Raw genomic sequence first — 55,900 nt, 5'->3', positions numbered from 1 at the left:
CGGGGAGCAGCGCGAGCCCGTGCCGGCCGGTGTCCACGGCGCCACCGCCATCGGCGACCGCTCGCGCTTCACGAGGATCACCAGCAACAGCTGAAGGGTGGGTTCTCTATCAGAGAACCCACCCCTCGTCAGCGCCTTGACCAGCGACGTGACCCTTGCGTGTGACGTCCGGCACACGATGTAGGTAAAGACCTCATCAAATAGTTTGTGATACCGTTCACGAAACCCGGTGCTGGAGCCGAAGGACCGTAGTGCGGCGGTCCTCCGCCGTAAAGCCGCGAGCATTTCCGGGGATACGCTCGTCCACGACGAATCGTTGCTTCCGACCTCATCGCCGGAGAAACCCTTCATGCAGTCCAACGACGCCCGAACACTCATGCAGTGCGCCGTCCCGACCGTCGTGGCCGGCATCGTCGCCGCCGCCGTGAGCGGTGTGCTCGCCGGCGGCAAGGGTGCGCTCGGCGCCGTCGTCGGCACCCTGGTGGCGGGCGGCGTGATGGCCATGGGCCTGTTCGTTCTCCAGCGCACGGCGAAGTCCTTCCCGCACCTGTTCCAGGCCATGGGTCTGGTGCTCTACGTGACACAGTTCCTGATCGCCGCGGTCGTTCTCGCGGTCTTCCGGGACACGTCGCTGTTCAACACCCGGGCGTTCGCTTTCGCGCTGCTCGGCGCGGTCCTCGTGTGGACCGCCGCGCAGACCCGGGCGTATCTGAAGGCCAAGATCCTTTATGTCGATCCGGAATCCGTTGAGGCGAAGAAGTCCGCGCCCGCCGGGTCTCCGACGTGACCGGTAGGGCCGCGATAAAGGTGCCGGCGCTCACCTGCTATCGTCCGGTGCCATCTGAGGCACAGTGGGCGCAGGCAGCTGAACACCCGAGTTTTCCGGGCCGGAATCGGCAGTCCATGCAGCTGATGCCCGCGACCGGCCCCGCGCCGATCACCTGCCCCCCCATCCGCAAGACCAGTCCAGTGCCGTTCCGCGGCTGCGCGCCGTGCCGACACAACGAGGTTGCCGTACCTATGCGCCACGCTGAAGGAGCTCGCGGTGAGTGCTAACGAGATGCTCGCCTTCGAGACCAACTGCCACATCTTCGATGGGTGCGGCTTCCCGGCCCCAGGCCTCAACTCGTTCCTGTTCGAGCCGCTCTTCACCGTCGGTGGGATCGAGTTCAACAAGCCCATGCTGCTGGCCGTGCTGACCACGGTCATCGTCATCGGCTTCTTCTGGGCGGCCTTCGGCCGGGCCAAGGTGGTCCCCGGCAAGCTGCAGATGGTCGGTGAGGCGGGTTACGACTTCGTGCGCCGCGGCATCGTCTACGACTCGCTCGGCAAGAAGGAGGGCGAGAAGTACGTCCCCTTCATGGTCTCGCTGTTCTTCTTCGTCTGGATCATGAACCTCTGGTCGATCATTCCGGTCGCCCAGTTCCCGGTGACGTCGATCATCGCCTTCCCGGCGGCGCTCGCCCTGATCGTCTACGTCCTGTGGATGTACCTGACGTTCAAGAAGCACGGTTTCGTCGGCGGCCTGAAGAACATCGTCGGCTACGACAAGTCGCTCGGCCCGATCCTCCCGCTCGCCGTGGTCCTCGAGTTCTTCTCGAACGTGATCATCCGGCCCTTCACCCACGCGGTGCGGCTCTTCGCCAATATGTTCGCCGGTCACCTGCTGATCCTGATGTTCACCGTCGCCAGCTGGTACCTGCTGAACGGGATCGGCTTCGCCTACGCCGGTGTCTCCTTCGTGATGACCGTCGTGATGACCGCCTTCGAGCTCTTCATCCAGGCCGTCCAGGCTTACGTCTTCGTGCTGCTGGCCACCAACTACGTCCAGGGCGCGCTCGCAGAGCACCACTGAGCACCCCCGCTCCCCAGACCAACAGTCGTCCGGTGGCCAACCCCCACCGGTCCGTGAAAGAGAAGGAAGAACGAGCATGTCTGCTGCTCTCCAGACCATCGCCGCTGGTGTCGAGATCAAGGGCAACCTCGGCTCGATCGGTTACGGCCTGGCCGCGATCGGCCCCGGCGTCGGCGTCGGCATCGTCTTCGGTAACGGCACCCAGGCGCTGGCCCGTCAGCCCGAGGCCGCCGGCCTGATCCGCGCCAACCAGATCCTCGGCTTCGCCTTCTGTGAGGCGCTCGCCCTGATCGGTCTGGTCATGCCGTTCGTCTACCCGTCCGCCTGATCACAGCCTGACGACCACTGTTTTCGACGGAAGGCATTGATGTGAATCCCCTGGCAGTCCTGGCGAGCGAGGGGGAGCTGGAAAACCCGCTCCTGCCCCCGCTCCCAGAGCTCGTCATCGGCCTGATCGCCTTCGCCATCGTCTTCATCTTCCTCGGCAAGAAGCTCCTCCCGAAGATCAACTCGACTCTGGACGAGCGCCGCGAGGCCATCGAAGGCGGCATGGAGAAGGCCGAGGCCGCCCAGGCCGAGGCGCAGCAGGTGCTCGAGGACTACCGGGCCCAGCTCGCCGACGCCCGCCATGAGGCCGCCCGCATGCGCCAGGAGGCGCAGGAGCAGGGTGCGTCGATGATCGCAGAGATGCGGTCCGAGGGTGAGCGTCAGCGCGAGGAGATCATCGCTGCCGGCCACGCCCAGATCGAGGCCGACCGCAAGGCCGCTTCGGCCTCGCTCCGCCAGGACGTGGGCAAGCTCGCCGGCGACCTGGCCGGCCGGATCGTCGGCGAGTCCCTCGCGGACGCGGCCCGGCAGAGCCGGACCATCGACCGCTTCCTCGATGACCTCGAGGCCAAGGCGGCGGCCGGTGCGACGAAGGCAGAGGCGAACCGATGAGCGGCGCGAGCCGGGAGGCACTGGCCTCCGCACGTGAGCGCCTCGACGCGCTGGCGGACAACACCTCCGTGGACGCGGCGAAGCTCGCCGACGACCTCGCCGCGGTCACCGCGCTGCTGGACCGCGAGGTCTCGCTGCGCCGGGTCCTGACCGACCCCGCCCAGTCGGGTGAGGCCAAGTCCCAGCTGGCCGGGCGTCTGCTCGGCGGCCAGGTGGGCGGCGAGTGCGCCGACCTGGTCTCCGGGATGGTCCGTTCCCGCTGGTCGCGCTCGCGCGACCTGGTGGACGCGATCGAGGAGCTGGCCTCCGGCGCCGAGTTCATCGCCGCCGACCGCGCCGGTGTCCTGGACGACGTCGAGGACGAGCTGTTCCGCTTCGGCCGCATCGTCGCCTCCAGCTCCGAGCTGCGGGCCGCGCTGACGGACAAGGTCGCGAACCGCTCGGCCAAGGCCGCGCTGGTGCGCGAGCTGCTGGGGGGCCGGGCCAACCCGGTCACCGAGCGACTCGTCGTCCGTCTTGTGGCACAGCCGCGGGGCCGTAGCCTGGAGGCGGGGCTCAACGCCCTCTCCAAGCTGGCCGCGGACCGCCGGGACCGTGTGGTCGCAGTGGTCACGTCCGCGGTGCCGATGAGCGACGCCCAGAAGCAGCGGCTCGGCGATGCGCTCGCCAAGCTGTACGGGCGCCGTGTCCACCTCAACCTGGACATCGACCCCGAGCTCATCGGCGGTGTGCAGGTGCGGATCGGCGACGAGGTCATCAACGGCAGCATCGCGGACCGCCTCGCCGAGGCGGACCGGCGGATGGCCGGCTGACAGCCACCAACTCAAGAGCATGACTGACGGCCCGAGTTGGGCCGACGGTGTCCTCCGGGGGCCCGCAGCACCGCTGCGGAACCCAGCCTCCGGAGAAGAAATACTTCGGGCCCAACAAGGAGAGCAGGGAACCCAGATGGCGGAGCTCACGATCCGGCCGGAGGAGATCCGGGACGCGCTGGAGAACTTTGTCCAGGCGTACAAGCCGGACGCGGCCTCGCGCGAGGAGGTCGGTACGGTCAGCGTTGCCGGCGACGGCATCGCTAAGGTCGAGGGCCTTCCCTCGGCCATGGCGAACGAGCTGCTGCGGTTCGAGGACGGAACCCTCGGTCTCGCCCTCAACCTCGAGGAGCGCGAGATCGGTGCGGTCGTCCTCGGCGAGTTCAGCGGCATCGAGGAGGGCCAGCCGGTGCAGCGCACCGGTGAGGTGCTCTCCGTCGCGGTCGGCGAGGGCTACCTCGGCCGCGTCGTCGACCCGCTGGGCAACCCGATCGACGGCCTCGGCGAGATCGCCGGCATCGAGGGCCGCCGCGCCCTCGAGCTGCAGGCCCCCACGGTCATGCAGCGCAAGTCGGTCCACGAGCCGATGGAGACCGGCTACAAGGCCGTCGACGCGATGACCCCGGTCGGCCGCGGTCAGCGTCAGCTGGTCATCGGCGACCGCCAGACCGGCAAGACCGCGCTGGCCGTCGACACGATCATCAACCAGCGTGACAACTGGCGCACCGGCGACCCGAAGAAGCAGGTCCGCTGCATCTACGTCGCCATCGGCCAGAAGGGCTCCACCATCGCCTCCGTGCGCGCCGCGCTGGAGGAGGCCGGTGCGCTGGAGTACACGACGATCGTCGCGGCCCCCGCGTCCGACCCGGCGGGCTTCAAGTTCCTCGCCCCCTACACCGGCTCGGCCATCGGTCAGCACTGGATGTACCAGGGCAAGCACGTCCTGATCGTCTTCGACGACCTGTCGAAGCAGGCCGACGCCTACCGCGCCGTGTCGCTGCTGCTGCGCCGCCCGCCGGGCCGTGAGGCCTACCCGGGTGACGTCTTCTACCTGCACTCGCGTCTGCTGGAGCGCTGCGCCAAGCTCTCCGACGAGATGGGTGCCGGCTCGATGACCGGTCTGCCGATCGTCGAGACCAAGGCCAACGACGTCTCGGCGTTCATCCCGACCAACGTCATCTCCATCACCGACGGCCAGTGCTTCCTGGAGTCCGACCTGTTCAACGCCGGCCAGCGCCCGGCCCTGAACGTCGGTATCTCGGTCTCGCGTGTCGGTGGCTCCGCCCAGCACAAGGCCATGAAGCAGGTCTCCGGCCGGCTTCGCGTGGACCTCGCCCAGTTCCGTGAGCTGGAGGCGTTCGCCGCCTTCGGTTCCGACCTGGACGCGGCCTCGAAGGCCTCGCTGGAGCGCGGTAAGCGCATGGTCGAGCTGCTGAAGCAGGCCCAGTACGCCCCGTACTCCACCGAGGACCAGGTCGTCTCGATCTGGGCCGGCACCACCGGCAAGATGGACGACGTCCCGGTCGAGGACATCCGCCGCTTCGAGCGCGAGCTGCTGGACTTCCTGCACCGCGAGCACAAGGGCCTCATGACCTCCATCCGTGAGGGCGGCAAGATGTCCGACGACACGCTGCAGGCCGTGGGCGACGCGATCGCGTCCTTCAAGCAGCAGTTCGAGACCGCGGACGGCAAGCTGCTGGGCGAGGGCTGAGCATGGGTGCCCAGCTCCGGGTCTACAAGCGACGGATCAAGTCCGTCACTGCGACCAAGAAGATCACCAAGGCGATGGAGATGATCGCCGCCTCGCGCATCGTCAAGGCGCAGCGCCAGGTGGCCGCATCGACTCCGTACGCCAGTGAGCTCACCCGGGCAGTGACCGCGGTTGCCACCGGCTCCACCACCAAGCACGCCCTGACCACCGAGGCGGAGAACCCGGTCCGGGCCGCGGTGCTGCTCGTCACGAGCGACCGCGGTCTGGCCGGCGGCTACTCCTCGAACGCCATCAAGGCGGCTGAGCAGCTCACCGAGCGGCTCAAGGCCGAGGGCAAGGACGTCGTCACGTACATCGTCGGCCGCAAGGGCGTCTCGTACTACGGCTTCCGTGAGCGCCCGGTGGCGGAGTCCTGGACCGGCTTCACCGACAGCCCGGCCTACGCCGATGCCAAGCGCATCGCGGGTCCGCTGATCGAGGCCGTTCAGCGGGACACCGCCGAGGGCGGCGTGGACGAGCTGCACATCGTCTTCACCGAGTTCGCCTCGATGATGACGCAGACGCCGGTCGACAACCGCCTGCTGCCGCTGAGCCTGGAGAAGGCCCCGGTGGAGCAGGAGGCTGCTGCGCCGGGCCGGATCCTTCCGCTGTTCGACTTCGAGCCGTCGGCCGAGGGCGTCCTCGACGCCCTGCTGCCGCGGTACGTGGAGTCGCGGATCTACAACGCTCTGCTGCAGGCAGCGGCTTCCGAGCACGCGGCCCGCCGCCGTGCGATGAAGTCCGCGACCGACAACGCAGAAGAGCTCATCAAGTCGCTCTCGCGGCTTGCCAATGCGGCCCGCCAGGCCGAAATCACCCAGGAAATCAGCGAGATCGTCGGTGGCGCCAGCGCTCTGGCCGACGCGACCGCGGGGAGTGACAACTAATGACGACCACTGTTGAGACGGCCGCCGCCACGGGCCGCGTCGCGCGGGTCATCGGCCCCGTCGTCGACGTGGAGTTCCCCGTCGACGCGATGCCGGAGATCTACAACGCCCTGCACGTCGAGGTCGACGACCCGGCCGAGGAGGGCGCTCGCAAGACGCTGACCCTCGAGGTCGCCCAGCACCTGGGCGAGGGCCTGGTCCGCGCGATCTCCATGCAGCCCACCGACGGTCTGGTCCGCCAGGCCCCGGTGACCAACACCGGCACGGGCATCACCGTCCCGGTCGGTGACGTGACCAAGGGCAAGGTGTTCAACACCCTGGGCCAGGTCCTCAACGAGGACCCGTCCACGGTCGCCGACGCCGAGCGCTGGTCCATCCACCGCAAGGCCCCGGCCTTCGACCAGCTCGAGTCCAAGACCGAGATGTTCGAGACCGGCCTGAAGGTCGTCGACCTTCTCACCCCGTACGTCAAGGGTGGAAAGATCGGTCTGTTCGGTGGTGCCGGTGTCGGCAAGACCGTGCTGATCCAGGAAATGATCATGCGTGTGGCGAAGCTGCACGAGGGCGTTTCCGTCTTCGCCGGTGTCGGTGAGCGCACCCGTGAGGGCAACGACCTCATGGTCGAGATGGAGGAGGCCGGCGTTCTCGACAAGACCGCGCTGGTCTTCGGTCAGATGGACGAGCCCCCGGGCACCCGTCTGCGCGTGGCCCTGGCCGGTCTGACCATGGCGGAGTACTTCCGCGATGTGCAGAAGCAGGACGTGCTGTTCTTCATCGACAACATCTTCCGCTTCACCCAGGCCGGTTCCGAGGTCTCCACCCTGCTGGGCCGCATGCCCTCCGCGGTGGGTTACCAGCCGAACCTCGCGGACGAGATGGGCATCCTGCAGGAGCGCATCACCTCGACCCGTGGTCACTCGATCACCTCGATGCAGGCGATCTACGTCCCCGCGGACGACCTGACCGACCCGGCCCCGGCGACCACCTTCGCCCACCTGGACGCCACGACCGTTCTGTCGCGTCCGATCTCGGAGAAGGGCATCTACCCGGCGGTCGACCCGCTGGACTCGACGTCCCGCATCCTGGACCCGCGCTACGTCGCGCAGGACCACTACGACACCGCCATGCGGGTCCGAGGCATCCTGCAGAAGTACAAGGACCTCCAGGACATCATCGCGATCCTCGGTATCGACGAGCTCGGCGAGGAGGACAAGCTCGTTGTCCACCGCGCCCGTCGTGTCGAGCGCTTCCTGTCGCAGAACACCCACGCGGCGAAGCAGTTCACCGGTGTCGACGGCTCCGACGTCCCGCTGGACGAGTCCATCGCGGCGTTCAACGCCATCTGCGACGGTGAGTACGACCACTTCCCCGAGCAGGCCTTCTTCATGTGCGGTGGCCTTGAGGACCTGAAGAAGAACGCCAAGGAGCTGGGCGTCTCCTGAGCCCCGTGCTCGTCAGCTGCCGGGGGCGGGGCGCTCCCGCCCCCGGCAGCCACGTCCCCTATTCTTTGACCCAACACCTGCCGTGCCCGGCAGGTGAAGACCCGAGGAGCCACGTTGGCTGCTGAGCTGCACGTCGAGCTGGTCGCGGCGGACCGAAGCGTCTGGTCCGGCGAGGCCACTCTGGTCATCGCGCGTACCACATCGGGTGACATCGGCGTCATGCCCGGCCACCAGCCGCTGCTCGGTGTGCTGGAGTCCGGCCCGGTGACCATCAGGACCGCCGACGGCAATGTCGTCGCCGCGGTGCACGGCGGTTTCATCTCGTTCGCGGACGACAAGCTCTCGCTGCTCGCCGAGATCGCGGAGCTTGCCGACGAGATCGACGTCAAGCGTGCGGAGCGGGCGCTGGAGCGCGCCAAGTCGGCGGCCGACGCCGCCGCCGAGCGTCGCGCCGATGTCCGGCTGCGTGCGGTCGCGGGCGTTCACTAGCCCACGGCCCACTGAGTTCGTCCCTCAGCCGCGGACCGCACTGGAACACTCCAGGGCGGTCCGCGGCTGAGGCAATACAAGCCCGTTGCTCTAGATGATGCGAGGAGGTCGGTGGAGATGGTCCTCGCTCTGCTCGTGAGCGGCGTCGTCGTCCTGCTGGTGCTGGTGGGGCTCTTCGTCTTCGGGCTGCGCAGGCGCCTGATCCAGCGCTCCGGCGGTACGTTCGACTGCAGTCTGCGCTGGAACGTCCCGGAGAAGGACCCCACGCCGGACGGCAAGGGCTGGGTGTACGGCGTCGCCCGCTACAACAGTGACCGGATCGAGTGGTTCCGGGTCTTCTCGTACGCGCCGCGGCCGCGGAGGCTGCTGGAGCGCGCGTCCATCGAGGTGCTGGAGCGGCGGTCGCCGCAGGGGGACGAGGAACTGGCCCTGCTGTCCGACGCCGTCGTGCTGATCTGTTCGCATCAGGGGACGCGGCTGGAGCTGGCGATGAGCGAGGACGCTCTTACCGGGTTCCTGGCGTGGCTGGAGGCCGCTCCTCCCGGCCAGCGGGTGAATGTGGCTTAGCTTCCTGTGGTCTCAAAAGCCGGCCGGGCTGGATATATCCAGCCCGGCCGGCTTTTGCTCGTCAGGAACGCAAGCCGTTGTCGACAGCCGTCATCAGCGTGCCGCTGTCCCCGGACATCTCCCAGATCATCACGCCGCCCAGGCCCTTCGGCTTGAGCCAGGCCGTCTTCTTGTTGATCGACCACACGTCGTCGAACGTCCACCACTGGCCGTTGTTGCCGGTATACCCGTACGTCGCGACCGACTGCTCGTCGTGGTAGACCGTGAGGCCCGCGACGGACGCGATCAGGTTGTCGTAGCCGCGCGTCCCCGCCTCCTCCGGGAACTGGCCGGGAGCCGCCCCGTTCGCCGTCTGCCAGACGCCGCGCTCGCCGCCGTCGGCGACCTGCTGCCAGCCGCGGCCGTAGAAGGCCAACCCGAGGACGACCTTCTTCGGGTCGACCCCTGCGTCGAGATAGGCCTGCACGGTCTTGTCGACGCTGAACTTCGTCGCGTACGGGTCCTTGGCGTCCTGGTAGAGGTTCCCCTGGTGGCCCGTGCGGTTGGGCTCCCAGCTGTTGTCGCTGCCTGAGCCGTGGAAGTCGTAGCCCTGGACGTTGGCGAAGTCCATGTAGTCGAAGACGCTGGGCGTGCCGTCCTTGGTGGTGATGTCCCAGCCGGCCTCGATCTTCGCCGGGTCGGCCGGGGTGAAGGCCGTGAGCAGGTACTTCTTGCCGGTCGTCGCGCTCAGGGTGTCGAGCTGCCGGCGGAACTCGGCGAAGAGCAGGGTGTTGTTGGCCTTGTCGTCCTTGGAGACGTGGTTGCCGGCGTGGCCCTCGGAGCCCGGCCACTCCCAGTCGATGTCGAAGCCGTCGAAGATCCCGGCGGCGGTGCCGGGGCCGCCGCGGCCGTTGGTCACCGGCAGGTCGCCCTTGATGTACATGTCGATGCAGGACTTCACGAACTTCTGCCGGGAGGCGTCCGTCCTGGCGACGTCCGAGAAGTACTTGCTGTACGTCCAGCCGCCGATCGACATATTGATCTTGAGGCCGGGGTGCTTGGCCTTGAGCTTCTTCAGCTGGTTGAAGTTGCCGGCCAGCTTCTGGTCCCAGGTGTCGCCGACGCCGTCGACGGACTCGCCGGCACCGAAGCCCTTCTCGTAGTCGGCCCAGGAGTCGCCCGCGCCGTCACCCTGGCTGGGGTCCTGGGGGTTGGGAGTGGTGGCCTTGGTGACGCCGTTGAGGCATGTGAGGTCGGTGGGGTGGATGTTGGAGAAGGAGTAGTTGATGTGGGTGAGCTTGGCGGCGGCGCCCGTGTTCTCCAGTGACTTCACGGTGTAGCCGCGGCCGTAGATGCCCCACTGCACGAAGTAGCCGACCTTGGCGTAACCCGTGCCCGGCTGCGGCTGACCGCCGCCCGTCGTGCGGACGGTCAGCGGCGGGCTGGCCTTGCCGGTCTGTCCCGCGGTGTCCCGGGCGACGACGGTGTAGGTGTAGTCGGTGCCCGCGGTGAGACCGGTGTCCGTGTAGGCGAGCTTGCCCACCGTGGCGGCCTTCACGGTGCCGCGGTAGACGTCGTAGTTCTTGATGCCCTTGTCGTCCGTGGCGGCGGGCCACTTCAGGGTGACGGAGGTGTCGGTGACCGCGGTCGCCTGAGGGGTGCCGGGGGCGGAGGGCGGCTTGTCGGTGCCGCCGCCGCTGCCCGTGCGGAGGGTGGCGGAGGGGCTCGCCGGGCCCGTCTGGCCGGCGGAGTCGCGGGCGACGACCTTGTACGCGTAGTCGGTGTCGGCGCTGAGGCCGGTGTCGGTGAAGGAGGTGCCGGTGACCGTGCCGACGACGCTGTCGCCGCGGTAGACGTCGTAGTTCTTGACGCCCTTGTCGTCCGTGGCGGCCGCCCAGGTCAGTGTGATGCTGTCGGCCGTGACGCCGGTGGAGGAGGGCTGCCCGGGGGCGCTGGGCGGGGTGTCCGCGGAGGAGCCGTCGCAGGGCCCGCCGTCGAGCCTGCAGCCCGTGGGGTCGCCGTTGCCGGAGCCGACGAAGCCGAAGGTGACGCTGGCGCCGGGGGCGATGGTGCCGTTGTACTCGCGGTTCTTGGCGGTGTAGTGGGAGCCCGAGCCGGTGAGCAGGGCGTCCCAGTAGGCGCCGACCGTGGTGGTGGAGGGGAAGTCCCACTCGACGGTCCAGGCGCTGATGGTGGTCGTACCGGTGTTCTTGACGGTCCACTGCGCCTGGAAGCCCGTTCCCCAGTCGGATGTCTTGACGAATGCCGCCGTCGCGGAGGGGGCGGCGTGGGCCGGGGCGGCCGCGAGGCCGACGAGCCCGGCGGCGGGCAGTGCGAGCGTGGCCAGGGCGGCCACCGCTCTTCGTAAGGTGCGGCCGATGCTTCCTGAGGTTCCTGTGCCGGCTCCTGTGCCGGTTCCTGTGCTCAAGGGGGTGCTCCTCGCAGAGAGGTGCGGACAGGTGGGGGGTGCACAGCTGCTCGGGGAGCGTAGAAAGGTCCGTACCAATGGTCAAGAGGACTGGACCAGCCCCCACTCCCGGGCCAGCACCGCCGCTTGCACCCTGCTGCGCAGCTCCAGCTTGCCCAGCAACCTGCTGACGTGCGTCTTCACCGTCGCCTCGGCCATGCCCAGGCGGCCCGCGACCTCCGCGTTCGACAGCCCCTCGCCCAGCGCCACCAGCACCTCGCGCTCGCGGCGGGTCAGCGACTCCAGCGCCGCGGGCTCCTCGGCGCCCGGCGCCCGGCCGTGCGCCGGGCGCGCGAACTCCGCGATCAGGCGGCGCGTCACCGCCGGGGAGATCAGCCCCTCCCCGGCCGCCACCGTCCGCACCGCCGCGATGAGACCGGCGGCGTCGCTGTCCTTGAGCAGGAAGCCCGCCGCGCCCGCGCGCAGCGCCCCGAAGACGTACTCGTCCAGGTCGAAGGTGGTCAGCACCAGGACGTCGGCGAGTCGCTCGGCGACCACCTGCCGGGTCGCCGACACCCCGTCCAGGCGCGGCATCTGCACGTCCATCAGCACCAGGTCCGGGCGCAGTTCGCGGGCCAGCCGGACGGCCTCCTCGCCGTCGGCCGCCTCCCCGACGACCTCGATGCCCGGCGCCGAGCGCAGGATGAGCACCAGCCCCGAGCGTACGGACGCCTGGTCCTCGGCCACGAGAACGCGGACGCCCCGGTCTTCTCCGGCGGGTGTGGTGGTCACGGTGTTCCTTCCTCCGGTACGGGCAACAGCGCCCGTACGCGCCAGCACTTGCCGTCCGGGCCCGCCACCGGGCCCGCCCCGAACTCCCCGCCCAGCAGGGCCACCCGCTCACCCATGCCGACCAGCCCCGCCCCGGCGCCCGGCGCCCGGGGCACCGGGCCCGCGCCGCACGCGCTGGTCACCTCCACCACCAGCCGCCTGCCGTCCTCGCGCGCCAGACGCACCGTCACCTCGCCCGGGGCCGCGTGCTTGACCGCGTTGGTCAGCGACTCCTGGACGATGCGGTACGCCGCGAGCTCGATCGGCGCCGGGAGCGGCCCCGGCCCCCGCCCGTCGTCCAGGACGAAGCGGAAGCGTTCGTCGCGGACGGCCGTGCGGGCGTGGGCGAGCAGGGCGTCCACGCCGTCGAGCCGCGGGGTCGCCGCGGGCTCCTCCTCGCCGCCCGCCTGCCGCAGCAGCCCGATGAGGCGGCGCATTTCGGCCAGGCCCTGCACGCTGTTCTCCCGGATCACGGCGAGCGCCTCCTCCGACGCCTTCGCCTCCCCGATCGACAGCGCCGCGGTGGAGTGGATCGCGATCGCCGACAGATGGCCCGCGACCATGTCGTGCAGCTCGCGCGCCATCCGGGCGCGCTCGGCACCCACGGCCTCGCGCCGGTCCATCTCGGCCAGCAGCGCGGTCCGCTCGGCCTCCAGCCGGGCCGAGCGCGCGTCGTCGCGGTGCCGGCGGATGCCCGCGCCGGTCCACGCCGGAGCGACGATCAGCACCCCGAAGCCGAAGCCGATCAGCAGCGCCTCCGGCTTGCGGAGCACCGCCACCGCCAGCAGCGTCCCCAGCACCGTCAGCACCTCGCTGACGCGGGGGATGCGCGAGGCGACGGACGGGCGGCCGTAGAGCACCGCCGCGTAGACGATGTCCGTGTACATGGCGATCGTCGCGACGAGCGAGCCCGTGAAGATGTCGAGCGCGAGCGTGAGCGTGCCGACGGCGAGGGCCGTCAGCGGGGCGCTGCGCCGCAGCAGCTCGGCGCCGCACATGACGACCAGCGCGACCAGGGACAGCCAGCCGGGCACCGCGGCCGGCGGCGGGCTGTTGTGCAGGCCGAGGAACCACAGCGCCAGACCGCCCCCGAGGCCTGTGGCCGCGATGAGGACGGCGTCGCGGTCGGGGCGGCGGGGGAGGCGGACGGGCATGCGTACATCACAGCACGGGGCGGGGGCCGCGGGGACGGGCTGCGGGAGGGGACTGCGGGCTGCGCGCTACATCGAAGGATGCAGTCCGGAATCGTCGTACGTGACGAGGAAAGTGCTGGTCATGGCCGGGACTCTGGAAGGGAGGGAAGGGAGAGAACCGTGATCGTCACGCTGATCGTCGTCTGCGAGGTCGGCTTCTGGGTGCTGCTGGCCGGCGGCCTGAGCCTGCGGTACCTGGCGAAGATGCCGCGGGCGGGGATCGCCGTGCTGCTGCTGGAGCCCGTGCTGGAGCTGGTCCTGCTGATCGCCACCGCGGTCGACCTGAGGAACGGCGCACAGGCCGACTGGAAGCACGGCCTGGCCGCCGTCTACATCGGCTACTCCGTCGGCCTCGGCCACTCCACGATCAAGTGGGTCGACGCCCGCTTCGCCCACCGCTTCGCGGGCGGCCCGCCGCCGGTGAAGCCGCCGAAGTACGGGGCGGCCCGCACCGCCCACGAGTGGAAGACCGCCGCCCGCTGGATCCTGTCCTGCGCGGTCGCCCTCGGCCTCCTGCAGGCGGCGGTCTGGTACGTCGGGGACGGGGGTGACATCAGCTCGCTGCGGGCCTGGCAGACGAAGATGCTCATCGTGGCCGGCATCAACCTGCTCATCGCGGCGAGCTACACGATCTGGCCGAAGCAGGCGCCGAGCACGGAGGAGCCGAAGGAGGCGCCCAGCACGGAGGAACTGAAGCGCTGACCCTGCTCGGCACTCAGCGGTTCTCGCCGGGGACCCAGAGGATGTCCCCCACTTCCTTGTTCGCCGTCCGCGCCAGGATGAACAGCAGGTCCGAGAGGCGGTTCAGGTACGTCGCCGTCAGAGGGTTCATGATGTCCGCGTGGAGTTCCATCGCCGCCCAGGTGGCGCGCTCCGCGCGGCGTACGACCGTGCACGCCTGGTGCAGCAGCGCCGCCCCCGGCGTGCCCCCGGGCAGGATGAAGCTGCGCAGTTTCTCCAGGTCCTCCAGGAAGCGGTCGCAGTCCGCCTCCAGCTTGTCGATGTAGGACTGCTCCACGCGCAGCGGCGGGTACTTGGGGTTCTCGGCCACGGGCGTCGCCAGGTCGGCGCCGACGTCGAAGAGGTCGTTCTGGATGCGGACGAGCACCTTCACGATCTCCTCGGGCAGCTGCCCGAGCGCGATCGCCACCCCGATCGCGGCGTTGGCCTCGTTGGTGTCGGCGTAGGCGGCGATGCGGGTGTCGGTCTTGACGGTGCGGCTCATATCGCCGAGGGCGGTGGTGCCGGTATCACCGGTGCGGGTGTAAATACGCGTCAGGTTGACCATGGGGACGAGCCTAGCCACGAGGCGGTGGCCTGCCGAGACCGCCACGCACCGCGCCACGCACCGCGCCACCCCTGTGACGCCTGGGGCTGAAGGGGCCCAACTGCAGTGTGGGGACCGGCCAGTGGGCGTCTCGATGTGATGTCCGTCATGTGGGACGTGACGCGCATCTCTAACCGCCCAACCGCGCCGCGCCGGGCGCTAAGGTCCGGCCGAGAGAGTGCGTTGAGAACAGCTATGTGCACAGGGAGTAAGGGGACAGCCGTGGCCAAGAAGCTCGCCGTCATCGGGGCCGGACTGATGGGGTCCGGGATCGCGCAGGTCTCCGCCCAGGCCGGGTGGGACGTCGTGCTGCGGGACGTCACCGACGCGGCGCTGCAGCGCGGTACGGACGGCATCAAGGCCTCGTACGACAAGTTCGTCTCCAAGGGCAAGCTGGAGGCCGCCGCAGCCGAGCAGGCCCTCGCCCGCATCACCACCACGACCGACCTGGACGCCGCCGCCGATGCGGACATCGTGGTCGAGGCCGTCTTCGAGGACATCGACACCAAGCGGGACATCTTCCGCACCCTGGACGGCCTGGTGAAGGACGAGACGGTCCTCGCCTCGAACACCTCCGCCATCCCGATCACCAAGATCGCGGCGGCCACGCAGCGCCCCGAGCGCGTCGTCGGCGCGCACTTCTTCTCGCCGGTGCCGATGATGCAGCTGTGCGAGCTGGTGCGCGGCTACAAGACCAGTGACGAGACGCTGGCCAAGGCCCGTGAGTTCGCCGAGGGCGTCGGCAAGACCTGCATCGTCGTCAACCGCGACGTGGCCGGCTTCGTCACCACGCGGCTGATCTCCGCCCTCGTCGTCGAGGCCGCGAAGCTCTACGAGTCGGGCGTGGCCACCGCCGAGGACATCGACATCGCCTGCAAGCTGGGCTTCGGCCACGCGATGGGCCCGCTGGCCACCGCCGACCTGACCGGCATCGACATCCTGATGCACGCCACGGGGAACATCTACACCGAGTGCCAGGACGAGAAGTTCGCGCCGCCGGAGATCATGCGCCGCATGGTGGACGCGGGTGACCTGGGCCGTAAGAGTGGACAGGGCTTTTACCAGCACTGAATCCCCACCGACCGGGTAACCGATACCTAATTCACCCTGCAGGGTGAATTAGGTATCGGTTCGCCAACAGGCGGCAACCTTGTCGTGTGAGAGGCAGTCAGTTCTTTGTAACCACAGAGCCTTGAGAACCACACCGGGCCGCAGCGTCACACCGTCATCACGCACCATCGGGCATCACTCCGGGAGCGCATATGCACATCAGGGGCGACCACGCCGAACTGGTCGTCGGGGGCCGCCTCGACGTCCGCAGCGCGGCGGACGCCCGTACGGTCCTGCACTCCGCCCTCGACTCCGGCCGTGGTGACCTCGTCCTCGACCTCACCGAGCTGGACTCCTGGGACGCCACCGGCCTCGGCGTCATCATGGGCGCCCACCGCCGCGCCGGCCGCACCGGCCGCCGCCTCGTCCTGCGCGGCGTGCCCGACCGCATGCAGCGGCTGCTCGTCGCCACCCGGCTGCACCGCATCCTCGCCATCGAGGGCGGAATCGGCGTCGAGGCGGGCGAGTCCCTGCCCCGTGTGTAGGCGGATGTGAACGGAGTTGCCATAGAGGCACCCGCGTCCGCATGCGTCCCCTTCTTTCCGATTCTCATGAGACTGTGACATGCCCCGGGCAGCGGGGCCCCCTTCGCTTCATGGATACTGTGCGCAGGTCTGAGGTTCGGTTTTCCCGCCGCGAAAGGCCGCATAACAGAGCCCACGGCGGGCACCGATGAAGCGCCGGCCGGTATGCCCGGCCGAGGGTTGAGGAGTGCGGCAGGCCGGAAGGGCAGGACGGCACGCCACGCATTTGGGGGGCTTTCACCATGGACCCGACGAACCGACCCGAGGAATTCGGCGAGGGCGCACACGAGTCCGCGGAGGGCGGCGGCCCGCGCGACCTCCCGGGCACCGAGGCCGGGGAGCAGGCCCCCGGGCTCGCCCGCGTGGTCCGGCTCGTCGCCGGCGACTACGCCCTCACCGTCAACCCCGTCGACGGCAGCGAGATCGAGCCCTGCCTGCCCGGCGAGGTGCCCCCGCGCCCCGGCAGACACACCCCCGAGGAGCGCGCCGAGCTGCTCCGCGCCGCCGCGCCCCCGCCGCCCGCCCGCCAGGCCGGCCCCGAGCTTCCCCTGCTGCACCGCCAGGAGGAGCGCGAGCGGCTCTCCCGGCTGCTCTCGCGCGGCCGCTCCGTCCGGCTGACCGGCCCCTCGGGCTCCGGCCGCAGCGCCCTGCTGGACGCCGTCGCCGACGACTGCGCGAACCTCGCCCCCGACGGCGTCGTGCGCCTCACCGGCTACCACCGCACCGTCACCGACGTCCTGTACGACCTCTTCGCCGCCGTCCACCACGCGCCCCTGCACCGCCCCGACCGCGCCGGGCTGCTCTCCCTCGTCCGCGAGATCGGCGCCGTCGTCGTCCTGGACGACCTCGAATTCGGCGGCTTCGCCCTGGACGAGCTCCTCGACGCCACCCCCGAGTGCGCCTTCCTTTTCTCGGCCACCCCCGACGTCGCCGCGCCCTCTCCCGACTCGCACGTCGAAGAGGTCTTCCTCGGCGGCCTCGACCGCACCGCGTGCCTGGAGCTGCTGGAGCTCTGCGTCGACCGGCCCCTGACGGACGAGGAGGCCGACTGGGCGGCGGACCTCTGGTTCGAGTCCGAGGGCCTGCCGCTGCGCTTCGTCCAGGCCGGCGCGCTGCTGCGGCTGGGGACGCCGCTGGGGGCACCCCCGGCGGTGGCCGGGGGAGACGGTCCGGGGAAGGACGCCATCAGCGCCGATTCCGCCGCGGCCGACGAGTTCGGCGTCTTCGCCGAGCGGCCCTACGTGGCCGCGGCCGAGGCCGAGGCCGAGACCGGCGCCGCGCAGGGCGTGCGGCTGCCCCCGCTCGCCGAGGCGTCCCGCCCGGCCGCGCCGCTCGCCTCCCGCCTCGACGACGCCTCCCGCGAGACCCTGCGCTTCGCCCTCGCCCTCGGCGGCGAGGTCCCGCACCAGGCCCACCTGCCCGCGCTCGCCGGCGACACCCACGCCGACGCGGCCGTCGGCGAACTGCTCGCCTGCGGTCTGATCACCGCCGTCGCCGGGCACTACCGGCTCGCCGCGGGCGTCGCCGACCAGCTCGCCGCCGAGGGCTACGGCGCGGGCGCGGCCGAGCGCGCCCACTCCGCCGCCCAGCACTACGCCTGGTGGACCGGCCACCCCTCCGTCGCTCCCGAGCGGGCGGCCGCCGAGGCCGATGCGATCCTCGCCGCGCTCGCGGCCCTGGCCGCCGGCGGCGACCCCGGGCACCGCGCCGCGGCCGTCCTGCTCGCCCGCACCGCGGCGCCCGCCTTCGCCGCCGCCCTGCACTGGAGCGCCTGGGAGCGCGTCCTGCGGTACGGCCAGGAGGCCGCCCGGCGCGCCGGAGAGGTCGGCGAAGAGGCCTACTTCCACCACGAGTTGGGCGTGCTGGCGCTGTGCACCGGCAGCCTGCAGCGGGCCCGCGCCGAGCTCGAGGCGTCCGTCGGCATGCGCGGAGTGATGGCCGACAAGCGCGGTGCCATAGCGGGCCGCCGGGCGCTGGCGCTGGTCGCCGACCGCTCCGGGCTCACCGCGGGCGGCTCGCCCGCCGCCGCACCCGGCACCGACGCCCGCGGCGCCGCCCCGGTGCCGCCCGTGCCGCAGCCGCCCGTGTCGCGGCCCGCCGGTGGCCCTGCGGGGCGTACGCCCGCGGGCGAGGAGATCCCGGCCGCCCGCAGCGAGCAGTCCGCCGTGCCGCCCTCGGTGTCCTCTCCCGCTGCGGCCCCGGCGGCTCCCGGCGCCGATCCGGACCAGGTCGCCACGACGGTCATCGCCCGCCTCGCGGCCGAGCGCGCCCAGCGGCAGCGCGGGGCCGCGCGGCAGCCGTGGGCCCGGAAGATGATGATGGGCGGCGCCCGGCGCAACCTCGTCGCGGCCGGAGCGGGTGCCCTGCTCGCCGCCGTCCTCGGCACGGTCGTCACCCTGGGGGTGACCTCCGGCGGCCAGGACGGAAAGTCGCCCGAACGGGTGAAGCCGGGCCAGTCCGCGTCCCAGCAGGACGGCGACAACAGCCTCACCGCCGACCAGCCGGGCCCGGGCGAGGCCGGACACGCCCAGGTCCCGGGCAAGCCGGGCAAGCCGAACCGCTCGCCGGGCGCGGGCAGCTCCGGCTCGGCCTCGCCGGGCGCCTCCGGCAGTACGTCGCCCAGCGGCGCCCCGAGCGGCAGCAGCGAGCCGTCGGGCCCGCCGTCCTCGGGCGGGACGTCGCCGAGCCCGTCGCGCTCGCAGGGCGGCGGCAAGCCCTCGCAGTCGCCCTCGCCGAGCAGGAGCAGCGGCGGCAGCACCAAGCCGTCGGAGCCCCCGACGTCGCCGTCCCTGCCCGCCACGCCGTCCTCGCCGGCCGGCGGCGGGTCGAACTCGGCGAGCGGCCCCGCCGGCGGCGGCAGCAGCAGCCAGTCGGCCGCGAGCGGCCCGTCGGGCAGCAAGCCGGCGGACGGCAGCGGCAGCCCCTCGTCCGCCGGGGCGTGAGCCCTCCCGGGCGGGGAGTCCGGGCCTTTCCCGGGTGCGGGAACGCGAAACGCCGGACGGCTGGTACAGCCCGTCCGGCGTTCGGCAGTGCTCCCGCGCGCGTCAGAACAGCCGCAGCTTGTCGTCCTCGATGCCGCGCAGTGCGTCGTAGTCCAGGACGACGCAGCCGATGCCGCGGTCCGTGGCGAGGACGCGGGCCTGGGGCTTGATCTCCTGGGCCGCGAAGACGCCGCGCACGGGCGCCAGGTGCGGGTCGCGGTTGAGGAGCTCCAGATAGCGTGTGAGCTGCTCCACACCATCGATCTCGCCACGCCGCTTGATCTCCACGGCCACCGTCGCGCCGTCGGCGTCGCGGCACAGGATGTCCACCGGGCCGATCGCCGTCGGATACTCGCGGCGGATCAGGCTGTAGCCCTCGCCGAGCGTCTCGATGCGGTCCGCGAGGAGCTCCTGAAGGTGTGCTTCCACGCCGTCCTTGATGAGGCCGGGGTCCACGCCGAGCTCGTGGGAGGAGTCGTGCAGGACTTCCTCCATCGTGATGATCAGCTTCTCGCCCGCCTTGTTGACCACGGTCCATACGTCGCCGTCGCCCTCCTTGAGGGTGCACGGCGGGGACATCCAGTTGAGCGGTTTGTAGGCGCGGTCGTCCGCATGGATCGAGACGCTGCCGTCCGCCTTGACGAGGATCAGCCGCGGGGCGGAGGGGAGGTGGGCGGTGAGCCGGCCCGCGTAGTCCACGGAGCAACGGGCGATGACGAGACGCATGGTGCGCAACGCTACTCGACTCCTGCCCCCCGGCGCGATTCGCCCCCGATGGGCCCTTTGGCTGTGGCTGGTTGTCGGTGCGTTCTCCTGGTGCGCCCGCAGTGGCCGAATTACCGTTGAAGCGGGCGGTCGTCGTACGGGCACGGGGCGTCGTCGTCCGCTCGCCCATCCCTGAGACCCCGCTCGCGGGGTCGCGAGAGGAGAACCCATGTCGCTCGACGTCTCACCGGCCCTCCTCGAACAGGCCGAGCGAGGCGAGGTCGATGAAGCGGAATTCGTCGACTGCGTCCGGACCTCCCTGCCGTACGCGTGGGGGATGATCAGCTCCCTGGTGGCCCGGCTCAGGATCGACGGTGGCGAGTTCGCCGACAACCAGACGCCTCCGCCGGACGAGCAGGCCCGTGGCCAGCTGCTGCGCGCCCTGGCGAGTGATGCCATCCGAGGTGCCCTGGAGCGGCACTTCGGTGTGCGCCTGGCGTTCCAGAACTGCCATCGGGTGGCGGTGTTCCCGCTTGACCCGCAGGCGGACGAGCGCCTGGCCCGCTTCACCTCGATCCGGGGCCAGCTGCTGAACCAGTCGCCGGAGCTGCGGGACTGCTGAAGGCGCAGGCGCTGCCGCTCCGCACGCGGGAGGTGTCGATCAAGTGCGGGAGCGGCAGCGGCCCGGGAACGGCCGGAGGGGACGGAGCGGGCGACGCCCGGGCGGAGCGGCGGAGGGGAAGGTCAGCGCAGGGGGCGGAGGGGAAGATCAGGAGAGCAGCGGCAGCACTTCGGTGCCGAGCCGGCGGAGATTGTCCTCGGTGGCGGCGAGGTCGCCGGAGCCTTCGGTCAGCAGGGCGAAGCGCGTGATGCCCGTGCGCTCCGCGGTGGCCGCGAGGCGGTCGGCACACATCTGCGGCGGGCCGACGGGATGGAGCTCGCACAGCAGCTTGGTGTACTCCAGCGGATCACGCATCGTGCGCGCCCGGCCGTCGATCGTCACGTAGGCCGACAGGCCCTGGTGCAGCCAGCCCGGCATGGCCTTGGTGAGGATCTCCGCGGCCTCCTGCCGCCGGTCCCCGACCTGCACGACCCCGGCGGAGACATGGGCGGCCGCGGCGATCTCCTCGGGTGAACGCCCCGCCTCCAGCGAGCACTTGCGCCACAGGGCGACCATCTCCGCCTTCTCCTCGTCCCCGCTGTGCATCCCGAGCAGCATGGGCAGGCCGTGCCCGGCCGCGAGACGGACGCTCGACGGCGAGGTGCACGCCATGACGACGGGCGGGCCGGAACGATCCTCCAGATCGTCGGGGCGCGGCACGACCGGCACTTCGCGGAAGCGGAAGCGGGGGCCCGCGGCGCCCACCCGGGGCTCCCGCAGCCACCGCATCAGCAGCGCCAGGGACTCGGGATACCCCTCCTCGTACGCCGCGAGACCGGAATCGAAGACCTCCAGGTCCACCCAGGGGCCGCCGCGGCCCACCCCGAGGGTGAACCGGCCCTCGGAGGCGAGGTGCAGCAGGGCGGCCTGCTCGCCGAGGGCCACGGGGTGGGTGGTGGGCAGCACGCTGACGGCCGTCCCCACCCGGATCCGGCGGGTGCGCCCCAGGGCCAGCGCCGCGAGCGTCACCGCCGACGGGCAGACCCCGTACGGCATGAAGTGGTGCTCGGCGAACCAGACGGCATCCAGCCCCGCCTCCTCGGCGACCACCGCCGACCGCACGGCCCGGTGCAAGGCCTCCGCATGCCCCTGTCCGGGGAATTGGGCGGCCAGGACGAATGCTCCAACGCGCATCGCTCTTGCTCCTCCTAGCGACCGACGCGGCATCCCCCCACCGGAAATAACGGCTGACACGTGCCATGGGCACGGCTCCGCGTTAAGTTTTCATGATGATCGGGAGAGCGTCCGGTGCGGGGCCGGGGGGACGCCTGCCCGCCACGGTGACTCTGGCGCGTAACCTGGTCACGGCCCGTAGCTCCCCAGACCAACCGAGGTGCCCCGTGTCTCCGCGCCGAAACCGCCCGCGAGGCGGCGCAGACAAGCAGTCCGACGCCCCCCGCGGCGAGGGCGGCGACCGCTACGGCCTGGAGCGCACCGAGGACTGGCAGGGCGAGGAGTGGGCGGTGCGCACGATCGGCGGCGGCGCGGCCACGAAGCACTACCGCTGCCCGGGGTGCGATCAGGAGATCCCGCCGGGGGTGCCGCACTTGGTGGCCTGGCCGCAGTACGGCGCCGGAGTCGACGACCGGCGGCACTGGCACAAGTCCTGCTGGAACGCGAGAGACCGCCGGAGCGCGCGGCTCCAGCGGTCTCGTAACGCCCCCCGTTACTGAGGGGTTGCAAGGCGGGTCTTCCGTTATGCGTCGCGCTTCAGCAGCGAGGCGTAGGCGCCGCCGAGTGCGACGGCCGCGGCGATCGCCATGATCCACAGCGGGTCCCAGCCGCTGAGGCTGGTCGCCGAGTCGTCGCCGGAGACGCCGTAGAAGACGGACAGCTGCATGGGGATCGAGTACTCGAAGAGCGCCTTGCGCAGGCTCGACAGGCTCTCGGTGAACATGAACATCGCCACGACCAGCGGCAGCAGCACCACGCCCAGCATCACCGTGATCGCCCCGGCGGAGTGCCGCAGCAGCGTGCCCATGGCGAGGGAGATGATCCCGAGCAGGGCGATGAACAGGCTCGTGCCGACCGTCACCTTGAGCCACTCGCCGCCGGTGGAGGCGAACTCCGCCTGGTCGTCCAGCAGTCCGGTGTCGATCATCCCCACCAGTGCCGTGCAGACCATGGTGATCACGAACGTCACGGCGAAGAAGACGATCGCCTTCGCCGTCAGCACCCGGATGCGGTCGGGGCAGGCCGTCAGCGTCGTACGGATCATGCCCGTGCCGTACTCGGAGGAGATCGTCAGCACGCCGAGCGTGAGCACGCAGATCATGCCGAGCATCACGCTGAAGAATCCGGCGGCCAGCGCGTTCGTGCCGCGCATGTCGCTGCCGGCGCCGTTGACGCCGGCGGCGATCAGCAGCCCGATGCCGACGATGATCCCGACCATGATGCTCAGCGTCCAGATCGTGGAGCGCACGGAGCGGATCTTGGTCCACTCGGCCGCGACGGCGTCCATGAGGGTCGCCTTGCGCACCGGGATCGGCGATACGTAGCCGACCGTGCCGCCCGCGGGCGCGGTGCCGGGCCAGTAGCCGGGCGCGGCGTGCGGCGGGGCCTGCGGGGCGGCCTGCGGAGTCGCCGGCTGGGCCGCCTGGGGCTGGGGGGTGGTCATCGGGCGTCCTCGCTGTCGCGCTTGGTGAGGTCGGCGGGGGCGGGGGCGGGGGCGGGGGCGGGGGCGGGCTGCGGGGCCGGCGCGGCGGGCGGCGGGCCCGCGGGCGGCTGCGGAGCCGCCGGGTGGGCGGCCTGCGGCGGCTGCGGGGCGGCGGCCGGGGCCTGCGCGTACGGGTTGGGCTGCTCGCCCGGGAGCACGGGGTAGGGGTTGCCCTCCGGCGGGGCCCAGCCCTGCGGGGCGGGGGCGCCGGGGTGGCCGTAGCCGGGTCCCGGGGGCGGCGGGGCGAGGGCGGCGAGCTGGTCGGCCGTCGAGCGGTAGTCGACCGCGCCCTGCGTCATCCGCATGTACGCCTCCTCCAGCGAGGCCTGGTGCGGCGAGAGCTCCCAGAGGCGGACGTCGGCCCCGTGGGCGACGTCGCTGATCCGGGGCAGCGGCAGGCCGGTGACGCGCAGGCCGCCGTCCGGCTCGGACAGCACCTGGCCGCCGGCCTCGACGAGGGCGGCCGTGAGCTTCTCGCGGCTCGCCGGCTCCGTCTCCGGCGTGCGCACGCGCGCGAAGTCCGCGGAGTTCGCGGATATGAAGTCCTTGACGCTCATGTCGGCCATGAGCTGGCCGCGCCCGATCACGATCAGGTGGTCGGCGGTCAGCGCCATCTCGCTCATCAGGTGCGAGGAGACGAAGACCGTACGGCCCTCGGCCGCGAGCTGCTTCATCAGATTGCGGACCCAGAGGATGCCCTCGGGGTCGAGGCCGTTGACCGGCTCGTCGAAGAGCAGCACCTGGGGGTCGCCGAGCAGCGCGGCGGCGATGCCGAGGCGCTGGCCCATGCCGAGCGAGAAGCCCTTGGAGCGGCGCTTGGCGACGCCCTGCAGGCCGACGACGCCGAGGACCTCGTCCACCCGGCGGGCCGGGATGCCGCCGAGCTGCGCGAGGGAGAGCAGGTGGTTGTAGGCGCTGCGCCCGCCGTGCACGGCCTTGGCGTCGAGCAGCGCACCGACCTGGCGCGGGGCGTTCGGCAGGTTGCGGAAGGGGTGGCCGCCGATGGTCACGCGCCCGGACGTGGGTTCGTCCAGGCCCAGGATCATGCGCATGGTCGTGGACTTGCCTGATCCGTTCGGACCCAGGAAGCCGGTGACGGCCCCGGGCCGCACCTGGAACGACAGATTGTGTACGGCCGTCTTGGCGCCGTAGCGCTTTGTCAGACCGACTGCCTCGATCATTCTCCGCCCCTCGCGAGCTCTTTTGGGCGTAAGGCCCCGTAAGGGTTAGGAGCATAACGAGGAGCTGACGGTTCCCGTTACTCGCGATTCAGCTGCGCGGGGTGGGAAGGGCCTGGTGGGAGGGGCGAGAGGGGTCACTGGGCTGATCGCCCAAGGGCAGCCCGTCGGGGAGCACCCAGCCCTCGCGGCGGAAGACCGCCCGCCCCTCGGCCCGGACCGCCTCGTCCGCCCGCGCCCGGGCGACCCACTGCTCCGGGCCCGGACCGAGCAGCTCGCGCAGGGCCTGCGAGGCGGCCAGCAGCTCGCTCAGGAGACCGCCCTGGTCGCCGCCGCCCGCGCGGGGCCCGCCCCCGGCCGGATCGGCCAGGACGCCGTGCAGGCTCACGTAGAGGTACGCGCCGCCGAGCGGGCTCCCGGAGGGCAGGGTCATCGGGAAGCGCTCGCCCGGCACCCACAGCCGGCGGTAGTTGAATTCGGTCTCGTCGACGACGGCCAGCTGCGCGGCGTCCAGCCAGCCGGCCACGAGAGTGCGCCGGGCCGCGGGATCGGCGTAGGGCGCCGCGGCCACGTAACCGTGCCGCCCGATGTGCGCGGAGCACGCGACCCCGATGCCGTGCACCTCCACGGGCGCCATCGGCACCGTGGCCCCCGTGCCGCGCCGGGTGAGCTTGTGGTGCAGCTGGGCGGGGGAGGCGTTGGACCCCACGGCGAGTACGGGGTGCCGGGACCGGACGCGCGCGGCGTGCATCCGGTCGAGGAAGAGGTCGAGGCCCGGCTCCGCGCCTTCCATGCCGGTCACCACCCGCCACCCGTCCAGCGGGCCCGGCCCCGGCCGCAGCGGCAGCAGCTCGCCGCCCGTCAGCAGGGCGGGCTCCTCGACCGGGCGCCCGGGATAGGTCAGCGGCAGCTCGGCGGGCGGGCCGTCGAGCCCCAGGGCCCTCAGACTGCGGTCGGTCACGGCAGCTCCTCGAAAGCGCGCGGGCGCCCCGTATTCCATAGCTCCCCGCAGGGGCTACGCGTCACGCCGCTTCAGCACGACGTATCCGCCGACGAGCGCCGCCGCCACCCACAGCACCATGATCGTGAAGCCGCCCCACGGCCCGTACGGAGCGTCGTCGCCGATCGTCACCACCTGCATGACCTTGTGGCCGGCCTGGTCGGGCAGGTACTGCCCGACCTTCTTCGTCGCCTCCACCGCGCCCAGAATGCTGGAGATGATGAAGAAGAACGGCATCAGAATGCCGAGCGAGAGCATGGGGCTGCGCAGCATCGCCGCGACCCCCATCGAGAACACCGCGATCAGCGTCATATAGAGCCCGCCGCCGATCACCGCCCGCAGGACTCCCGCGTCACCGATCGACGTCCGGTGACTGCCGAGCATCGACTGGCCGACGAAGAAGGAGACAAAGCTGGTCAGCATCGCGACGACGAACGCGATCAGAGTGGCGATAGTGATCTTGCTGAAGAGGAACGTACCCCGCTGCGGAACCGCCGCCAGCGAAGTGCGGATCATTCCGGTGCTGTATTCATTGGACACCACCAGCACCCCGAACACGATCATGGCGAGCTGGCCGAGTCCCATTCCCGCGAAACTCGTAAAGGTCGGGTCGAAATTCACCTGCTCCCTCACCGGCATACGATCGAAGTTACTGCGGGAGAAAGCACTGATCAGCGCGCCGAGCGCGACGGTGACCACCAGCGCGAGACCGAGTGTCCACACCGTGGAGCGGACAGATTTGATCTTCGTCCATTCCGATTGCAGGACCTGCCCCACCACCGCCATCGTCAGGATCCCTTCTTCCGCCAGTCGGCTCCCCACCCGCCGCCGGGCGGCACCGCTGCGCCGCCGCCCGGCGGAGCGCCCGCGCCCACGGGCGGCGCACTGTGCGCGTGGTACTCCACCGACTCGGCGGTCAGCTGCATGAAGGCCTCTTCCAGGGACGCCTGCTGAGGGCTCAGCTCGTGCAGGACGAGCTGGTGCCGCGCGGCGAGCTCACCCAGCCGGGCCGCCTCCGTGCCGTCGACCTCCAGATGGCCGTCCTCCGTGGTCACCGCCGTGATCCCGGCTCCGGCCAGCACGTCCAGCAGCCGCTCGGTCTCGGGGGCGCGCAGCCTCACGTACGACCGAGAGTTCTGCGCGATGAAGTCCGCCATCGAGGTGTCGGCCAGCAGCCGGCCCTGGCCGATGACGATCAGGTGCTCGGCGGTCAGCGCCATCTCGCTCATCAGGTGCGAGGAGACGAAGACCGTACGCCCCTGGGAGGCGAGGTTCTTCATCAGATTGCGGATCCAGTGGATGCCCTCGGGGTCCAGCCCGTTGACGGGCTCGTCGAACATCAGGATCCGGGGGTCGCCCAGCAGCGCGCCCGCGATACCCAGGCGCTGCCCCATGCCGAGCGAGAAGCCCTTGGAGCGCTTTCCGGCCACCGAGGTCAGGCCGACGGTGTCCAGAACCTCACGGACACGGGAGCGCGGGATGCCGTTGCTCTGCGCCAGGCACAGCAGGTGGTTGTGGGCGCTGCGCCCGCCGTGCATGGCCTTGGCGTCCAGCAGGGCGCCGACGGTCCGCAGCGGGTCCTTCAGCTGCCGGTAGTGCTGCCCGTCGATGAGGACCGTGCCGGCGGTGGGGCTGTCCAGGTCGAGCATCATCCGCATCGTCGTGGACTTGCCCGCGCCGTTGGGCCCCAGGAAGCCGGTGACGATCCCGGGGCGGACGGTGCAGGTGAGGCCGTCGACGGCGAGCTTGTCGCCGTAGCGCTTGGTCAGGCCCTGCAGCTCGATCATTCAGCCACGGTAAGGGCGACCGGCAGGCCCCGCCAGGGGTAGCGGCCCGTCCGGGGGAGCGGGCCGGGGGAGTGGCCCGGGAGCCGGGCGACGACCGCTGCCCCGTGCGTCCGCACAGGCGGCGCACAGGGCAGGACGGGTGTCCCGGAAGGTCAGCGGCCCGGGGCTCAGCGGCTCTGCTGGGCCGGGACGCCGCGGGAGATCGGCTCGTCGTCACCGGGGACGCCGGCCGCGGCGACGGCGGCGCCGGTCAGCGTGGCCAGCATCTCGCGGACGTTGGTCAGCTGGGCGTTGATGCTGTCGCGGCGGTTGGTGAGGGCCGCGAGCTCGCGCTCGGACTCGCTGCGGATGCGGTCCGCCTTGGCGTTGGCGTCGGCCACGATGTCCTCGGCCTGGCGCTGGGCGGTCTCCACCGTCTGGCGGGCGCGGCGCTCGGCGTCCGTGCGCAGCTTCTCCGCCTCCAGGCGCAGCTGCTCGGCGCGGTGCTCGATCTCCGCCAGCCGCTTCTCCGCCTTGGCCTGACGGGAGGCCAGGTCGCGCTCGGACTGCTCGCGGCGCTTGGCCAGGTTGGTCTCGAAGTCGGCCGCGGCCTGGGCCGCCTTGGCGCGGGTCTCCTCGAAGAGGGCGTCCGCCTCCTCGCGCTTGGACTGGGCGTCCTTCTGGGCCTCGGCCCGCAGCTGGGCGGAGTCGCCCTTGGCCTTCTCGACGATGCGCGCGCCCTCGTCCTCCGCCTTCGCCTTGCGGTCGGCGGCGAACGACTCGGCGTCGTTGCGCACCTGCTGGGCGGCGGACTCGGCAAGCTCGCGGTGCTGCTCGGCGGCGCGCCGGGCCTCCTCACGCAGATCCTTGGCCTCTTCCTCGGCCAGCCGAAGGATCTTCTCGACCCTCGCCCCCAGCCCCGCATAGGACGGCTCGGCGTCATTGACCTGGGCCTGAGCATTCTGCGTCTCGAGGTGCAGCTCCTCGATGCGCTTTTCCAGAGAGGTGATGCGTGCCAGTGCGCTGTCTCGGTCGGCGACGAGCTTGGTAATGCGGTCGTCCACCTGGCCGCGGTCGTATCCACGCCGCACAAGCTCGAAGCCGAAGGGGGAGGAAGTGTCACTCATGGGGTTCCTGTCATAAGAGACCGGTGAGGTGATAGAGGGAATCCTAGGGGTGCGAGCGGCGTGTCATCAGGTGAATGGTTGGCAGATCTGGAGAATGTCCCCCCGTTTGAGTGGCTACTTCTGTGACTGCTTGCCACCCGAACGAGTAGCACCGGCACCCGCCGCTGCCTTCACCCCGCCATCCTTGGCGCTTCCGGCCCCCGGGGCCTCAAAAGATTCCAACGCCTCCAACACGTCCTGGACACGGGAAATCTCGGCCTGAATGTCCTCGCGACGGCGCACCAGGACCTCCAACTCCCGCTTTCCCTCCTCGACAAGGCGCTTTGCCTCCTCCGCACCCTCGGTGCGCAGGCGCTCCGACTCGCGTACGGCAGCCGCCTTCTTCTGCTCGGCCTCCTTGAGCAGCCCCTCCGCCTTCTTCACCGCGGCGATCCGCACCTTGCTGGCCTCGCTGCTCGCGTCGGACAGCAGCTTCTTCGCCTTCTCCTCGGCCTCTTCCAGCTGCTCGGTCGCGGCCGCGACGAGCTTGTCGCAGCGCTCGCCCGCCGACTGCATCGCCTCGGCGGCCTCGCGGCGCGCCCGGCCGTGCAGCTCCTCGACCTCGCCCTCGACGCGCGAGCGCAGCTCGTCGGCGCGCTCCCTTATCGCGGTGGCGTCCCCGCGGGCCTCGGCGAGCAGCGTGTCGGCGTCCGTACGGGCCTGCTCCACCAGGGCGTTGCCCTCGCCGCCGGCCTCCGCGACGATCCGCTCGGCCTCGCGGCGGGCCACGCCCACCATCGTGTCGGCCTGCTCCTCGGCGGCCGCGGCCGTGCGCAGCGCCTCCTCCTGCGCCTTGGCGATCAGGGCGTCCGCCTGCTCGCCGGCGTCGGCCAGCCGCTTGGCGGCGGCGTCACGGGCGTCGTCGACGGTCTGCTCACCCTCGGCACGGGCCTCGGCGCGCAGCCGCTCCGCCTCCTGGACGGCGTCGGCCTTGATGCGCGCGGAGTCCGCACGCGTGCTGTTGGCGTTCTCCTGCGCGGCGGCCAGCGCCTCGGAGGCCTCCAAGGCCATCCGCTCGGCCTCCGCCGTCGCCTCGGCGACGAGGGTGTCGGCCTGCTCGGCGGCCTCCGTGCGGCGGGTGTTCGCCGCCTCGCGGGCCTCGTCGAGGACCCGGGCGGCGTCGGTGCGCAGCCGCTCGGACTCGGCGTCCGCCTCGGTGAGCGTGCGCTCGGCCTGCCCGGCGGCATCCGCGCGGACGGCCTCGGCGGCCTCGCGGGCCTCCTCGGCCGTACGGGCCGCCTCGCGGCGCGCGCTCTCCACCGTCTCGACGGCCTCGGCCCGCAGCTTCTCCGCCTCGGCCGTGGCCTCGGTGATCAGCTCGTCGGCCTGCGCGGCCGCCTCCGTACGGTGCCGGCCGGCGGCCTCGCGGGCCTCGTCGACGATGCGGTCGGCCTCGCCCTGCGCCCCGGAGGTGAGCTCCTCGGCCTCGCGGATGATCCGCTCGGCCTCGGCGTGGCCCTCGTTGCGCATCCGGTTGGCGTCCTCGCGGGCCTCGGCGCGCGCCCGCGCCGCGTCCTGCTCGGCCGACGCCAGGGCGTCGGAGGCGTCGGTGCGCATCTGCTTGGAGCGGGCGGACGCCTCCGCCACCGTGCGCTCCGCGTCGGCCTTCGCCTTGGCGAGGAGCGCCTCGGCGGCCTCCGCCGCCTCGCTGCGGTGCGCCTCGGCGGCCTCGCGGGCCTCCGTGACCGTCCGTTCGGCCTCGGCGCGCAGCCGGGCGGCCTCCTCGGCCGCCTCCGCCTGCTGCGCCTCCGCGGACTCGCGGGCCTCCTCCAGGACCGACGTCGCCTCGGCGACCAGCCGCTCGGCCTCGGTCGTGGCCTCGGCCATCAGCGCATCGGCCTGCTCGGCGGCCTCCGAGCGGCGGGCCGCGGCCGCGGACCGCGCCTCGTCGGCCGTGGCGGCGGCGTCGCGCCGGGCCGCCTCGGCCGTCTCCTCGGCCTCCGCGATCAGCTTCTCCGCCTCGGCCATGGCCTCGGAGAGCAGCTCGTCGGCCTGCACGCCCGCCTCGGCGAGCTTGGCGTGGGCGCTGTCGGTGGCCTCCTCCAGCGTGCGGGCGGCCTCCGCCTCCAGGCGCTGACCCTCGGTGATCGCCTCGGCGACCTTCCGCTCGGCGAGCGCCGCGGCGGCCTCCGCCGCGGACTGCGCCTCGGCACGGATCCGGGCCGCGTCCTCACCGGCGCGCTCACGCTCGGCGTAGGCGTCGGTACGGACGCGGTCGGCCTCTTCCTGGGCCTCGGTGAGGGTGCGCTCCGCGTTGTGCTCGGCGGCCGAGCGCAGCCCGGCGATCTCCTCCTCGGCCTGCTCGTGCAGCCCCGCGACGGCGTCCCGCACCTGCTGGGCGGTCGTCTCGGCGGCCGACACCAGCTCGGTGGCGCGCTGCTCGGCCTCCTCGACCAGGCGCTGGGCCTCCTCCTGCGCCTCCGCGACCCGCTTGCGCGCCGAAGCCAGCAGCTCCTCGCTCTGCTCGCGCGCCGCCTCGCGCTCGGCCTGCGCCTCCGTACGGGCGTCGCCGAGCAGCTCCTCGGCCTCGCGCCGGCGGCGGGCGGCCTCCTCCTGCGCGGCGGCGAGGGCCTCGGCGGCCTCGGTAGCCGTGCGCTCGGCCGCGGCGTTCGCCTCGGCCCGCACGCGGTCGGCGGTCTCCTGCGCCTCGCTGCGCAGCCGCTCCGCCTCCGCATTGGCCTCGGCGCGCAGCCGCGCGCCCGCCGACTCACCCTCGCTGCGGGCGGCGGCGGCCTCCTCGGCGGCCTCGGCGCGCAGCCGCTCCGCCTCGGTCTCGGCCTGCGCCTGCAGCGTGCGCACCCGCTCAGCGGACTCCGTGCGCTGGCGCTCGGTCTCCTCGGCGGTCTCGCGGCGCAGCCGCTCCGCCTCCGTACGGGCGTCGCGCAGCGCCTCCTCGGCGGCCTCCACGCGCTGCTCGGCCTCGGTGTGCAGCCGGGTCAGCTCCGCATCGGCCTCGGCACGGCGCGCCTCGGCGGCCTTCTCGGCCTCCTCGCGCAGCTTGCGCGCGGCCTCCTCGGCCTCGCCGCGGGTGCGCTCGGCGTGGTCCTCGGCCTCCTCGGCCATCTCCTCGGCCTCGGTGCGCGCCCGCTCCAGGGCCTCCTCGGCCTGCTTGCGCAGGGAGGCGGCCCGCTCGGCGGCCTCCGACCGGACGCGCTCGCTGTCGGCGGCCGCGCCGCTGCGCGTCTCCTCCGCATCGGCCTTGGCCTTGGCCAGCAGCTCCTCGGCGGTGCCGGCCGCCTCCTCGATCTGCTGCAGCGCCTCGCGCCGGGCCTCGCCGCGGATCCGCTCGCCCTCGGCGACGGCGTCGGCCCGCAGCTGCTCGGCCTCGCCGCGCAGCCGCCGTGCCTCCTCCTGGAGCTCGACGGTCTTGGCGCGGTACTCCTTGGTGTCGTCCTTCGCCGCGCCCTTGAGCTGCTCGGCGGTGTCCGCGGCCTGCGCGCGCAGCCGCTCGGCCTCGGCCTCGGCCTCCTTGCGGATCCGCTCCGCCTCGGCGGCCGCGGCCTTCGTGGTGGCGCGGGCGTCCTCGGAGGCCTTGGACAGGACCTCCTCGGCCGTCCGGGCGGCCTTGGACAGCTGGGCCGCGGAGTCCTCCGCGGCGGCGCTGCGGGCCTTCTCGGCGGCCTCGGCGACCAGCCGCTCGGCCTCGGCGGCGGCGTCCGCGCGCAGCTGCTCGGCCTCGGACTTCAGCGCCTCGGCGTCCTTGGTGGCCTCGCTGACCAGCCGGGCGATCTCGGCCCGGGCGGTGCGGGTGCGCTGCTCGTTCTCCGACTCGGCGCCGGACAGGCGGCGCTCGGCGCTCTCCTTCGCCTCGGTGACCAGCTTCTCGGCCTCGGTGCGCGCCTCGCGCAGCGCCGTATCGGCCTCCTGCAGGCGGGCCTCGGCGGTACGGGTGAGCTCGGCCGCGACCGTACGCGCCTGGTCGCTCTCCGTACCGGCGGACGCGCGCAGCTGCTCGGCGTGGTCGGTGGCCTCCTGCGCCTGCGCGGACGCGGCGGTCAGCAGCCGCTCGGCGTCCGTACGGGCGCGGCGCAGCAGGGCCTCGGCCTCGGCGCGGGCCTCGTCGGCCGCGGAGCTCAGGCGCGCGCGGGCCTGCTCGGCCAGCCGCTGGGCCTCCGCGCGGGCTGCGCCCAGCGCCTGCTCGGCCTCCGCCCGGGACTCCTCCAGCAGCCGCCTGGCCTGCGACTCCGTGCGCGCACGCAGCTGCTCGGCCCAGGCCACGTTCTCGTTGACGTGCGACTCGACGGTCTGGCGGCGCTCGTTGAGCTCCTCGTCCAGGCGCTGGCGGCGCGCGACGGCCTCCGCGTGGAGCTCGGCCTCCATCCGGGCCTGGCGCTCGGCCTGCTCCTGCAGCAGACGCTGCGTCTGCGCCCGGGCCTCGCGCAGCTCGCGCTCGGCGTCCGTGCGCATCTGATCCGCCTGAATCTGGGCATTACGGAGCAACTGCTCCGCCTGGTAACCCATGTCGGCGGTGTCGTACGCCGGGCGGTGGGCGAGATTGCGGCGCGCCTCGTGGAGCTTGGCGCGCAGCACCTCGACCTGGTAGCCGAGGTCGTCGGCGTGCTGGACCGCCTTCTCCCGCTCCTTCTTCAGCCGCTCCATCTCGGCTTCGAATTGCGAGAGGTGGTCGTCAGCCTCGTAGCGGTCGTTGCCCCGCACTGCGCGGTCCCATCCGTCCCCTGGTCGCCTTGGCGGCCGGCCCGTTCCCGCGTGTATCGGTTGGAATCCGGAGCCCGCCCTTCCGAAGAAATGGTGTCAGATCATCGGTACAGCCCGGTCCGGTGCCCCCACCCCAGAACCCCGGCCGAACCCGCACTCTACCGGCCGGGGGAGGTGAGGGTCAGTGCTCCCGGTCCGCCGGGGGCGCCGAGGTGACCAGTTCCGTCAGCACGCCGTGGCAGTCCTTGGGGTGCAGGAAGGTGATCCGCGAGCCCATCGAACCGATCCGCGGCTCGTCGTAGAGCACCCGCACGCCCTTGTCCCGGATGCCCTCGGAGTCCCCGTCCACGTCCGCCGTGCCGAACGCGATGTGGTGAACGCCCTCGCCGTTCTTCGCCAGCCACTTGCCCACCGCGGAGTCCTCCCGCGTGGGCTCCAGCAGCTGCAGGTAGGAGGCCCCGCCGTCGGAGGTCTCATTGATTTTGAGCATGGCCTCGCGAACGCCCTGCTCCTCGTTGACCTCGGTGTGGAACACCTCGAAGCCGTACGTGGCACGGTAGAACTCGACAGTCCGGTCGAGGTCGAAGCAGGCGATCCCGATGTGGTCGATACGCGTCAGCATGGCACCAGTGCACCGCCGCACGGCTTGGTCACGCAACGTGTACGCAACGTGCTTGCGATCACACCCGCTGCCCGGTGACCCCGCGGGTACCGCTCAGTACATTGACGGAAACCACCGTGCTGCACTCCCCGGGGGGCAACCCCCGGACCCCCGGCCGGAAGCGCCGGATGCCCCGTCGACCATCCACCACCCGAAAGGGCCGCTGCCATGACTGGTACGAACGGCAAAGCCGGCACCACTTCCGTGATCGTCGCGGGCGCCCGCACGCCCATGGGCAAGCTGCTCGGCTCCCTGCGCAGCTTCTCCGCGGCCGAGCTGGGCGGCTTCGCCATCAAGGCCGCGCTCGACCGGGCCGGCATCGGCGGCGACCAGGTGCAGTACGTGATCATGGGGCAGGTGCTGCAGGCCGGCGCCGGGCAGATCCCGGCCCGCCAGGCGGCCGTCAAGGGCGGCATCCCCATGTCCGTCCCCGCCCTCACCATCAACAAGGTCTGCCTCTCCGGCCTCGACGCCATCGCGCTGGCCGACCAGCTCATCCGCGCGGGCGAGTTCGACATCGTGGTGGCCGGCGGCCAGGAGTCCATGACCAACGCCCCGCACCTGCTGCCCAAGTCCCGCGAGGGCTACAAGTACGGCGCCATCGAGATGCTCGACTCGATGGACCACGACGGCCTCACCGACTCCTTCGAGTCCATCGCCATGGGCGCCTCCACCGAGAACCACAACACCCGCCTCGGCATCGGCCGCGCCGCCCAGGACGAGATCGGCGCCCGCTCCCACCAGCGCGCCGCCGCCGCCCAGAAGAACGGCATCTTCGAGGCCGAGATCACCCCCGTCGAGGTCCCGCAGCGCAAGGGCGACCCGGTGGTCTTCGCCCACGACGAGGGCGTCCGCGGCGACACCACCACCGAGGTCCTCGGCAGGCTGCGCCCGTCCTTCAGCAAGGACGGCACGATCACCGCCGGCACCTCCTCGCAGATCTCCGACGGCGCCGCCGCCGTCGTCGTCATGAGCAAGGCCAAGGCCGAGGAGCTGGGCCTCGAGTGGATCGCCGAGATCGGCTCCCACGGCAACGTCGCAGGTCCCGACAACTCCCTGCACTCCCAGCCCTCCAACGCCATCCAGCACGCGCTGCGCCGCGAGGGCCTGACGGTCGAGGACCTCGATCTCATCGAGATCAACGAGGCGTTCGCCGCCGTCCTCGTGCAGTCAATCAAGGACCTCGGCGTATCCCCGGAAAAGGTGAACGTCAACGGCGGTGCCATCGCGCTCGGCCACCCGATCGGCATGTCCGGCGCCCGCACCGTCCTCCACCTCGCGCTGGAGCTCAAGCGGCGCGGCGGCGGCGTCGGCGCGGCGGCCCTGTGCGGCGGCGGCGGCCAGGGCGACGCCCTGATCATCCGCGTCCCCGGCAAGTGATTTCACGCCTCCCGAGGATTACCGGAACGGAGCACTGAATGGTGGACGTCCCCGCACTGGTGGAGCAGGCCCGCGAAGGCCGGCCGCGCGCCGTGGCCCGGCTGATCTCGCTGGTGGAGGGGGCGTCCCCGCAACTGCGCGACGTCATGGCCGCCCTGGCCCCGCTGACCGGCGGCGCGTACGTCGTGGGCCTCACGGGCTCGCCGGGCGTCGGCAAGTCGACGTCCACGTCGGCGCTGGTCAGCGCGTACCGCCGGATGGGCAAGCGGGTCGGGGTGCTGGCCGTCGACCCGTCCTCGCCCTTCTCGGGCGGCGCCCTGCTCGGCGACCGCGTCCGGATGTCGGACCACGCCTCCGACCCGGGGGTGTACATCCGTTCCATGGCCACGCGCGGCCATCTGGGCGGCCTGGCCTGGGCCGCCCCGCAGGCCATCCGCGTCCTGGACGCGGCCGGGTGCGACGTGATCCTCGTCGAGACGGTCGGTGTCGGCCAGTCCGAGGTGGAGATCGCCTCCCAGGCGGATACGAGCGTGGTGCTGCTGGCCCCCGGCATGGGTGACGGCATCCAGGCCGCGAAGGCGGGCATCCTGGAGATCGGCGACGTCTACGTCGTCAACAAGGCCGACCGCGACGGCGCCGACGCCACGGCCCGCGAGCTCAACCACATGCTGGGCCTGGGCGAGTCCAGGAGCCCGGGCGACTGGCGGCCCCCGATCGTCAAGACCGTGGCCGCGCGCGGCGAGGGCACGGACGAGCTGGTCGAGGCGCTGGAGAAGCACCGGGCCTGGATGGAGGAGCGGGGTGTCCTCGCGGACCGCCGCACGTCCCGGGCCGCCCGCGAGGTCGAGACCATCGCCGTCACGGCCCTGCGCGAACGCATCGCCGACCTCCACGGCGACCGCCGGCTCGGCGCCCTGGCCGAGCGCATCGTGGCGGGCACGCTGGACCCGTACGCCGCGGCCGACGAGCTGGTCGCGGGGCTCACCGAGAGCTGAAAGCGGGCGGGAACGCAGGAATGAGCCCGGCGTATCAGCACGCCGGGCTCACTCATGCGGGTTGCGGGGCAGCGGTAATGCGCCGAATTCTCTTGCCTCGGGCCGGTGAACGAATTACCCGGCCTTATAAGCTACTTGACGTACAGGCCCCACTGCTGGGCGGCCCTGCCCGTTCCCTTGGCCTGGAGATAGACCGGCTGGTCCATGCCGTGCGCCTGGAGGACGTCCCCCTTGAACTTCAGGCTTTCTATCGTGGTGGTGTCCGCGGTGGTGTCCAGGGTCCAGCGCTGGGCCAGGTTCCCCGAGTTGCAGGGGCTCTGCGTCACCTTCTGGCCGCGGCTCGTGGCGGAGAGGCACTTGCCGAAGTGGCGGCCTCTGATCGTGTAGGAGCCGTCGTGCAGCTGGGTGAGGTCCCACACCTGCCAGCTGTGGCGGGAGTCCCGCGTCCACACGTCGACGCCGGCGTACTCGTCGAGGTTGGTGTCGTCGCTGTAGACCTGGATGGACTTGGTCACGGTCGCGGGGGCCGGGGCGGCCGTGGCCGGGGTCCCGGTCAGTGCGACGGTACCCGCGAGGAGGCCCGCCGCGGCGGTGCCGAGTGCGATCTTCCTGGTTTTCGGCATGCCGAATTCCTTTCCTACGGGATTCTCGGCTGGGGCCCCGGAAAACGCCCGAGGCCTTCGCCCTGCCGCCCGGAAATCTAGGAGCTCCCGCCACGGGCGAACCAGAGGGTTTCGGGTCAGCGCACGGTCCCGGGAAGTCGTGCTTTCAACTCCCTGCATTCCCGCGGGTGGCAGGCCACCGGCAAGTGCGCAAAAGCGGCCGGTCGGCGGTTGGCAACAACTCCTCGTACGCCGCGGGCGGCGCTCGCAGCGACACCGCAGGCCGGGCGCCGAGGGAAGCGGAACGCGCCATGGCGGAAATCCCCGGCGCCGCAGGAAGCCCGTTCCGCTTCCGGACAGCCGGGCCGCCGGGGCGGCGCCGGCCCGGCGGCGTGTTTGCAGTGGTGGGCCGCGTGGCTCAATAGCCGTGCGCCCCCCGGGGGGGCTGTCATGGAACGCTCACATGGATCGCTGAACCGGATCTTGGTCGATGATCGTCTTCGTTGACGTCCCCGTTTCCGTCGAGAGCGATCAGCCCTTGAGTAAGAACCGGCACAAGCTGCGTCCCCGCCGCCGCAGGACAGAGGAACCGGAAGCCCGCAAGCGCTTCATCGACTACCCCCGTCAGGGCAGACGGGGCGTGCGCCGCTGGCTGCCGTCGTGGCGGCTGACGGGCGGCACCTTCCTGCTCGGCCTCGGCGGCGTGGCCGGGCTGTTCGCGTGCGTCTACGCGAGCGTCGACATCCCCGACGAGAACGCCGCGGCCCGCCAGGAGGCCAACACCTACTACTGGTCGGACGGTTCACGGCTGGCGAGCGTCGGCGAGGTCAACCGCACCATCGTCCGGCTGTCCGACGTGCCGGAGTCCACGCAGAACGCGGTGATAGCGGCCGAGAACGAGAGTTTCTACCGTGACCGCGGGGTGTCGTTCAAGGGCCTCCTGCGGGCCTTCGCCAGCACGGCGGGGGGCGAGGAGACCCAGGGCGGCTCCACGATCACCCAGCAGTACGTGAAGAACACCTACCTCTCGCAGGAGCAGACCGCCACCCGCAAGGTCAAGGAGTTCGTCATCTCGCTGAAGGTGGACCGCACGAAGAGCAAGCAGGAGGTCCTGCAGGGTTACCTCAACACCAGCTGGTTCGGGCGCGGGGCGTACGGGATCGAGGCCGCCGCCCAGGCGTACTACGGCATCCCGGCGAAGAAGCTCGATCCGAGCCAGGGCGCCATGCTCGCCGCCCTGCTGAAGGGCGCGGAGCTCTACGACCCGGCGGTGAGCAGGAGCAACCACGAGCGGGCCGAGGACCGCTGGAAGTGGATCCTGGACCGGGAGGTGAAGACCGGGCGCATGTCCCAGGCGGAGCGGGACACGTACCGCTCCTTCCCCGAGCCCCGCAAGCAGTCGATGTCCGCGGGGCTCGGCGGCCAGGCCGGCTATCTCGTCGATGTCGCCAACAAGGACATCAGGCAGCGGGCCATGCTCACCGACCAGGATCTGGCCCACGGCGGCTACAGGATCCACACCACCTTCGACAAGAGCCGCATGCAGCAGCTGAAGAAGGCGGTCGACGGCGTCCTCGGCAAGGGCATCGACCCCAAGAAGCGGCCGGAATCCGATACGGACGTCGAGGCGGGGGCCGCCTCCGTGCGGCCCTCGGACGGCGCCGTCCTCGCGCTCTACGGCGGGCCCGACGCCACGAAGCACTTCGCCAACAACGCCGACACGTCGGGCGTTCCGGCGGGATCCGCCTTCAAGCCCTTCGTCCTCGCCGCCGCGCTGCAGAACGGCGTGGACCCCGGCAGCTACTACGACGACAGCGGCAGGCTCCGGCCGGCGCAGGACTCGGGCCGCGACTCCGGCCCCGACGGGAACCACCCCACCCTCCGCCAGGCCCTGACGGCGGGCGGCAACGCGACCTATATGCGGCTGGGCCAGGAGGTGGGACTGAAGAAGGTGCGGGACACGGCCGTCCGGGCGGGCCTGCTCAAGAGCAGCATGGCCGAGCTGGAACAGGCCTTCCCCGTCGGCACGTCCACGCCGAGCGCGATCCGGATGGCGGCGGCGTACGGGACCTTCGCCAACCAGGGCCTGCAGAACGACCCTTACTCCGTCACCAAGGTCATCAAGGACGGCGCGTCGGTGGGCGGTTTCGAAAGCCGGGCGAAGGCGCGGCAGGCGCTGGACAAGGACGTGGCGGAGGAGGTGGCGCGCGCCCTCCGCGACCCGGACGGGGGCTCGTGGTCGGCGGGGCGCACCGGTGACCAGGACCGGCTGAAGTCGGCCTGGTTCACCGGCTGGAGCGGGAATCTGTCCACGGCCGTCACGGTGTTCCGTACGAAGCCGGAGGGCGGCCCGCTCCTGCCGGTGTCGGACCTGGGCGGCGAGGAGGGGCAGCGGGGCAACGCCTTCCCGGCCCGGATCTGGGCGGACTACATGGGCACGGCCCGCCCCTGATCCCTCGGGTGCGGCCGCGCTCCCTCAGGAGCGGTCCCTCAGGCGCGCTCCCTCAGGCGCGGCCGCGCAGGGAGCGCAGGTGCTGGGCGACCGGGGCCAGGGAGGCGTGCAGGGCCTTGAGGTCCGCCTCGCCGAGCAGGTCGATGAAGTGCTCGCGCACGGAGGCGACATGGTGCGGCGCGACCTGCCGCATCGTGTCCCAGCCGTGCTCCGTCAGGACGGCGTACAGGCCCCGGCGGTCCGACTCGCAGTTCTCGCGCCGGACCAGGCCCGCGTTCTCCATGCGGGTGATCTGGTGCGAGAGGCGGCTCTTGGACTGCAGGGTCGCGGTCGCGAGGTCGCTCATCCGCATGCGGTGGTCCTCGGACTCCGAGAGGTTGACCAGGATCTCGTAGTCGTTGTTGGTGAGGCCGAACGGCTGCAGATCCCGTTCGAGCTGGTGCATCAGCAGGCGGCTGACGTCCAGGTGGGCGCGCCAGGCGCGCTGTTCCTCTTCGCTGAGCCAGCGGGTGCCGTTCTCGGTGTCCATAGACATAGAGGAATTCTACCTAAGAAAGTTGAAAGGTTAACCAATTGTGGTGCGGGGCGCCAGGCAGGCGCCGGCCGCGGAGCGTGAGGTCACACGTTCGACGTCACACTCCGCAGAGTACCGCTCACAGCCCGAAGCGGCGCTGGAGGTCTCCGAGCTGGCCGGGCATCCGGGGGGTGGTTGGCTGATTCGGCGGGCTTGCGTGGGGGACCCCCTCCTGCTGGGGCGTCTCACCGGTGGGGATCCCGGCCATCAGCTGCTCCGTGGACTGCAGCAGCACCGTACCGGCGCCGACGAACTCGAACTGGTGCTCCTCGCCCGAGGTGCCGCCCAGGCCCGTGAAGGCACGCACGCCGCCGAGCACCCCCCGCAGGTACTGGTGGTCGTAGTGGTGGCAGGGCGAGGGGCAGTCGGCCCAGCCGACGAGGGCCTGCGGGTCCACCCGGACGGGTGGCTCCACGAAGACGACGGGCCCGTTGGAGGCGGCCACGAACTTGCCCGTGCCGATGAGCGTGAGAAAGCCGGGGACGATCGACTGCTTCAGCGAGAGCGACGGCTGGAAGGCGAGCAGATTGCCCGACCGCACCGTCAGATTGCCGTCCTCCAGGTCGTAGGAGTTGACGTCGAAGCTGCGGTCGGCGAGCAGCATCTTGCCCTTGCCCTCGGCGACCACCCAGTCCGCGGCGTGCAGCGGGGAGTGGAAGCTGTGGGCGATGAGGCGGTCGAGGCGGCCGTGGCCGATGCCGTGGAAGTCGATGCGCCCGTAATAGGCGATCATCTTGCCCTTCTGCAGGAACCACTGACCGTCGAGGTCCACGCTGAAGGCGTACGGGTTGACGTTGTCGTCGGCCGGGAGGGTGTGCGCGTCGAAGACGACCGGCCCGCCTGCACTGCTCACAGCTTCTCCTCCGATGCCTGTACGTAGACCGTGCCCTCGCCGGACAGCTCCAGCTGGAACGCCTCCCCGGAGCCGCGCCCCACCATCTCGCGCCAGCCGAGGGCGGTGGAGAGCTTGCTGCGGACGTCGCCGCGGTGGGCGACATAGGCCTGCGGGTCGACGTGGACGGGCCGCTGGGAGCGGATCGGCAGCTCGATGACGCCGCCGTGCGCCATCACGGCGACCGCGCCGTGGCCCTTGAGGGTCGTGGTGAACAGGCCCTGGCCGGTGACCTGGCCGCGGACCATGCCCATGACGCCGCCCTGCGAACCCATGAACATCGTGCCCTGCTGCAGGCTGCCGTCGAAGGCGAGGAGGCGGTCGGCCTCGACGTAGAGGGTCTCGCCCGACAGCTCGATCACATGGACGTGGTGGCCGCCGTGGCCGAACATCACCGTGCCGCTGCCCTCCACCGTCATCAGCGGGGTGGCCTCATTGGCGATGCGGCGGCCGATCATGCCCATCACGCCGCCCTGGCCGCCGGTGATGCTGGGGGTGAAGGAGACGTCGCCCTTGTAGGCGAGCATGGCGCCGCGCTGACTGAAGAGGCGCTGGCCGGGGACGATCTGCGCCTCGACCATGCGGGAGTTCAAAGTCCGGAACGGCATCACACGTCACCTCCGAAGGTCGTGCGCTCGCTCGGCTGGACGTACACCAGGCCCTCGCCCTCGAAGCGGATCTGGAACGCCTCGCCGGAGCCCTCGCCGATGAACGTGCGGAAGTTGACGCCGGACTGGAAGTGCTGCTTGAGCTTGCCGGTGTGCGCTATGTACGCACCGGGGTCGACCTGCAGGGGGGTGGACGGGGTCACGCGCAGCACGACGGCCGTGCCGTCGGACATGATCGCCGCCTGGCCCGTGCCCTCGACGGTCGTGGTGAACAGGCCGTTGCCCTGGGAGGCGCCGCGCAGACCGGTGAAGGTGGTGCCGGTGCGCAGGCCCGCGTCGGCCGCGAGGAGGTTGCTCGCCTCGACGTGGAGCGTCTCGCCGCGCAGGGAGACGAGGTTGATCTCCGTCGCCCGGTCGGCGAAATAGCAGGTGCCGTGTCCTTTCACCTCCATCACTTCCATCTGCTCGCCGGTGAGCCGGCGAGTGACCATGCCGCGCAGGCCGTCCCCGCCGCCGGTCATTTTCTTGAACGTCATATCGCCCTCGTACGCGACCATCGACCCGTTCTTGGCCTTGACCGCGTCTCCCGTCAGGTCGACGGCGAGGACTTTGCTCCCCTGGAGCCGAAACTGTGCCACGGGACGACGCTAGCGGGCGCACTCGCCGGTCCGACAGGCCCTTGGTCCCGGAATGACCCCGGATCCGTGCATCCGGGACGAGGCTGCAACAATGGACGAGCTTGTGAATGCCATCACAAGCAGTAGTCGTCCCGCCACTGCCCAGCCACTGACTCACGAAGGTGCGTACCCCCGTGGACATCAAGACCGCCTCCGCCCTGCGCCGGCTCCGCCTGGTCTCCGCCCCGGAGGCCGTTTCCTTCCTGCTGCTGATCGTCTGCTCCGTGCTCAAGCGCACGACGGACTTCAACGCCGTACCGGTGATGGGCGCCGTCCACGGCATCCTCTTCGTCATCTACGTCCTCTTCTGGCTGGACGCCTGGAACAAGACCAAGTGGCCCCTGAAGACCGCGGCCCTCTACTTCGTCCTCTCCGTCCTGCCGACGGGCGGCTTCTTCGCCGACCGCATGCTGCGCCGCGAGGCCGAGGCGAGCCTGATCGCCGCCCGCGCCCGCAAGGAGAGCGCCCAGAGGACGGCCAGCGCATGATCGTCGCGTTTTCGGTGTCGCCGCTGGGCGTCGGCGAGGACGTCGGCGAGTACGTGGCGGATGCGGTGCGCGTGGTGCGCGAGTCGGGTCTGCCGAACCGCACGGACGCGATGTTCACCTCGATCGAGGGCGAGTGGGACGAGGTCATGGACGTCGTCAAACGAGCCGTCGCCGCGGTCGAGGCCCGCGCGGGCCGGGTGTCCCTCGTCCTGAAGGCGGACATCCGCCCGGGCGTGACGAACGGCCTGACGTCGAAGGTGGAAACGGTCGAGCGGTACCTCTCGGAGGGCTGACCGCGGCCGACGGCCGACTGCGGCCGGCGGAAACGGCCTGGTCCGGGGAGCACGCGCGTGCTCCCCGGACCAGGCCGTTCGGCGTTGTGGGGCTCATTCGCCGGCACCGCCGCCCGCCAGGGCCATCCCCAGCGGCGTGCGCTCGTAGAGGACCTGGTGGCTGTGGCGGCGGGAGGTCAGGAGGCCTGCTGCGCGGAGGATCGAGAGGTGGGCGGAGACCGAGGACAGGGCCAGGCCGTGGCGGGCGGCCAGGGCCGTCGTGGAGGCCGGTTCCGTCAGAGAGGCCAGGAGGGCCGCGCGGTTGGGGCCCAGGAGGCGGGCGAGCGAGTCCGCGGCCCGCGCGTCCTGCTCCGCCCACAGGCCGCCTATGCCGCGCGCCGGGTAGACCACCGTCGCCTGCCAGGGCGATGCGAAGCCGCCGATCACGTCGGGCCAGGCGAACACGCTCGGCACGAGCATCAGGCCGCGCCCGCCCAGCGACCGGGAGTGGTCGTTGCGGTGCCTGACCGTCAGCGTGTCGTCGGCCCACACCAGCGACGGGTGGAGGCCGGCGAAGAGCCGCTCCAGGCCGCCGTCCGCCAGGCGGCGCGCGTGGAACGCCACGTCCGCCTCCAGCAGCGCGCGCAGCCGCGGCCACTCCGGCACCAGCAGCTGGTGCCAGGCGCGTTCGAGGAGCGCCGTCAGGTCCCGGATCGCGCCCTCCGGGTCGGCCAGGATCGCCCGGCCCGCCGGCGAGCCGACCGCCCCCGGGGTACAGGCCAGTGACCGTGCGAACTCGTCCCGGGCCACCCCCGGGTCCGTGGCGCGGACACGCGCCAGTTCGTCCTCGAAGGACTCCAGTGGGCCCTCGGGCGGTGGGCAGAGGAAGTCCGGGTGGTGGCCGCCGCCCGGCATCAGCAGCGACAGCGCCGTCAGGTCGAGGGTGGCCGCCGCCTCCCGCGCGCGCCGCAGCCACGGCAGGTGGTAGCCGTGCCGTTCCGGGCGGAGCAGCGTGTAGAGGCACTGGTGGGTCTCCCACAGCGGGGAGATCCCGAACCGGCAGCGCAGCAGGTCGTCGGGTGCGAAGTGCATGTGCAGCGGCATGCCGGCCACCCTTTCCGCCGCCGCGTCCGGCGCCCACTGCTTCGTCTGCAGCCGAAAGAGTACGGTCGGTGGCGCACGCCTGCGCAGGCTTCTGCGCATGACTTCCGCAGCCGAGTCCATATCCGGCGGCCCCGCCGGCTACCGCGCCGCTCTCGCCGTGCGCGAGTTCCGCGCCGTGTTCGCAGCGCACCTGCTCTCGCTCCTCGGGCTCGTGACCGGGGAGATCGCCCTGTCCGTGCTCGTCTACCGGACGACCGGGTCGCCGCTGCTCGGCGCACTGGCCTTCGCGCTCGGGTTCCTGCCGTACCTCCTCGGCGGGACCCTGCTCGCCGGGGTCGCCGACCGCTACCCCGCCCGGCGCGTGCTCGTCCTCTGCAACCTGCTGTGCGCGGCGAGCGCGGTGGTGACGGCGCTGCCGGGCGCGCCGGTGGGCGTGCTGCTGGCGATGCGGTGTTTCAGCGCCCTGATCGGGCCCGTTCTGGCGGGTACGAGATCGGCCACGCTCGGCGACGTCCTCGGCGAAGGCGATCTGTTCGTCCTCGGGCGGTCCCTGATCCGCATCGTCACCCAGGGCGCGCAGGTCGCGGGCTTCGCGGCGGGTGGGCTGCTGCTGACCGCCGTCCCTCCGCGCACCGCCCTCCTCTCCACGGTGGCCGGTTTCCTCGCCTCCGCACTGCTCCTGCGCTTCGGGACGCAGCGGCGTCCGGGGAGGGCGTCCGGGGGAGCGGCCGTGCTCCGGGCCTCGCTCTCCGGCGCCCGGCAGCTCCTCGCCGACCGCCGTATCCGCGCCCTGCTCCTGCTCTCCTGGCTGCCGCCGTTCTTCCTCGTCGCGCCGGAGTCCCTCGCCGCGCCCTACGCCGACGAGATAGGCGCCGGCACGGTAGGGGTGGGGCTGCTGATGTGCGGGATGCCGGTGGGGACGATCGTCGGCGAGGTGCTGGCCGGGTCGCTGCTGGGCCCGCGCGGTCGTGAGCGCCTTACGCTGCCGGCGGCGGCCGTGCTCCTGCTGCCGTTCCTGCTCTACGCGCTGAGGCCCTCCCTCGGCTGGGCGCTGTGCGCCGTGGCCCTGGCCGGTCTGGGCGCGGCGTACACGCTCGGACTCGACCAGTGGTTCGTCGCCGCGGTGCCCGAGGAGCTGCGCGGGCGGGCGATGACCCTGCAGACGGCGGGGACGATGACGGTCCAGGGCCTGGGCATGGCGCTGGCCGGGGCGGCGGCCGAGTACGCGCCCGTGCACTGGGTCGTGGTGGGGGCCGGAGCGGTGGGCACCCTGGTGGTGGGGGGTGTCGTGCGGGTTGTCGTAGGCTCGGCATGATCCACGATCCAGGTCGACAGGGGGAGTTGTCATGCTCGACGTATTCACCGGCGGGAGCAGCAAGAAGTCCGGCGCCGACTTCGAGGTCGTCGTGCTGCGCGACACGCAGGCGGCCGCCGCGGCCATACGCGAGGCGCTGGCCGGTGCCAGTGCCGAGGAGCGGCCCGGGCTGGAGCGGGCGGCCGCGCTGATCGCCGAGCACGCGGCCCGCCCGGAGCGCGAAGTGCGGGCCGAGTGGGTGCGCGGCATCCTCGCCGAGGCGGGTGTCGACGCGCGTAGTCAGGAGCTGCACGCCATCAAGGCGCTGCGCAAGGCCGAGCGCGGGCTGAGCCTCGCGACGGCGGTGCGGCTGGTGCGCGAGGCCGCGGCGGTGACGAAGACGGCGGCGAAGGAGCCGTCCGGGATCTGAGATACCCCCGACCGGGATATGACCGAACTGTAGGCTCGTGACCGTGCCCAAGCCGCTCAGCCTCCCCTTCGACCCCATCGCCCGAGCCGATGAGCTCTGGAAGCAGCGGTGGGGTTCCGTGCCGTCGATGGCCGCGATCACCTCGATCATGCGCGCCCATCAGATCCTGCTGGGCCAGGTCGACGCGGTCGTCAAGCCGTACGGGCTGACGTTCGCGCGCTACGAGGCGCTGGTGCTGCTCACGTTCAGCAAGGCCGGCGAGCTGCCGATGTCGAAGATCGGCGAGCGGTTGATGGTGCACCCGACGTCGGTGACCAACACTGTCGACCGGCTGGTGGCGTCCGGGCTCGTCGCCAAGCGGCCGAACCCCAAGGACGGGCGCGGCACGCTTGCGTCGATCACCGAGAAGGGGCGCGAGGTGGTGGACGCCGCCACGCGCGATCTGATGGCGATGGACTTCGGCCTCGGGGTGTACGGGGCGGAGGAGTGCGGCGAGCTCTTCGACAAGCTGCGGCCGCTGCGGGTGGCCGCGGGTGATTTCGCCGAGCCCAGCGAATAGGGCCGGCGAACAGGGTCGGCGCCGCCGGGCGGGGCGGCGAAGATCGCCCCGGAACGGGCGGTTACGCTCGATGCCATGAAGAAGAGCGTCCTGACCCGATACCGCGTGATGGCCTACGCCACCGCCGTGATGCTGCTGGTCCTCTGCGCCAGCATGGTCCTCAAGTACGGCTTCGACACAGGCGCGAACGCGACGCTGGTGATCTCCCAGATCCACGGCGTCCTCTTCATCGTCTACCTCGTCTTCGCCTTCGACCTCGGCTCCAAGGCGCGCTGGAAGTTCGGCAAGCTCCTGTGGGTGCTCGTCTCCGGCACCATCCCGACGGCCGCGTTCTTCGTCGAGCGCCAGGTCGTCCGCGAGATCGAGCCGCTGATCACGGAGGCCCCGGTCCGGGCCACCGCCTGACGGCGCCCCCGCCCGGCCCCGGGCTCCCGCCCGGCCCCCGTCGCCCCGCGACACCCCGCCCCGGACACCCCTTGTGTTCGGGGCACTCTTGCGCGACGATTTACTAGGACGTCCTAGTAAATTGCCCGCCGGGCCAGCGCCGGACCGCAGCGGGCAGGACGCGGAGAGGTGGACGACAGCACATGGATGCAGCAGCCATCGAGGCCGGCCGCGGCCGCTGGCAGGAGCGTTTCGACGCGGCCCGCAAGCGGGACGCCGACTTCACCACCCTCTCCGGTGACGAGGTCGCCCCCGTCTACGGCCCCCGCCCCGGCGATGCCTACGAGGGCTTCGAGCGCATCGGCTGGCCGGGGGAGTACCCCTTCACCCGCGGTCTGTACGCCACCGGCTACCGCGGCCGCACCTGGACCATCCGCCAGTTCGCCGGCTTCGGCAACGCCGAGCAGACCAACGAGCGCTACAAGATGATCCTCGCCAACGGCGGCGGCGGACTCTCGGTGGCCTTCGACATGCCCACCCTCATGGGCCGCGACTCCGACGACCCCCGCTCGCTCGGCGAGGTCGGCCACTGCGGCGTCGCCATCGACTCCGCCGCCGACATGGAGGTCCTCTTCAAGGACATCCCCCTCGGCGACGTGACGACGTCGATGACCATCAGCGGGCCCGCCGTCCCCGTCTTCTGTATGTACCTCGTAGCCGCCGAGCGGCAGGGCGTCGACCCCGCCGTGCTCAACGGCACGCTCCAGACCGACATCTTCAAGGAGTACATCGCGCAGAAGGAGTGGCTCTTCCCGCCCGAGCCCCACCTGCGCCTCATCGGCGACCTCATGGAGCACTGCGCCCGCACCATTCCCGCCTACAAGCCCCTGTCCGTCTCCGGCTACCACATCCGCGAGGCCGGGGCCACGGCGGCGCAGGAGCTCGCCTACACCCTGGCCGACGGCTTCGGGTACGTGGAGCTGGGCCTCAGCCGCGGGCTCGACGTCGACACCTTCGCCCCCGGCCTGTCCTTCTTCTTCGACGCCCACGTCGACTTCTTCGAGGAGATCGCCAAGTTCCGCGCGGCCCGCCGCATCTGGGCCCGCTGGATGAAGGAGGTCTACGGCGCGAAGTCCGAGAAGGCGCAGTGGCTGCGCTTCCACACCCAGACCGCGGGCGTCTCCCTCACCGCCCAGCAGCCGTACAACAACGTCGTGCGCACGGCCGTGGAGGCCCTCGCCGCCGTCCTGGGCGGCACCAACTCCCTGCACACCAACGCCCTCGACGAGACCCTCGCCCTCCCCAGCGAGCAGGCCGCCGAGATCGCCCTGCGCACCCAGCAGGTGCTCATGGAGGAGACCGGCGTCGCCAACGTCGCCGACCCGCTCGGCGGCTCCTGGTACGTCGAGCAGCTCACCGACCGGATCGAGGCCGACGCCGAGAAGATCTTCGAGCAGATCAAGGAGCGGGGCCTGCGGGCGCACCCCGACGGGCGGCACCCCGTCGGGCCCGTCACCTCCGGCATCCTGCGCGGCATCGAGGACGGCTGGTTCACCGGCGAGATCGCCGAGAGCGCCTTCCGCTACCAGCAGGCCCTGGAGAAGGGCGACAAGCGCGTCGTCGGCGTCAACTGCCACCACGGCTCGGTGACGGGCGACCTGGAGATCCTGCGCGTCAGCCACGAGGTGGAGCGGGAGCAGGTGCGGGTGCTCGGCGGGCGCAAGGCCGGCCGGGACGACGCCCGCGTACGGGCCTCCCTGGAGGCCATGCTGGCCGCCGCGCGGGACGGCTCGAACATGATCGGGCCGATGCTGGAGGCGGTGCGGGCGGAAGCGACGCTGGGAGAGATCTGCGACGTCCTGCGGGAGGAGTGGGGGGTTTACGTGGAGCCGGCGGGGTTCTGAGGGGGATTTTGCCCCGGACCCACCCTTTCACCGTTTCCTGGGGCTCTGCCCCAGACCCCGGTCCTCAATCGCCGGACGGCTGTGTGGAAGTGAGGCCACCCACCAGCAGCGTGGTGAAGCCGCGTGCCCATTCCCGGTCCACCGGTTCCGCGCTGACCAGCGTGCGGTGCACGACCGCGCCGGCGATCACGTCGAAGATCAGGTCGGCCGTGCGGGCCGCGGCCGACGGGTCCTCCTCGCGGGGAAGTTCCCCGCGTGCCTGGGCGCGCTCCCGCCCCAGGAGGACCAGGCGCTTCTGGCGGTCCACGATCGCGTCCCGGATCCGTTCGCGCAGAGCATCGTCCCGCGTGGACTCGGCGACCACCGCCATCAAGGCCGTCTTCGTCTCCGGCCGCTCCAGCAGCGCGGCGAACCGCAGCACCACGCCCTCGACGTCGGCCTGCAGGCTGCCGAGGTCCGGCAGGTCCAGGTGCTCGTCGAAGAGCGCGGCGACGGCGTCCACGACGAGCTCGTTCTTGTTCGCCCAGCGCCGGTAGAGCGTGGTCTTCGCCACGCCCGCGCGGGCGGCCACGTCGCCCATCGTCAGCTTCCCCCAGCCCAGCTCGACCAGCGCGGCGCGCGTCGCGTCGAGGATCGCGCGGTCGGCCTCGGGGCTGCGCGGGCGGCCGGTGCGGCGCGCGGGGGAGGGGGCACTCATGGCACCGGACCCTACCGTCGAGTAGGCCCGGGGGCAGGGGGGCTTGCGGAGGGGGCGGGGGGTGCAGTTACGCTACGGCTCGTAGCGTAAGAGCGACAACCACGGACGCCGGGTGGGGACCCGGTGTCGCACGCCACCGCTATTTTTCCGGTTCACCGGGTGGAGGGGGGAGGATAGGCCCATGCAGCCACGGAACATGTCCATGAGTGGAGTGGTCGACCTCGCCGCGGTGAAGGCGGCCGGGGAAGCCAAGCAGAAGGCGGAGCAGGCGCGCGCCGAGGCCGCCCGCACGGGCACGCCGCCCGCCGCCGCAGGCCGCCTCGTCTTCGACGTCGACGAGGCCGGCTTCGAGACCCAGGTCCTGCAGCGCTCCGCCGAGGTGCCCGTCGTCATCGACTTCTGGGCCGACTGGTGCGAGCCGTGCAAGCAGCTCGGCCCGCTGCTGGAGCGGCTGGCGGCCGAGTACGCGGGCCGTTTCGTGCTCGCCAAGGTCGACGTCGAGGCCAATCAGCTGCTCTTCCAGCAGTTCGGCGTGCAGTCGATCCCCGCGGTGTTCGCGGTGGTGGCCGGCCAGGCCCTGCCGCTGTTCCAGGGCGCCGCGCCCGAGGCGCAGATCCGTCAGGTGCTCGACCAGCTGGTGCAGGTGGCCGAGCAGCGCTTCGGCATCGTGGGCGCGCCGGTCGCCGCGGAGGCCGCCGAGGAGGGCGCGCCGGAGCCTCAGCAGCCCGTCGGTCCGTACGACGGCGTGCTGAGCCTCGCCCACGAGGCGCTGGACAAGGGCGACCTGGGCGGTGCCGTCCAGGCTTACAAGAACGTGCTGGCCGAGGATCCGGCCCACCCCGAGGCGAAGCTGGGTCTCGCGCAGGCCGAGCTGCTCCAGCGCGTCCAGGGCGTCGACCCCCAGGCGGTCCGCAAGGCCGCCGCGGACGCCCCCGGCGATGTGCAGGCGCAGATCGCCGCTGCCGATCTCGACCTGGTCGGCGGCCATGTCCAGGATGCTTTCGGCCGTCTGATCGATACGGTCAAGCGCACCGCGGGCGAGGACCGCAATGCGGCCCGGGTGCGGCTGCTGGAGCTCTTCGAGGTGATCGGGGCGGACGACCCGCGGGTGGGTGCCGCGCGGACCGCTCTCTCTCGCGCGCTGTTCTGACACAAACGAAACAGCGGCACCGCTTTACCAAAACTTGGTAAACGCGGCCTCCGTTACTGCGAGTAAGGAAAGCCCGGGCATTCGCCCGGGTTTTTCTGTTACCTCCACTTCTCTCCGGGCACGGTGCGGCGACCTCGTCCCGCCCGTCGATGCGCACCGGACGCCCCGCGGTTATCGGCTCGTTACTCGCTAGTAATGAACCTCTTGTGCGGCAGCCGTGAATGCACCACGATCGGCCAAGCTCGGTCCGTTCCCCTACCCGGCGGCCAGTCGGTGTCGGGGGACGGGTCCCCACCGGGCGGACCGGCCCCGCACGGGCCGGTTCAGGGACAGGGGGGTCCCTGCCGCACTCCGGCAGGGCCTGTCCCCCGCGGTTGCGCGAAGGCGTGGCCAAGTGGTTGTCGCTCGGGGGTGATCGCCGGTGTTCCCGGAGGCGCTTCGCGTCGCCGGACGGCGGCGCTCTTCTTCCCGAGGACGTAGCACGTCTCCCATCCCCGGGCGCGGCTCGCGACGCGAGGCCCGCGCCGGAGATGTACGTCCGAGAAGGAGGCAAGTCATGGAGTCCCAGACTCGTGGTGGGACCAGATGGCGGCGGTTCGCCGTCGTCATGGTGCCCAGCGTCGCGGCGACGGCCGCGATCGGTGTCGCCGTCGCGCAGGGCGCGCTGGCGGCGTCGTTCAGTGTGTCGGGCCAGCAGTTCCAGGTGACCGCCGGGAAGCTGCACGGCACGGGGTTCGTCCAGTACGGCGCCATGGACCAGACGAAGGCGGGCGCCAAGCCCGTCGCGGTGGTCGGCATCGACACGGCGGAGATCAACAACCTCTGCCAGGCGGTCACCATCCCCATCCCCGTCATCGGCAAAGAGGTGACGATGAAGCTGGAGGCCGGCGGCGACAAGCAGGTCACGGCGAAGGGGCTGTACATCGACGCCGAGGACATGAAGGCGAACGCCACCTTCAGGAACGTCGACATCGGCGTGTCCGTGGACAACACCACCAAGGGGCCGGGCCCTGCGGGCGCGGGCAAGAACGGCGAGGGCGCGCACGTGGCCGGCTCGTTCGCCCAGCAGGCGGACGAGGTCTGGTTCGACAGCGTCGACCAGAAGGCGTGGGCGACCTCGGCGGGAACGTTCACCCTCCCCGGCCTGCACATGGGCGTCAGCTGGGGCAAGTCCGAGTGCAAGGTGCCCCAGGGTTGACACGCTGAACGGGCGGGTGCGGGACGGGACATGCACGCTCCCGTGCCCGTACCGCGTCCGCTCCGTACCGAAGAAGATGCCCGTCCCTAGGAGCTGTACGACATGAGCGTCGACACGCGACCCCAGCAGATCAGTTCATTCGGCCGCGCCCGCCGTTCGTTCCGGGAGTGGCGGTGGCGGCGCCCGTTCTGGGGCGGGCTGTGGACCCTGCTGTCCGGGATCCCGATCATGTACATCCCTTACCAGACCATGACGCTGGGCGACCTGCACATCCGCATGGCCACCACGGCGGGCGCCGGCTCGCTGATCATAGGGGTGCTGCTGGTCGTGCTGGGCCTGACGCTCTGGTTCCAGCAGCAGTCCCGGATCTTCGCAGGCGTCGCGGCCATCCTGCTCGCGCTGGTCTCCCTGGTCGTCTCCAACTTCGGCGCGTTCCTCATCGGTTTCCTGCTCGCCCTCGTCGGCGGCGCCCTCGGTGTGTCCTGGGCGCCCGGCCGGCCGGTCGCCGCCGCCGCGGAGCCGCCGGCCGCCGTATCGCTCAGCAAGGAGCGGGACGGAGGCGACCGTGACGAGTGAGGGGCCGCGCCACGCCGCGCCGAGAAAGCCGCTGCTCGCCCGGCTGCACATGCCGGCGGGCAAAGCCGTCGCCCTCGCGGCCATGCCGAGCGCGGTCCTGATGGGCATGGGGCTCACGCCCACGCTGGCCGCCGCCAAGCCCGCGCCCAAGAAGCTGTTCGACGGTGCGTGCGCCACGGCGCCGGACACGGTGACCGAGGGGGAGACCCCGGACGCGGGCGAGTCGGCCGGACCGAGCGCCAAGCCGAGCAGCAAGCCGAGTGCCGGCCCCGGCGCCGGTCCGAGCGCCGCGCCCGGTGCGCAGGCGTCCGCGCCGGCCGGAGAGCAGAAGAAGCCGGAGAAGCCGGCGGCTCCGGGGAAGGCCACGTCTCCGAAGCCCGCCGCGCCCTCCGGCCCGGCATCCCCGGCAGCCCCGTCCCCTTCCGCTTCTCCTTCCCCCTCCGCGTCGAAGGCCGCCAACCCCCTCGACCCCCTGGGCCTCGGGGACAAGCTGCACGACATCCTGACCGGCGGCGCGAAGCCGGCTCCGCCGGCGGCTTCCCCGGCTTCCCCCGGCCCGGCGTCCTCGGCGCCCGCCCCCAAGCCCTCGGCGGAGCCCGGCAAGACCCGGAACGACCCGGCGGAGAAGCCCTCCGGGAAGGACGGGGAGAAGAAGGACGGCGCCAAGGCCGGGGACGAGGACAAGGACGACGACGCCCCGTCCGCCGGGCCGTCCGCGTCGCCGAGCCCGGACCCCTCCGGCTCCGCCTCTCCCTCGGCCTCCCCCGGGCCCGGCGACGGCGAGCTGCCGCCCTGCCCCAAGGGCGCGGTCGTGGACGAGAACGAGCACCACGCCTTCCCCAACCAGCCCTGGTACCTGGAGGCGAGCAAGCTCACCCTCACCGGGCTGACCTACGAGGGCGTCAAGAAGATCACCATGGTGAACGGGCAGAAGAAGGACGTCCTGAAGTTCACCGCCGACTCGCTGGCGATCAAGGACCTGCACCAGATCGTCAACAACCAGGGCAAGCAGTACCACGTGGCCGGCATCGGCACGGAGTCCACCATCACCGGCGGCAAGGTCACCATGTACACCGAGGAGCTCAAGGGCAACCTCCTCGGGCTCATCCCGGCGACCCACTCGCCGGGCATTCCGCCGCCGCTGATCCCCGGGCTGAAGCTGCCGATCCCGGTCTTCTACACCAACGTCAAGATCCGTCAGGCCGGGCAGTTCGGCGGCACGCTGCACATCCCGAACCTGCACCAGTACACGACCGACGGCACGTACCCGTAGAGCGAGCGTGTGCAGACACGGCTGTGGCCGCCGCCCCCGCGAGGGGACGGCGGCCACAGCCGCAGGGAAGGGGGGAACCTAGCGGTTCTCGCCGCCCAGGTGGTGCACCCGCACCATGTTCGTCGTGCCGGGGACGCCGGGCGGGGAGCCCGCCGTGATGATCATGGTGTCGCCGTCGTTGTAGCGCTTGAGCTTCAGCAGCTCGGCGTCGACGAGGTCGACCATGGCGTCCGTGTTCTCCACGTGCGGGACGACGAAGGTCTCGACGCCCCAGCTCAGCGTGAGCTGGTTGCAGGTGGAGGCCTCCGTGGTGAAGGCCAGGATCGGCTGGGCCGCGCGGTAGCGGGACAGGCGGCGGGCGGTGTCACCGGACTTGGTGAAGGCCACCAGCGACTTGGCGCCGAGGAAGTCGGCGATCTCGCAGGCCGCGCGGGCGACCGAGCCGCCCTGGGTGCGCGGCTTCTTGCCCGGGACCAGCGGCTGCAGGCCCTTGGAGAGGAGCTCCTCCTCGGCCGCCTCGACGATGCGGGACATCGTCTTGACGGTCTCGATCGGGTAGGCGCCCACGCTGGACTCGGCGGAGAGCATGACCGCGTCGGCGCCGTCGAGGATGGCGTTGGCGACGTCGGAGGCCTCGGCGCGGGTCGGCCGCGAGTTGGTGATCATCGACTCCATCATCTGGGTCGCGACGATCACCGGCTTGGCGTTGCGGCGGCACATCTCCACGAGGCGCTTCTGCACCATCGGGACCTTCTCCAGCGGGTACTCCACCGCGAGGTCGCCACGGGCCACCATCACGCCGTCGAACGCCGCGACGACGCCCTCCATGTTGGCGACGGCCTGCGGCTTCTCGACCTTGGCGATGACCGGGACCCGGCGGCCGACCTCGTCCATGACGCGGTGGACGTCGAGGACGTCCTTGGCGTCGCGGACGAAGGACAGCGCGACCATGTCGCAGCCCATGGCGAGGGCGAACTTCAGGTCCTCGACGTCCTTCTCGGACAGCGCCGGGACGTTCACCGCCGCACCGGGCAGGTTGATGCCCTTGTGGTCGGAGATGACGCCGCCCTCGATCACGATGGTCCGCACGCGCGGGCCCTCGACCTCGGTGACCCGCAGCTCGACGTTGCCGTCGTTGATGAGGACCTGGTCGCCCTTGGAGACGTCGCCCGGCAGGCCCTTGTAGGTCGTGCCGCAGATGCTGCGGTCGCCCGGGACGTCCTCGGTCGTGATGGTGAACTCGTCGCCGCGCACCAGCTCCACCGGGCCGTCCGCGAAGGTCTCCAGACGGATCTTCGGGCCCTGGAGGTCGGCGAGGACGCCGACCGCGCGGCCGGTCTCCGAAGCGGCCTTACGGAGGCGGTGGTACCGCTCCTCGTGCTCCGCGTGGGTCCCGTGGCTCATGTTGAAGCGGGCCACGTTCATGCCGGCGTCGATCAGCGTCTTCAGCTGGTCGAAGGAGTCGACGGCGGGGCCCAGGGTGCAGACGATTTTGGAACGGCGCATGAGGCGGATCCTATCGGTTTGTTTCGGAGCGGAATATTCGAGCTGTGGGAACGACCGAGTAACGGCCGACGATCAAGCGCTGACCAGGTCGTACGTCTGGGTGGCGATCTCCAGCTCCTCGTCGGTGGGCACGACGGCGACCGCGACCCGGGCGGATCCGGGGGAGATCAGGCGCGGCTCGCCGGAGCGGACGGCGTTGAGCTCGGCGTCCACGGCCAGGCCCAGCTGCTCCAGGCCCGCCACGGCCGCCTCGCGCACGGGCGCCGCGTTCTCGCCGACGCCGGCGGTGAAGGCCACGGCGTCGACCTTGCCCAGGACCGCGTAGTAGGCGCCGATGTACTTCTTCAGCCGGTGCACGTAGATGTCGAAGGCGAGCGCCGCCCGCTCGTCGCCCTCGTCGATGCGGCGCCGGATCTCGCGCATGTCGTTGTCGCCGCACAGGCCGATCAGGCCGCTCTTCTTGTTGAGCAGCGCGTCGATCTCGTCGGTGGACATCCCGGCGTTGCGGGACAGGTGAAGGATGACCGCCGGGTCCAGGTCACCCGAACGGGTGCCCATGACCAGGCCCTCCAGCGGGGTCAGGCCCATGGAGGTGTCGACGCACACGCCGCCGCGGACCGCGGAGGCCGAGGCGCCGTTGCCCAGGTGCAGCACGATGACGTTGACCTCGGAGGGGTCCTTGCCCAGCAGCTTGGCGGTCTCGCGCGAGACGTAGGCGTGCGAGGTGCCGTGGAAGCCGTAGCGGCGCACCATGTGGGCGTCGGCCGTGGCCACGTCGATGGCGTAGCGGGCGGCGGCCTCCGGCATCGTGGTGTGGAAGGCGGTGTCGAAGACGGCGACCTGCGGCAGGTCGGGACGGAGCGCCTGCGCGGTGCGGATGCCGGTGATGTTGGCCGGGTTGTGCAGCGGGGCGACCGGCACGAGGCGCTCTATCTCCGCCAGCACCTCGTCGGTGATCACGGTGGGCGCGGTGAACTTCTGGCCGCCGTGCACCACCCGGTGGCCGATCGCGGCGAGCTCCGGCGAGTCCAGGCCCAGCCCGTCCGCGGCCAGCTCCGCGGCGACCGCCTGCAGCGCGGCCTCGTGGTCGGCGATCGGCGCCTCCGTCTCGCGCTTGCCGCCGCCCGTGGCGAGCGGGGTGTGCGCGAGGCGGGAGGTCTCCTCGCCGATGCGCTCGACCAGGCCCACGGCCAGCCGGGCGCCGTCGGCCATGTCGAGCAGCTGGTACTTGACCGAGGAGGAGCCGGAGTTGAGGACGAGGACTCGGGTGGGGTTGGCAGTCATGAACGCTTTCCGGGTTGTGGGGGTCTCGACGTCGGGGTGGGGGGGGCGGTGGGCCGGCC

Annotated in this window: 54 protein-coding genes (1 of these 54 cut by a window edge); 31 read left to right on the top strand and 23 right to left on the bottom strand. The window is 71.6% G+C overall.

Annotated elements, in window-relative coordinates; all coding sequences use genetic code 11:
* The 11 genes from IE241_RS14620 to IE241_RS14570 all read left to right on the top strand — a co-directional run.
* A protein-coding gene (locus IE241_RS14620) for an MraY family glycosyltransferase (RefSeq protein WP_190022218.1) crosses the window boundary here: on the top strand, positions 1-94 show its 3' portion. 1,274 nt of this gene lie to the left of the window's left edge; 94 of the gene's 1,368 nt are visible here — the last part of the coding sequence; its start codon lies beyond the left edge, outside the window; it ends in the stop codon at positions 92-94.
* A gap of 255 nt (positions 95-349) precedes the next feature.
* On the top strand, positions 350-787 hold the full coding sequence (locus IE241_RS14615) for a Cg1360 family ATP-synthase-associated protein (RefSeq protein ID WP_190022217.1): 438 nt from the start codon (positions 350-352) through the stop codon (positions 785-787).
* 273 nt (positions 788-1,060) lie between these two features.
* A complete protein-coding gene (atpB, locus tag IE241_RS14610) occupies positions 1,061-1,855 on the top strand; it encodes a F0F1 ATP synthase subunit A (RefSeq protein ID WP_190022216.1) in 795 nt (264 codons plus the stop codon).
* Between the two features lie 76 nt (positions 1,856-1,931).
* On the top strand, positions 1,932-2,183 hold the full coding sequence (atpE, locus tag IE241_RS14605; RefSeq protein WP_087926250.1) for an ATP synthase F0 subunit C: 252 nt from the start codon (positions 1,932-1,934) through the stop codon (positions 2,181-2,183).
* 41 nt (positions 2,184-2,224) lie between these two features.
* Complete coding sequence (locus IE241_RS14600) at positions 2,225-2,794, top strand: F0F1 ATP synthase subunit B (protein ID WP_190022135.1); 570 nt, start codon at positions 2,225-2,227, stop codon at positions 2,792-2,794.
* On the top strand, positions 2,791-3,606 hold the full coding sequence (locus IE241_RS14595; RefSeq protein WP_190022134.1) for a F0F1 ATP synthase subunit delta: 816 nt from the start codon (positions 2,791-2,793) through the stop codon (positions 3,604-3,606). Before IE241_RS14600 ends, IE241_RS14595 begins: the two co-directional genes overlap by 4 nt.
* 136 nt (positions 3,607-3,742) lie before the next feature.
* Positions 3,743-5,317, top strand: a complete 1,575-nt coding sequence (atpA, locus tag IE241_RS14590) for a F0F1 ATP synthase subunit alpha (protein WP_030368001.1) — start codon at positions 3,743-3,745, stop codon at positions 5,315-5,317.
* A gap of 2 nt (positions 5,318-5,319) precedes the next feature.
* A complete protein-coding gene (locus tag IE241_RS14585; RefSeq protein WP_190022133.1) occupies positions 5,320-6,243 on the top strand; it encodes a F0F1 ATP synthase subunit gamma in 924 nt (307 codons plus the stop codon).
* A complete protein-coding gene (gene atpD / locus IE241_RS14580; protein ID WP_190022132.1) occupies positions 6,243-7,685 on the top strand; it encodes a F0F1 ATP synthase subunit beta in 1,443 nt (480 codons plus the stop codon). The genes IE241_RS14585 and atpD overlap by 1 nt, the downstream gene beginning before the upstream one ends.
* Positions 7,686-7,799: 114 nt before the next feature.
* Positions 7,800-8,174 (top strand): F0F1 ATP synthase subunit epsilon, encoded by a 375-nt coding sequence (locus IE241_RS14575; protein WP_058046298.1) that lies wholly within the window; start codon positions 7,800-7,802, stop codon positions 8,172-8,174.
* Positions 8,175-8,291: 117 nt separating this feature from the next.
* On the top strand, positions 8,292-8,741 hold the full coding sequence (locus IE241_RS14570) for a DUF2550 domain-containing protein (RefSeq protein ID WP_190022131.1): 450 nt from the start codon (positions 8,292-8,294) through the stop codon (positions 8,739-8,741).
* Between the two features lie 61 nt (positions 8,742-8,802).
* Here the strand turns inward: IE241_RS14570 and IE241_RS14565 are convergent, their stop codons facing one another.
* The 3 genes from IE241_RS14565 to IE241_RS14555 all read right to left on the bottom strand — a co-directional run bounded on the left by IE241_RS14565 (position 8,803) and on the right by IE241_RS14555 (position 13,112).
* The gene (locus tag IE241_RS14565) at positions 8,803-11,148 is read right to left on the bottom strand and encodes a glycosyl hydrolase family 18 protein (RefSeq protein ID WP_373300670.1); all 2,346 of its coding nucleotides are present in this window, start codon (positions 11,146-11,148) and stop codon (positions 8,803-8,805) included.
* A gap of 81 nt (positions 11,149-11,229) precedes the next feature.
* Entirely contained in the window at positions 11,230-11,919 is a 690-nt protein-coding gene (locus IE241_RS14560; RefSeq protein ID WP_190022130.1) for a response regulator, read from the bottom strand.
* Positions 11,916-13,112, bottom strand: a complete 1,197-nt coding sequence (locus IE241_RS14555; RefSeq protein ID WP_190022129.1) for a sensor histidine kinase — start codon at positions 13,110-13,112, stop codon at positions 11,916-11,918. The genes IE241_RS14560 and IE241_RS14555 overlap by 4 nt, the downstream gene beginning before the upstream one ends.
* 159 nt (positions 13,113-13,271) lie before the next feature.
* Between IE241_RS14555 and IE241_RS14550 the strand changes: the two genes are divergently transcribed.
* On the top strand, positions 13,272-13,853 hold the full coding sequence (locus IE241_RS14550) for a hypothetical protein (RefSeq protein WP_190022128.1): 582 nt from the start codon (positions 13,272-13,274) through the stop codon (positions 13,851-13,853).
* A gap of 13 nt (positions 13,854-13,866) precedes the next feature.
* On the opposite strand, the gene IE241_RS14545 is transcribed toward IE241_RS14550, so the two are convergent.
* The gene (locus IE241_RS14545; RefSeq protein ID WP_190022127.1) at positions 13,867-14,439 is read right to left on the bottom strand and encodes a cob(I)yrinic acid a,c-diamide adenosyltransferase; all 573 of its coding nucleotides are present in this window, start codon (positions 14,437-14,439) and stop codon (positions 13,867-13,869) included.
* Positions 14,440-14,700: 261 nt separating this feature from the next.
* Between IE241_RS14545 and IE241_RS14540 the strand changes: the two genes are divergently transcribed.
* From IE241_RS14540 to IE241_RS14530, 3 genes are all read left to right on the top strand, one after another.
* Complete coding sequence (locus IE241_RS14540) at positions 14,701-15,549, top strand: 3-hydroxyacyl-CoA dehydrogenase family protein (protein ID WP_190022126.1); 849 nt, start codon at positions 14,701-14,703, stop codon at positions 15,547-15,549.
* A 191-nt stretch (positions 15,550-15,740) separates the two neighbouring features.
* Entirely contained in the window at positions 15,741-16,073 is a 333-nt protein-coding gene (locus IE241_RS14535; protein ID WP_190022125.1) for an STAS domain-containing protein, read from the top strand.
* A 281-nt stretch (positions 16,074-16,354) separates the two neighbouring features.
* Positions 16,355-19,054, top strand: coding sequence for an ATP-binding protein (locus IE241_RS14530; RefSeq protein ID WP_190022124.1), 2,700 nt, complete (start codon positions 16,355-16,357; stop codon positions 19,052-19,054).
* A gap of 102 nt (positions 19,055-19,156) precedes the next feature.
* Here the strand turns inward: IE241_RS14530 and nucS are convergent, their stop codons facing one another.
* Complete coding sequence (gene nucS / locus IE241_RS14525; RefSeq protein ID WP_058046308.1) at positions 19,157-19,819, bottom strand: endonuclease NucS; 663 nt, start codon at positions 19,817-19,819, stop codon at positions 19,157-19,159.
* A gap of 208 nt (positions 19,820-20,027) precedes the next feature.
* Between nucS and IE241_RS14520 the strand changes: the two genes are divergently transcribed.
* Positions 20,028-20,420, top strand: coding sequence for an SCO5389 family protein (locus IE241_RS14520; protein ID WP_190022123.1), 393 nt, complete (start codon positions 20,028-20,030; stop codon positions 20,418-20,420).
* Positions 20,421-20,567: 147 nt separating this feature from the next.
* Here IE241_RS14520 and IE241_RS14515 read toward each other — a convergent pair whose 3' ends face one another.
* Positions 20,568-21,593 (bottom strand): LLM class flavin-dependent oxidoreductase, encoded by a 1,026-nt coding sequence (locus IE241_RS14515; protein WP_190022122.1) that lies wholly within the window; start codon positions 21,591-21,593, stop codon positions 20,568-20,570.
* A 206-nt stretch (positions 21,594-21,799) separates the two neighbouring features.
* Between IE241_RS14515 and IE241_RS14510 the strand changes: the two genes are divergently transcribed.
* Positions 21,800-22,132: an Rv1322 family protein gene (locus IE241_RS14510; RefSeq protein ID WP_120753757.1), complete on the top strand. Its 333-nt coding sequence runs from the start codon at positions 21,800-21,802 to the stop codon at positions 22,130-22,132.
* Positions 22,133-22,155: 23 nt separating this feature from the next.
* Here the strand turns inward: IE241_RS14510 and IE241_RS14505 are convergent, their stop codons facing one another.
* From IE241_RS14505 to mce, 8 genes are all read right to left on the bottom strand, one after another.
* On the bottom strand, positions 22,156-23,076 hold the full coding sequence (locus IE241_RS14505) for an ABC transporter permease subunit (protein ID WP_190022121.1): 921 nt from the start codon (positions 23,074-23,076) through the stop codon (positions 22,156-22,158).
* Positions 23,073-24,296, bottom strand: coding sequence for an ABC transporter ATP-binding protein (locus IE241_RS14500; RefSeq protein WP_190022120.1), 1,224 nt, complete (start codon positions 24,294-24,296; stop codon positions 23,073-23,075). The genes IE241_RS14505 and IE241_RS14500 overlap by 4 nt, the downstream gene beginning before the upstream one ends.
* Positions 24,297-24,384: 88 nt before the next feature.
* Positions 24,385-25,254, bottom strand: coding sequence for a hypothetical protein (locus tag IE241_RS14495; protein WP_190022119.1), 870 nt, complete (start codon positions 25,252-25,254; stop codon positions 24,385-24,387).
* A 54-nt stretch (positions 25,255-25,308) separates the two neighbouring features.
* Positions 25,309-26,079 (bottom strand): ABC transporter permease, encoded by a 771-nt coding sequence (locus IE241_RS14490; protein WP_190022118.1) that lies wholly within the window; start codon positions 26,077-26,079, stop codon positions 25,309-25,311.
* Positions 26,080-26,081: 2 nt separating this feature from the next.
* Complete coding sequence (locus IE241_RS14485; protein WP_190022117.1) at positions 26,082-27,080, bottom strand: ATP-binding cassette domain-containing protein; 999 nt, start codon at positions 27,078-27,080, stop codon at positions 26,082-26,084.
* Positions 27,081-27,247: 167 nt separating this feature from the next.
* Positions 27,248-28,186, bottom strand: a complete 939-nt coding sequence (locus IE241_RS14480) for a coiled-coil domain-containing protein (RefSeq protein ID WP_058046316.1) — start codon at positions 28,184-28,186, stop codon at positions 27,248-27,250.
* A gap of 114 nt (positions 28,187-28,300) precedes the next feature.
* Positions 28,301-32,881, bottom strand: coding sequence for a polarized growth protein Scy (gene scy / locus IE241_RS14475; protein WP_190022116.1), 4,581 nt, complete (start codon positions 32,879-32,881; stop codon positions 28,301-28,303).
* Positions 32,882-33,062: 181 nt separating this feature from the next.
* Positions 33,063-33,503 carry a methylmalonyl-CoA epimerase gene (mce, locus tag IE241_RS14470; protein ID WP_190022115.1) on the bottom strand — a complete coding sequence of 147 codons (441 nt, stop codon included), beginning with the start codon at positions 33,501-33,503 and terminating at the stop codon, positions 33,063-33,065.
* A 243-nt stretch (positions 33,504-33,746) separates the two neighbouring features.
* Here mce and IE241_RS14465 point away from each other — a divergent pair, with 243 nt between their 5' ends.
* A complete protein-coding gene (locus IE241_RS14465; protein WP_190022214.1) occupies positions 33,747-34,922 on the top strand; it encodes an acetyl-CoA C-acetyltransferase in 1,176 nt (391 codons plus the stop codon).
* A gap of 38 nt (positions 34,923-34,960) precedes the next feature.
* Complete coding sequence (gene meaB, locus IE241_RS14460) at positions 34,961-35,917, top strand: methylmalonyl Co-A mutase-associated GTPase MeaB (RefSeq protein WP_190022114.1); 957 nt, start codon at positions 34,961-34,963, stop codon at positions 35,915-35,917.
* Positions 35,918-36,048: 131 nt separating this feature from the next.
* Here meaB and IE241_RS14455 read toward each other — a convergent pair whose 3' ends face one another.
* Positions 36,049-36,540 (bottom strand): RICIN domain-containing protein, encoded by a 492-nt coding sequence (locus IE241_RS14455; protein ID WP_190022113.1) that lies wholly within the window; start codon positions 36,538-36,540, stop codon positions 36,049-36,051.
* A 469-nt stretch (positions 36,541-37,009) separates the two neighbouring features.
* Here IE241_RS14455 and IE241_RS14450 point away from each other — a divergent pair, with 469 nt between their 5' ends.
* Positions 37,010-38,971 carry a transglycosylase domain-containing protein gene (locus IE241_RS14450; RefSeq protein WP_190022112.1) on the top strand — a complete coding sequence of 654 codons (1,962 nt, stop codon included), beginning with the start codon at positions 37,010-37,012 and terminating at the stop codon, positions 38,969-38,971.
* Between the two features lie 52 nt (positions 38,972-39,023).
* On the opposite strand, the gene IE241_RS14445 is transcribed toward IE241_RS14450, so the two are convergent.
* The 4 genes from IE241_RS14445 to IE241_RS14430 all read right to left on the bottom strand — a co-directional run bounded on the left by IE241_RS14445 (position 39,024) and on the right by IE241_RS14430 (position 41,683).
* Complete coding sequence (locus tag IE241_RS14445; protein ID WP_190022213.1) at positions 39,024-39,500, bottom strand: MarR family winged helix-turn-helix transcriptional regulator; 477 nt, start codon at positions 39,498-39,500, stop codon at positions 39,024-39,026.
* A gap of 124 nt (positions 39,501-39,624) precedes the next feature.
* Positions 39,625-40,398: an AIM24 family protein gene (locus IE241_RS14440; RefSeq protein ID WP_229899234.1), complete on the bottom strand. Its 774-nt coding sequence runs from the start codon at positions 40,396-40,398 to the stop codon at positions 39,625-39,627.
* Positions 40,395-41,045: an AIM24 family protein gene (locus tag IE241_RS14435; RefSeq protein ID WP_190022111.1), complete on the bottom strand. Its 651-nt coding sequence runs from the start codon at positions 41,043-41,045 to the stop codon at positions 40,395-40,397. The genes IE241_RS14440 and IE241_RS14435 overlap by 4 nt, the downstream gene beginning before the upstream one ends.
* On the bottom strand, positions 41,045-41,683 hold the full coding sequence (locus tag IE241_RS14430) for an AIM24 family protein (RefSeq protein ID WP_190022110.1): 639 nt from the start codon (positions 41,681-41,683) through the stop codon (positions 41,045-41,047). Before IE241_RS14430 ends, IE241_RS14435 begins: the two co-directional genes overlap by 1 nt.
* 173 nt (positions 41,684-41,856) lie before the next feature.
* Here IE241_RS14430 and IE241_RS14425 point away from each other — a divergent pair, with 173 nt between their 5' ends.
* Together IE241_RS14425 and IE241_RS14420 are read left to right on the top strand one after the other, a co-directional pair.
* Entirely contained in the window at positions 41,857-42,210 is a 354-nt protein-coding gene (locus tag IE241_RS14425) for a DUF3817 domain-containing protein (RefSeq protein ID WP_190022109.1), read from the top strand.
* Positions 42,207-42,503: an MTH1187 family thiamine-binding protein gene (locus IE241_RS14420; protein ID WP_190022108.1), complete on the top strand. Its 297-nt coding sequence runs from the start codon at positions 42,207-42,209 to the stop codon at positions 42,501-42,503. Before IE241_RS14425 ends, IE241_RS14420 begins: the two co-directional genes overlap by 4 nt.
* Before the next feature lie 93 nt (positions 42,504-42,596).
* Here the strand turns inward: IE241_RS14420 and IE241_RS14415 are convergent, their stop codons facing one another.
* Positions 42,597-43,586, bottom strand: a complete 990-nt coding sequence (locus IE241_RS14415) for an ArsR/SmtB family transcription factor (RefSeq protein WP_190022107.1) — start codon at positions 43,584-43,586, stop codon at positions 42,597-42,599.
* A 97-nt stretch (positions 43,587-43,683) separates the two neighbouring features.
* Between IE241_RS14415 and IE241_RS14410 the strand changes: the two genes are divergently transcribed.
* The 5 genes from IE241_RS14410 to icmA all read left to right on the top strand — a co-directional run bounded on the left by IE241_RS14410 (position 43,684) and on the right by icmA (position 48,157).
* Positions 43,684-44,901, top strand: coding sequence for an MFS transporter (locus IE241_RS14410; RefSeq protein WP_190022106.1), 1,218 nt, complete (start codon positions 43,684-43,686; stop codon positions 44,899-44,901).
* A 31-nt stretch (positions 44,902-44,932) separates the two neighbouring features.
* A complete protein-coding gene (locus IE241_RS14405; protein ID WP_190022105.1) occupies positions 44,933-45,310 on the top strand; it encodes a hypothetical protein in 378 nt (125 codons plus the stop codon).
* A gap of 43 nt (positions 45,311-45,353) precedes the next feature.
* The gene (locus tag IE241_RS14400) at positions 45,354-45,869 is read left to right on the top strand and encodes a MarR family winged helix-turn-helix transcriptional regulator (protein WP_190022104.1); all 516 of its coding nucleotides are present in this window, start codon (positions 45,354-45,356) and stop codon (positions 45,867-45,869) included.
* A 75-nt stretch (positions 45,870-45,944) separates the two neighbouring features.
* Positions 45,945-46,274 (top strand): DUF3817 domain-containing protein, encoded by a 330-nt coding sequence (locus IE241_RS14395; protein ID WP_190022103.1) that lies wholly within the window; start codon positions 45,945-45,947, stop codon positions 46,272-46,274.
* A 182-nt stretch (positions 46,275-46,456) separates the two neighbouring features.
* Positions 46,457-48,157 carry a coenzyme B12-dependent isobutyryl-CoA mutase large subunit gene (gene icmA, locus IE241_RS14390; RefSeq protein ID WP_190022102.1) on the top strand — a complete coding sequence of 567 codons (1,701 nt, stop codon included), beginning with the start codon at positions 46,457-46,459 and terminating at the stop codon, positions 48,155-48,157.
* A 64-nt stretch (positions 48,158-48,221) separates the two neighbouring features.
* Here icmA and IE241_RS14385 read toward each other — a convergent pair whose 3' ends face one another.
* The gene (locus IE241_RS14385; RefSeq protein WP_190022101.1) at positions 48,222-48,854 is read right to left on the bottom strand and encodes a TetR/AcrR family transcriptional regulator; all 633 of its coding nucleotides are present in this window, start codon (positions 48,852-48,854) and stop codon (positions 48,222-48,224) included.
* Between the two features lie 181 nt (positions 48,855-49,035).
* Here IE241_RS14385 and IE241_RS14380 point away from each other — a divergent pair, with 181 nt between their 5' ends.
* The 4 genes from IE241_RS14380 (at position 49,036) to IE241_RS14365 (ending at position 53,051) form a co-directional block, all read left to right on the top strand.
* Positions 49,036-50,004, top strand: coding sequence for a tetratricopeptide repeat protein (locus tag IE241_RS14380; protein ID WP_190022100.1), 969 nt, complete (start codon positions 49,036-49,038; stop codon positions 50,002-50,004).
* A gap of 556 nt (positions 50,005-50,560) precedes the next feature.
* Complete coding sequence (locus IE241_RS14375; RefSeq protein ID WP_190022099.1) at positions 50,561-51,202, top strand: DUF6230 family protein; 642 nt, start codon at positions 50,561-50,563, stop codon at positions 51,200-51,202.
* Positions 51,203-51,304: 102 nt separating this feature from the next.
* Positions 51,305-51,778, top strand: coding sequence for a DUF6114 domain-containing protein (locus tag IE241_RS14370; RefSeq protein ID WP_190022098.1), 474 nt, complete (start codon positions 51,305-51,307; stop codon positions 51,776-51,778).
* The gene (locus IE241_RS14365; protein ID WP_190022097.1) at positions 51,768-53,051 is read left to right on the top strand and encodes a hypothetical protein; all 1,284 of its coding nucleotides are present in this window, start codon (positions 51,768-51,770) and stop codon (positions 53,049-53,051) included. The genes IE241_RS14370 and IE241_RS14365 overlap by 11 nt, the downstream gene beginning before the upstream one ends.
* A 78-nt stretch (positions 53,052-53,129) precedes the next feature.
* Here the strand turns inward: IE241_RS14365 and pyk are convergent, their stop codons facing one another.
* The gene (pyk, locus tag IE241_RS14360; RefSeq protein ID WP_190022096.1) at positions 53,130-54,557 is read right to left on the bottom strand and encodes a pyruvate kinase; all 1,428 of its coding nucleotides are present in this window, start codon (positions 54,555-54,557) and stop codon (positions 53,130-53,132) included.
* A gap of 72 nt (positions 54,558-54,629) precedes the next feature.
* A complete protein-coding gene (locus tag IE241_RS14355; protein ID WP_190022095.1) occupies positions 54,630-55,841 on the bottom strand; it encodes an acetate kinase in 1,212 nt (403 codons plus the stop codon).
* Positions 55,842-55,900 lie beyond the last annotated feature (59 nt).

The sequence above is a fragment of the Streptomyces hiroshimensis genome (assembly GCF_014650335.1).
In the GTDB taxonomy this organism is placed as follows: Bacteria; Actinomycetota; Actinomycetes; order Streptomycetales; family Streptomycetaceae; genus Streptomyces; species Streptomyces hiroshimensis.
This window is presented reverse-complemented; position numbering and strand designations above follow the sequence as displayed.

Excerpts from the sequence above, each read along its gene's own strand:
- atpB (WP_190022216.1), top strand. The coding sequence starts at position 1,061 with ATGCTCGCCTTCGAGACCAACTGCCACATCTTCGATGGGTGCGGCTTC.
- IE241_RS14545 (WP_190022127.1), bottom strand. The coding sequence starts at position 14,439 with ATGGTCAACCTGACGCGTATTTACACCCGCACCGGTGATACCGGCACC.
- IE241_RS14355 (WP_190022095.1), bottom strand. The coding sequence starts at position 55,841 with ATGACTGCCAACCCCACCCGAGTCCTCGTCCTCAACTCCGGCTCCTCC.
- IE241_RS14570 (WP_190022131.1), top strand. The coding sequence starts at position 8,292 with ATGGTCCTCGCTCTGCTCGTGAGCGGCGTCGTCGTCCTGCTGGTGCTG.
- IE241_RS14450 (WP_190022112.1), top strand. The coding sequence starts at position 37,010 with ATGATCGTCTTCGTTGACGTCCCCGTTTCCGTCGAGAGCGATCAGCCC.
- IE241_RS14555 (WP_190022129.1), bottom strand. The coding sequence starts at position 13,112 with ATGCCCGTCCGCCTCCCCCGCCGCCCCGACCGCGACGCCGTCCTCATC.
- nucS (WP_058046308.1), bottom strand. The coding sequence starts at position 19,819 with ATGCGTCTCGTCATCGCCCGTTGCTCCGTGGACTACGCGGGCCGGCTC.
- IE241_RS14410 (WP_190022106.1), top strand. The coding sequence starts at position 43,684 with ATGACTTCCGCAGCCGAGTCCATATCCGGCGGCCCCGCCGGCTACCGC.
- pyk (WP_190022096.1), bottom strand. The coding sequence starts at position 54,557 with ATGCGCCGTTCCAAAATCGTCTGCACCCTGGGCCCCGCCGTCGACTCC.
- IE241_RS14500 (WP_190022120.1), bottom strand. The coding sequence starts at position 24,296 with ATGATCGAGGCAGTCGGTCTGACAAAGCGCTACGGCGCCAAGACGGCC.
- IE241_RS14435 (WP_190022111.1), bottom strand. The coding sequence starts at position 41,045 with ATGCCGTTCCGGACTTTGAACTCCCGCATGGTCGAGGCGCAGATCGTC.
- IE241_RS14370 (WP_190022098.1), top strand. The coding sequence starts at position 51,305 with ATGAGCGTCGACACGCGACCCCAGCAGATCAGTTCATTCGGCCGCGCC.
- atpA (WP_030368001.1), top strand. The coding sequence starts at position 3,743 with ATGGCGGAGCTCACGATCCGGCCGGAGGAGATCCGGGACGCGCTGGAG.
- IE241_RS14415 (WP_190022107.1), bottom strand. The coding sequence starts at position 43,586 with ATGCCGCTGCACATGCACTTCGCACCCGACGACCTGCTGCGCTGCCGG.
- IE241_RS14455 (WP_190022113.1), bottom strand. The coding sequence starts at position 36,540 with ATGCCGAAAACCAGGAAGATCGCACTCGGCACCGCCGCGGCGGGCCTC.
- IE241_RS14485 (WP_190022117.1), bottom strand. The coding sequence starts at position 27,080 with ATGATCGAGCTGCAGGGCCTGACCAAGCGCTACGGCGACAAGCTCGCC.
- IE241_RS14615 (WP_190022217.1), top strand. The coding sequence starts at position 350 with ATGCAGTCCAACGACGCCCGAACACTCATGCAGTGCGCCGTCCCGACC.
- IE241_RS14420 (WP_190022108.1), top strand. The coding sequence starts at position 42,207 with ATGATCGTCGCGTTTTCGGTGTCGCCGCTGGGCGTCGGCGAGGACGTC.
- IE241_RS14585 (WP_190022133.1), top strand. The coding sequence starts at position 5,320 with ATGGGTGCCCAGCTCCGGGTCTACAAGCGACGGATCAAGTCCGTCACT.
- icmA (WP_190022102.1), top strand. The coding sequence starts at position 46,457 with ATGGATGCAGCAGCCATCGAGGCCGGCCGCGGCCGCTGGCAGGAGCGT.
- mce (WP_190022115.1), bottom strand. The coding sequence starts at position 33,503 with ATGCTGACGCGTATCGACCACATCGGGATCGCCTGCTTCGACCTCGAC.
- IE241_RS14405 (WP_190022105.1), top strand. The coding sequence starts at position 44,933 with ATGCTCGACGTATTCACCGGCGGGAGCAGCAAGAAGTCCGGCGCCGAC.
- IE241_RS14395 (WP_190022103.1), top strand. The coding sequence starts at position 45,945 with ATGAAGAAGAGCGTCCTGACCCGATACCGCGTGATGGCCTACGCCACC.
- IE241_RS14530 (WP_190022124.1), top strand. The coding sequence starts at position 16,355 with ATGGACCCGACGAACCGACCCGAGGAATTCGGCGAGGGCGCACACGAG.
- IE241_RS14445 (WP_190022213.1), bottom strand. The coding sequence starts at position 39,500 with ATGGACACCGAGAACGGCACCCGCTGGCTCAGCGAAGAGGAACAGCGC.
- atpD (WP_190022132.1), top strand. The coding sequence starts at position 6,243 with ATGACGACCACTGTTGAGACGGCCGCCGCCACGGGCCGCGTCGCGCGG.
- meaB (WP_190022114.1), top strand. The coding sequence starts at position 34,961 with ATGGTGGACGTCCCCGCACTGGTGGAGCAGGCCCGCGAAGGCCGGCCG.
- atpE (WP_087926250.1), top strand. The coding sequence starts at position 1,932 with ATGTCTGCTGCTCTCCAGACCATCGCCGCTGGTGTCGAGATCAAGGGC.
- IE241_RS14385 (WP_190022101.1), bottom strand. The coding sequence starts at position 48,854 with ATGAGTGCCCCCTCCCCCGCGCGCCGCACCGGCCGCCCGCGCAGCCCC.
- IE241_RS14515 (WP_190022122.1), bottom strand. The coding sequence starts at position 21,593 with ATGCGCGTTGGAGCATTCGTCCTGGCCGCCCAATTCCCCGGACAGGGG.
- IE241_RS14595 (WP_190022134.1), top strand. The coding sequence starts at position 2,791 with ATGAGCGGCGCGAGCCGGGAGGCACTGGCCTCCGCACGTGAGCGCCTC.
- IE241_RS14520 (WP_190022123.1), top strand. The coding sequence starts at position 20,028 with ATGTCGCTCGACGTCTCACCGGCCCTCCTCGAACAGGCCGAGCGAGGC.
- IE241_RS14480 (WP_058046316.1), bottom strand. The coding sequence starts at position 28,186 with ATGAGTGACACTTCCTCCCCCTTCGGCTTCGAGCTTGTGCGGCGTGGA.
- IE241_RS14490 (WP_190022118.1), bottom strand. The coding sequence starts at position 26,079 with ATGGCGGTGGTGGGGCAGGTCCTGCAATCGGAATGGACGAAGATCAAA.
- IE241_RS14380 (WP_190022100.1), top strand. The coding sequence starts at position 49,036 with ATGCAGCCACGGAACATGTCCATGAGTGGAGTGGTCGACCTCGCCGCG.
- IE241_RS14375 (WP_190022099.1), top strand. The coding sequence starts at position 50,561 with ATGGAGTCCCAGACTCGTGGTGGGACCAGATGGCGGCGGTTCGCCGTC.
- IE241_RS14535 (WP_190022125.1), top strand. The coding sequence starts at position 15,741 with ATGCACATCAGGGGCGACCACGCCGAACTGGTCGTCGGGGGCCGCCTC.
- IE241_RS14505 (WP_190022121.1), bottom strand. The coding sequence starts at position 23,076 with ATGACCACCCCCCAGCCCCAGGCGGCCCAGCCGGCGACTCCGCAGGCC.